Raw genomic sequence first — 56,724 nt, forward strand, 5'->3', positions numbered from 1 at the left:
TCATCAACGCCGATCTCGGTGACACCATCAAGACTCCGATGGGTGAGGCCGTAGTCGACGACAAACTGGACCGCTCGGAAGACGGTGTCCCAACTGGTTTCGAAGATGGCTGCTGTCTCCTTCCAGGACAGCCGCTTCGCCCAGCGGGCCAGGTAGACCTGATACGAAAACGTCATCCGCTCCTTGCCGAATCCCCACGGCAGAGCCTCGACCTTGACGCCGTGCTCTGGGCAATTGACCCGGCGAGGAGCGTAACGAAAGTAGGCCTTGAACGACCAGACCGGCAGGTACTCGAACAAACGCTGAGGCTGTCGATCATACGTGTTGCACTTCTTGCCGCATTCCGGGCAAATCGGCCGACTGTTGCGCCGTGGTTCGATGTCAATGACCAGGGCTTCTATGCCGTCAACGAGCCTGACGGCAACGGAGCCGTAAACGAACGACTTGAATCGTTCGACCTTGTTCAGTAGAGTCTTTATCAGCATTGCCTTTTGCGGGTTTGGGTTCGATAGTTTCGGCAAAAACCATCCTACCCGCCCGGAAAGGGCAATGCTCTAATTTTTATATCGGCCTACCCACAGATTCTGCGGACGAGGCTTATTGTATTGGTGGACCACCCCCTGACGCTCAGAGCTAGATATCGGGGGCGGCTAGGGTTTACTTAAAACAATGTTATATCTGCTATATTTTTCTGTCAACTATATTTTTCTAGTTACTATATTTTTCAGAAGAAGAAACCGGCGACTCAGAAAGCTCGTGGCCAACCTGGACCAGGTCCACCGTGTCGGTGTTAATCGGCATGCAAAAATGCCCCACTTACGGGTGTAATCGATGCTTCAAAACCCCCGTCCGGAGCGGGAGGAGGAGACCATCCGCTGAAGATTGACGGCAGAGTGATGGGGCAGGCTGAAAAAAGTGGACACCAATCTGATAGCCTACAAGGCTCAAGGAGGCGTCCATTGAAGCGAATCCCGAGGCAATTTTACACACTGGAATTTAAGGAGGAAGCCGTCAGTCTGGTTGTCGATGGTGGATTAACCGTTGCCGAGGTTGGGCGGCTGAGCATCTCTCATCAGACGTTGCGCAACTGGATCAAAAAGCACCGCAGCACCGAACTGGCGAAGGAAATTCTAAAAAATGTTAGTAGCAAAGTAAAATTGACCCACCCTGGCAACTGAAAATTGACCCACCTTTCCGTTAACCTGCCGACCGAGGAGGTCGGCAATGATTCTTCAGGAGAGGTGGATGGAAATCAAAATTCTCGCCCGGCAGGGCAAAAGCATCCGGGAGATTGCCCGCATCACCGGACACTCCCGAAACACGGTCAGGCGCTATCTGCGCAACAGCTTCTACTATCCGCTGCAGTCACGATTGAAGCAGGCGGGCCTTGCCCTTGATGCCGAGACAGCCAATGCCGAGGTCCGACACTGGCTTGACGAGGTGGCCAACTGCCGAACCCACGGGGGGGGAACTTGGCGAGCGCCCCATTGACCACCTGGCAAAGGAACAAGAAGCCTTGCAACCGCTGCCACAGCGGGTGACGGTCGAGCCACAAACGGATACGACGCCGGTCGCGCTGAACTGGCCTGTCATTCCACTGCAACGCTCCCCCCTGATCTACGAGCAACTTCTGCAGGAGGGAGGCTTATGAGCAGCTTGCAGCATGAACGGATCCGAAGCTTGTGTGAGCAGCTGAAATTTCACGCGATTGCCGAGGTCTATGCCGACCTGGCGGACACGGCTGTCAGGGAGGAGAGCAGCTACATCGACTATCTGGAACAAGTGCTCAAAGCCGAAGACGATGTACGTCAAGCACGTTCCCGACAGACCCTGACTAAACTCGCCGGATTTCCAGCGATCAAGACGATGGACGACTACGACTTCAGCTTTGCCACCGGCGCTCCGGAACAGCGCTTGCGCGAGCTGGCCAGCATGGCCTTTCTGCAGCGTAAGGAGAACGTGATCCTGCTCGGACCCAGCGGAACCGGCAAAACCCATCTGGCCATTGCCCTGGGGTATCTGGCCACCCAGTGTGGCGTCAAGGTTCGGTTTATCACCGCTGCCGACCTGATGCTGCAACTGGAAAGCGCCCAGCGCCAGGGGCGCTACAAGGACGTTATGAAACGCAGCGTCCTGGGCCCCAGACTGCTGATCATTGACGAGATCGGCTATTTGCCCTTCTCGGACACGCAGGCCAACCTGTTTTTTCAGGTCATCGCCAAACGCTATGAAACGGGCTCGGTGATTCTGACCTCGAACCTGAGTTTTGGCGAATGGGACAAGGCCTTTGGCGGCAACACGGCATTGACTTCCGCCATGCTTGACCGGCTGTTGCACCATGCACATGTGATCCAGATTCGAGGCGACAGTTACCGTCTCAAGGACAAACGGCGAGCCGGAATTATTGGCCAACAACTCGCAGCGGTTCCGGTGAACGACTGAGCCGCGGGTGGGTCAATTTTCAATTTCCAAAGAGCCAAAAAGTGGGTCAGTTTTCAGTTGCCATTGACAAAAAGGCTATGGCATACCTTGCAAGGGAGCCGCGGGGAGGTATACGATGATTGAAGAGCTACGGCAGGAACAAGGGTTTCGGGGAATGCCCGGGGGACAGGCTGGACCTCCCCCGACTGAACAGCTTTCAACTCGGCTGGCGACAAGCGATGACAAGCATAACGGATTCAGGTATACCCTGCTATCTCTCCATCGGCAGGCCACCCAGCGTCAGGGAGATGGTTGCCCAGATCCGTCTGCTGCTGCAGGACACCCCAGCCACCAGGCATTAAAAAAGGCCCGCGGTCATTAAGATCGCGGGCCTTTCAACAATCACATCCAAGGGTCAGGCACCCTTTTTCAATTCCAGCAGAATCTGCTTGGCGACCGCCTTGACGGTTTCAAAAACCCCCTCACCGGTGGTCGCGCAGGCCTCGAAATCGGGGACAGCGTCCGGATTAAGCAACTCACGCAACTCCTCCACCGACGTCAGGTTCGGCAGGTCGCGCTTGTTGTACTGGACAACGAAGGGCAGTTTTTCCAACTGGTAGCCCTGTTCTTCGAGATTGTCCTTGAGATTCTCCAAACTCTCGATATTGGCATCGAGACGCTCTTCCTGAGAATCAGCGACAAAAACCACCCCGTCAACACCCTTGAGAATAAGCTTGCGCGAGGCATCGTAGAAAACCTGACCGGGCACGGTATAGAGGTGGAAGCGGGTTTTGAAACCACGGATCTCACCGAGAGCCAGGGGGAGAAAATCAAAAAAAAGGGTTCTTTCGGTCTCGGTCGCCAGGGAAATCATCTTCCCCTTGGCGGACGGATCGGTTTTTTGGTAGATGTACTGCAGGTTGGTCGTCTTGCCACACAGGCCGGGACCGTAGTAGACGATCTTGCAGTTGATTTCCCGTGAAGCGTAGTTGATGAAGGACATGCCTGGCTACCCCGTCACTTGAAGAGGTTGTCGATGTCGTCGTCGGTGATCTCGGCGAAGGGGCTCTGCGACTGCCCGGCCTTCTCCAACCGCTCAGCTTTCTCTCCAAGGGCCTGGAAAATTCGCGCCAGTTCGTCGCTGGCCTTCTTCACCCTCAGCCGGACCAGCCCCAGAGAGGAGCGCTGATCAAATATCACCACCAGGATGACCCGCTGGGCAACGATCGAGATGTGGATATTATCCTTTTCCCCCTCATGAAAGAGGATGGAGAACTCCTTCTCGCCGATCAGTTTAGCCAGACCGCCGGTGGCGGCGATATTACCGGCCGTCAGCGAAGCGAGGCTGGTGGTATCGAGATGTTCGGTTTCGCCCGTCGACGCGATCAGCTGCCCGTTCTTGTCAACCAGGAAAATAACTTTCGAATTGGACTCCCGCAGCAGCTTGTCGAGCACGCTGGTAATCTGCTGAAGTTCCTCCTCGTACATAACAAAGGGAGAAGAATGGGACCCGAACATTGCTTACGCTCCTTGGTCAGGTGTGCATATCCGCTGTTTTATAGCATCTAACACCAGTCCGGGCAAGGCTTTTACCGGCAGAACAAGCCGCAGAAAATAAAACATCCCGACAGGTTGCCCTGCCGGGATGTTTTGCTGCTGCATGAATCGGCGATGCTTATTCGCCCTGGCCGCAGTCGGCCTGCAGGGCCGCCAGCTTCTTGTAGAGGTCGTAGCGGGTAACGGTCTCCTGCGCACTGCGCTCAAGAAGCGCTTCGGCAGCCTCAGGGTTGGCTTTTGTCAAAACCCGGAAACGGTTCTGGTTATTGGCGAATTCCTGGAAGCTGATCGAGGGATCTTTGCTGTCGAGCTGGAGGGGATTTTTCCCCTTCTCGACGAGGCGAGGATCGAAGCGGAACAATGGCCAGTGGCCGGAGTTAACCGCCTCTTTGCAGTTGTCAACCGCCTTGGTCATGTTGATGCCGTGAGCAATACAGTGGCTGTAGGCGATGATCAGCGACGGGCCATCGTAGGCCTCGGCCTCAATAAGCGCCTTGACCGCCTGGGCCGGATTGGCCAGCGAGATGCGGGCAACGAAAATGTTGCCATAGCTCATGGCGATCATCGACAGATCCTTCTTCGGCATCTGCTTGCCGCCGGCGGCAAACAGGGCCACGGCACCGGTCGGAGTCGACTTGGAGGCCTGACCGCCGGTATTGGAGTAGACCTCGGTATCGAGTACCAGCACGTTGACGTTTTCGCCCGAGGCGAGTACATGGTCGAGACCACCATAGCCGATGTCGTAGGCCCAGCCGTCACCGCCGACAATCCAGACCGATTTCTCGACCAGGTAATCGATGTTGACCAGCAGCGGCTTGGCGGTCTCGTGGGTACAGGTGCCAAGGACCTTCTTCAGCTTGGCGACGCGGCCGCGCTGAGCCTCGATCTCCTCCTGGCTGTCCTGCGCCGAGGCAAGAATCTCGCGCTTCAGGTCGGCGGTCCCTTCGCAGGCCTTGCAACCGCAGCCGATGTTTTCTTCAAGCAGTTCGCGGGCAAACTGCTTGGTCTTGTCCGTAGCGAGGCGCATACCGAGACCGAACTCGGCGTTGTCCTCGAACAGCGAGTTGCTCCAGGCCGGACCGAGGCCGTCCTTACGCTTGGCCCACGGAGTGGTCGGCAGGTTACCGCCGTAAATCGACGAGCAACCGGTGGCATTGGCGACAATCATTCGGTCGCCGAACAGCTGCGAAACCAGCTTGAGGTGTGGAGTCTCTCCGCATCCGGCACAGGCGCCGGAGAACTCGAACATCGGCGGCAGCAGCTGGCTGCCCTTGAGGGTGGCACGATTGACCAGCGCCGGGTCGGTGTCGGGCAGATTGAGGAAGAACTCCCAGTTTTTCGCCTCGGCATCGCGCAACGGCGCCTGGAAGGTCATGTTGATTGCCTTGCGGCCTTCGTCGGTCTTGCTCTTGGCCGGACAATTGTGCACGCAGGCTCCGCAGCCGGTGCAGTCCTCGGGAGCGACCTGCAGGGTGAAAAGTTTGCCGTCCATATCCTTGCCCCGGGCGGCGCAGGATTGGAAGGTCTCGGGAGCCCCCTTGAGGTCGGACTCGTCGTAGATCTTCATGCGGATGGTGGCGTGCGGGCAGACGAAGGAACAGATGCCGCACTGGATGCAGACCTCCTTGTCCCAGACCGGGATATTGACCGCGATGTTGCGCTTCTCGAACGCCGCGGTGCCGGTCGGGAAGGTGCCGTCGGCGGGCATCGCCGAGAGGGGCAGTTCGTGACCGAGACCATCAATAATTTTCCCGAGGGTTTTCTGCACCATCTCCGGGGTGCCGTCCCATTTGCCGATCTGCATCTCGATGGTGCTGTCGGCCACGGTCGGAACCGTCACTTCCTGGATACTTTCCAGGGCGACATCGACCGCCTGCTTGTTCATGTTGACGACCTTCTCGCCGGCTTTGCTGTACGACTTGACGATGGCGTCCTTGATCTGCTGAATCGCCTGGGCCTCGGGGATGATGCCCGAGATCTTGAAGAAGGCGGTCTGCATGATGACGTTGATGCGCGGCCCGAGACCGATCTTTTCGCCAAGATGAACACCGTCTATGACGTAGAACTTGAGGCCCTTGTCGATGATCTGCTGCTGCACGTACTTCGGCAGGTGGGCCCAGATCTCGTCCTTGCCGTAGGGCGCATTGAGTAGGAAGGTCGCGCCATCCTTGGCGTTCTTCAGCATGTCGTACTTCTCAAGGAAGGAGAAGTTGTGACAGGCGACGAAGTCGGCCTGCTGGATCAGGTAGGTACTCCTGATCTCCTGGTTGCCGAAACGCAGGTGGCTGGTGGTCATCGAACCGGCCTTCTTCGAATCATAGACGAAGTAGGCCTGAACCTTGTGGTCGGTGCAGTCGCCGATGATCTTGATCGAGTTCTTGTTGGCGCCGACGGTACCATCGGAACCGAGGCCATAGAACATCGCCGCATAGCCGTCGAAGGCAACCAGGTAGTTCGGATCGAACTCAAGGCTGTTGTTGCAGAGATCATCCTTGAACCCGACGATGAAATGGTTTTTCGGCTTGTCAGCCAGCATATTGTCGAGGACCGCCTTGCACATCCCGGCGTTGAACTCGAAGGAACCGAGGCCGTAACGGCCGCCGACGATGGCGGGGTAACCTTCAAAACGGGTGAACCCTTCGACCATCCCCTCGCCGATGGCGGTACGCACCGCCTGGTAGAGCGGCTCGCCGATGGAGCCGGGCTCCTTGGTCCGGTCGAGGACGGTGATCTTCTTCACCGAAGCTGGCAGAGCCTGGCAGAACTGCTCAACCGGGAAGGGCAGGAACAGGCGAACCTTGATCAGGCCGACCTTCTCCCCCTGGGCATTGAGATGCAGCACCAGCTCTTCCATGGCGTCACAACCGGAGCCCATCATCACCACTACGCGCTCGGCATTCGGATCGCCGACATAATCGACCAGGTTGTACTGACGGCCGACTCGCTTGGCGAACTTGTCCATTTGCGCCTGGAGGATGCCGGGAACTTTCTCGTAATAGGGATTGACCGTTTCACGGCCATGGAAATAGACGTCCGGATTCTGAGCGGTGCCGCGCAGTTCCGGATGATCGGGAGACAAACCGCGTTGGCGATGGGCAATCATCAGCTCATCATCGATCATGTGGCGCATGTCATCCTGCGACAGCTGCTCAACCTTCTGCACCTCGTGGGAGGTACGGAAGCCATCGAAGAAATGCAGCACCGGCACCCGCGATTCGAGAGTGGTCGCCTGCGCGATCAGGGCGAAGTCCATGACCTCCTGCGGATTGTTGGAGCAGAACATGGTCCAGCCGGTCTGGCGGCAGGCCATGACGTCGGAATGGTCACCGAAGATCGACAGCGCCTGGGCGGCAATGGCACGGGCCGAAACATGAAAGACGGTCGAGGTCAGCTCGCCGGCAATCTTGTACATGTTCGGGATCATCAGCAACAGACCCTGGGAGGCGGTGAAGGTGGTGGTCATGGCACCGGCCTGCAGGGCCCCGTGAACGGCTCCGGCAGCGCCCCCCTCGGACTGCATTTCGACCACCTTGGGAACCGTGCCCCAGATATTCTTCTCTCCGGCCGCGCTCTTGGCGTCGGAGATCTCACCCATCACCGATGACGGGGTGATCGGGTAGATGGCAATCACCTCGTTGACAGCATGGGCAACATGCGCCGCGGCGGTATTACCGTCGATACAAACCATCTTACGCGACATGAAATCCTCCTTTTGAGTTGGTTTTCCGGGAATCGATAGTGACGGGTTCATCTCCTCCGCAACACGACAAGCGGCCGCCGGAAGAGAACTGAAAGCCTGTATGCAGTATACGATTTAAGAGAAAAAAAACAATGCCGGGTCAAAGGTCCCTGCGACCCTCGACAGCCCGGTTGACTGTTGCGTCGTCGACAAATTCAAGGTCGCTGCCGGTGGGGATACCATGAGCCAGCCGCGTCACCCTGATCCCCAGGGGTCGAACTTGCCCGGCCAGGTAAAGGGCCGTGGCATCCCCCTCAACGGTGAAATTGGTCGCCACCAGCAGTTCCCGAACCGCGCCCCCTTTCAGACGCTGCAGCAGTTCGGAAAAACGCAGTTGGTCGGGACCGATTCCATCCAGCGGAGAAAGAGCTCCCTGCAACACGTGGTAGCGACCGCGAAAAGAGCGGCTGCGCTCGATGGCGATCAGATCCTGCGGCTGCTCAACAACACAAAGCAGACCCTCATCACGGCCTGGGTCGGTACAAATCGGACAGGGATCGGACTCGGTGATATGGAAGCAACGGGAGCAGAACCCTATTTTTTCCTTCAGTTCCAGGATGGCTCCTGCCAGGGCTTCCGCCTCCGCCCGCGGCTGCCGCAACAGGAAGAAAGCTAACCGGGTTGCGGTCTTCTTTCCAATACCCGGAAACTTGGCCAATTCGGCGACCAGACGGGCAAATGACGGGATGGAGTCTAGCATGAGATTTTCCAAAAATCCAACTCTTTGGAACGCTGTTTTATTTTTTAAGGCCGGTCAAAATTTCTTTACAATGTCTTTAAAATTTCCCGGTCAAATGGTCAGGCCACAAGCGTTGTAATACCACGGCTTTGTCCAAAAAATCAAGACTTTAGCTCTTTTTTGCTGTGCCCGAAACGGGATTCACGGCGATCAAACCCGCCGTTCAGAACAGTCCCGGGATATTCATGCCACCGGTAATCTTGCCCATTTCCTGTTGCATCATCTCCTGGCTTTTCTTGATGGCCTCATTGACCGCGGCGACCACCAGGTCCTGAAGCATTTCCACATCGTCGCTGTCAACCACCCCCGGATCAATACTGATCGACAGCAGTTGCTGTTTGCCGTTGACCACCGCCGACACCATTCCGCCACCGGCGGAGGCCTCGACTTCACGTCCGGCCAACTCTTCCTGAAGGCGCGCCATTTTCTGCTGCATCAACTGCGCCTGCTTCATGATATTACCCAATCCTTTTGCCATGTCCTTCCTCCGTTGTCACCGCCGCCGGCGGTCTTTCTGTTTTGGTTGGGGAAACGATACAGGGTTCCGACCCTTCATACGTGATCGAAAATCGGCTGCTCGCCGGATCAGACAAACCCTTTGTCAATAGGCCGCACATCCTTGACACTGGCGCCGAAAATATCCTGCGCCGACTTGATCAGGGGATGATCCAGGGCATCTGCCCGCAAACGCCGCTGGCGGTCGCTTTCCTGCTGACGACGCGCCTGCTCCAGGGATGGCCGGACATTGGCGACGTCGACCGCAAGCGGCGTGACACGCAACTTGACAGCGGCCCCGAAATAGTCTCCGGCAAGTGCCGTCAGTGCCTCGACAAGCTCCGGATCATCCAGTTGCCCCAGGGCGAAGGAGCCCCGCGGCAAACCAATTTCAAGAATCGGGGGAGCGAGCTGCAGGGGGCTGGCCTGCTCGAGAATGGAAGCAATCAGCGGCCGACGGCGGGCCTTGACAAATTCGACCAGCCCCGGCCAGTCCCCCTTTCCGGAGTTCGGGGCAGCCGGGGCCTCAACCTTTTTTGGCGTCGGCTCCGGCGGCGGGGACGATTCTGCGGCAGCGGTCGAAGACGGAGCGGAACGCGGTACTGGCGCGGACGACACGCCCCCCCCCCGGGAAAGGCGTTTTTCAAGTTCAGCCAGGCGCTTAAGTAATTGCCCGACATCTTCCGTAGGCGGCAACTGCGCCAGGCGCAGCAGAACCATTTCCAGGGTCAGGTGCGGCATCGGCGACACCGCCAGTTCAGATTCCAGCTTGAGCAGCACTCCCTGAATGCGCTGCAGATCCTCCAGGCCGGCCTGCGCCGCCAGCGCCTGCAATTCAGCCAGTTCATCGGCGGTGACATCGAGCAACTCCTGCGGCTCATCCAGAACCCGGCAAAGAACCAGTGAGCGAAACGTCTCGACGAGATCCCGACCATACTGTCGATAGGAATAGCCGAGATGATCGACCCGCCTGACCATCTCCAGCAGCCGACGGCTGTCGCGCTGCAGCAGGGCCTCGACAGTATCGAGCAGCAATCGCCGGTCGACCAACCCCAGCAGGCCCTGAACATCCTCATCCGCGGCCCTGTCGCCGCAAAAGGCGATGACCTGATCAAGGGTGGAGAGCGCGTCGCGCATGCTCCCCTCGCCGCGTCTCGCGACCATGGTCAATGCGCGTTCGCTGATCTCCACTTTCTCGACCTCGACGATTTCTTTCAACCGCGAGACGACACTCGGCAGAGGAATCTTGCGAAAATCGAAGCGCTGGCAACGCGACAGGATGGTGATGGGAATCTTGTGCGGCTCGGTGGTCGCAAAAATAAACTTGGCATGATCCGGCGGCTCTTCCAACGTTTTCAACAGGGCGTTGAAGGCATTGATGGAGAGCATGTGGACTTCGTCGATGATAAAGATTTTGAATCGTGAACGTGAAGGCAGGTAGCGGATATTTTCACGCAGCTCCCGTACATCGTCGACGCCGGTGTTCGAGGCACCGTCAATCTCGAGGACATCGGTGCCGTTCCCTTCACTGATTTCCAGACAGGACGGGCATTGATTGCAGGGTTCCGCCGTTATCCCCTGCTCACAGTTGAGGGCCTTGGCGAAGATCCGGGCTGCGGACGTCTTGCCGACCCCGCGGGCACCGGTGAAAAGAAAGGCGTGATGGACACGACCGGTACGAATGGCGTTGCCGAGAGTCTGGCTGACATGTTCCTGCCCGATCAGATCGGCGAAGGTCTGAGGGCGCCACTTACGCGCCAGTACCAGGTAGGACATCGCGTCATCAGGCTCCAAGGAATAGACAATGAGAAGAGATTGCCGCCACAAGTGACAGCCAGGCACCCCCGCGGCACACGGGAGAGGTTGTTACCGCTGCTCCCTTCCGGGCCTGACGGAGTTGGCAACCGCCCGTTGCGCGGGACCCGGCTGTCACTTCTGGCGGCAATCAGCCGCGGAAAAAAACAGAAAAGAATGCCGGCAGAGAAAATGTTCGCGGGCCGGCTCCTCGTCCCCTGGACGCACTCACTGCGCTGCGCATCCCTCCAGAAAACGCCGTTGCTTTTTTGAAACTGGCGGAGAGGGAGGGATTCGCCCACTACGTCAGCGCCTTCACGGCGCTTCCTGCGTCGGCTCCCCTGCGCTCGCTGCCGCGGGCATCCTGCCCGCTCTTCGTCCACTGGACGCGCTCGCTCCGCTTCGAATCCCTCCGGGAACTGTCCGCGAGCTTGAAACTGGCGGAGAGGGAGGGATTCGAACCCTCGGTAGCTTTCACTACACACGATTTCCAATCGTGCACCTTCGGCCGCTCGGTCACCTCTCCGCAGGGTGCGTAGAATACACGAAGGGGAATGGGCTGTAAAGGTTTTTTGGCGCAGTGAAAAGGGAGGGAGAAAACGGTCGTGAAGCCCCTAGTGAAGGGCTCCGGAGAGATGGTCGAAGTCACCGAGCAGGGCGGTATAATCACGATCGTCCCCCCGTCGGGGCAGGCGCAGACGATCACGATTTTCGGCCAGGTAACGGGAAACTTCATCCACCGGCATCGGCCGAGCGAAAAAATACCCCTGCATCTCCTGGCAGCCGCGGGATTGCAGAAATTTCAATTGCTCGGCGGTCTCCACACCCTCGGCAATGACATCGAGCTCGAGACTCTGCGCCATACCGATAATCGCTTCGACAATAGCGGCATCATCCCGGCTTCCGGTCACGTCGCGAATGAAAGACTGATCGATCTTGATACGGTCGATGGGAAAGTTTTTGAGATAATTGAGAGAAGAATAACCGGTGCCGAAATCATCAATCGCCAGATCGATACCACGCACCTTGAGAAAGGCCAGAATCCGATTGGTCGCCTCGGCATCTTCCATCAGGTAGCTCTCGGTCAATTCCAGTTCAAGAAATTCTGCCGGCAGCCCCGTTTCGGCAAGGATCCGGTCAATCATCGCCACCAGGTCGGGCTGGCGGAACTGCCGACCGGAGATATTGACCCCGACCCGAACCTGGGGATAACCCTCCTCATGCCAGGCCTGAACCCGGGCGCAGGCGCTGCGCAACACCCATTCGCCAAGCGGCCGGATCAGACCGGTCTCTTCGGCGACCGGGATGAAACGTGCCGGAGAAATCATCCCCTCCTCCGGATCGATCCAGCGCACCAGGGCCTCCAGGCCGATCAGAGAACGGGTCTGCATATCCCATTGCGGCTGGTAATAGACCTGGAAATGTTCCTGTTCGATGGCTTCGCGCAGCCTGTGCTCCAGCATGTGGCGGTCATAGGCATTGCGATTCATCTCCTCCGAGAAAAACTGGAAGTTGTTGCGTCCCTTTTCCTTGGCGGCATACATCGCCATGTCGGCATGCTTAAGCAACGTCTCGGCATTGCGACCATCATGCGGATACATCACCACGCCGATGCTGGTCGACGTAAAAACCGTCTTGCCGTCAAGGCTCACCGGCTCGGCCAGCAGTTCGAGAATCTTTTCGGCGACAATAACCCCGTCCCGTTCAGTTTTCACCGAGGTCAACAACACGACAAACTCGTCCCCGCCGAGCCTGGCGACCGTATCGCTCTGCCGCACGCAGGCCCGTAACCGCTCGGCGACCGCCTGCAGCAGACGATCACCGGCATCATGACCGAGAGTGTCGTTCACATCCTTGAAACGATCAAGATCAAGAAACAGCAGCGAAAGGGGATGGTCATGCCGACTGGCCTGCGCCAGAGCCTGGTCAAGGCGGTCATAAAACAGGCTGCGATTCGGAAGTCCGGTAAGAATATCATGATAGGCCAGCTTGCGTATTTCCTCTTCGGCCCGTTTGCGTTCGGTAATATCGCGGATCGAACCGACCAGCTTGAGGGGTTTTCCTCCCGCGTCGCAGATCAGGCTGATATTGATCGAGCAGGCAATGGTTTCTCCGCTGCAGCGACGCAGCTGCAGTTCGAAATCCTTCAACTGCGGCGACTCAAGCAGCTTCTCGCGAATTTCAGCCATCCTCCCCCGTTCCGCCGAAATGGTGGAAAAAAGCCTTCCGACCAATTGGTCTCTACGGTAACCGAGCAGATGCTCAACCGAGGGACTGATTTCGATCAGGATGCCTCCCATGCTGGCCTCGAAATAGACATCCTGGATATTCAGAAAGATCCTCCGGTAGCGCTCTTCATTTTCCCGCAGGGCTTCTTCGGCCAGCCGCTTGGCGGTAATGTTGCGGATCGTCCCTGTCAACCCGGAAATCCCCTGGTCGACACGCCCGAAGGGCCGGACCACCAGTTCTACCCAGCGGTAGCTCTCAGCCAACGTCTTCAGCCGCAGCTCACATTGGGCAAAGGGCTCTTCCCCCGCCAGCAAGGGGGCGATCAATGCCCGAGCCCTGTCCCGGTCACCAGCGTAAACCGAATCAAGCAACTCCTCACCGAGCGTCTCATCCCGTCGACGGCCGGTCACGTGTTCCCAGGCCGGATTCAGGTAGGTCCAGCGCGCCTTTTCATCGGTCTGAAAAAAAACATCGATCGCCGATTCGACCACCAGCCGGTAACGCTGCAGATCATCGGCGGCATCATGCGTTTCGCTGTCTTTTTCCCCGACGCGAGAAGAGGATGTCACCGCCGAAAAAAGAAGCAACCCACCTGCCACCAGGGCAAGCAGCCACACCTGTTCATCCCAGACCAGCAGGACGCCCACCGACGCCAGCAGCATCAGCGGCCACAGCACCCGCTGGACGAAACGGTCTGCGCATCTCCAACCGTTGCCACCGGATGTCGCATTGATGATGAAACTGCGCTCTCCCACAACAGCTACCTTCGCCAGACTTGTGCCAGCAGCAGCGAACCGACCAATCCGATTCCGTCCTGTTGCGGCTTTTCTTCATATCGGCGATGCAGGAGCCTGTCTTTACCCTGAAAATTTGGGGAACTAGCGAAAAAAAGAGAGGAAATCGGAGAACACCCGCTCCGTTTCGAATCCCCCACAAACAATATCTTTCCACTAATCTTTCCACCAATCCTTCATTCGAGCCAGGAAGAAAAAAACAAGGGCCTAGCCGAAAACGGCTAAGCCCTTGTTTTTATTTGGCGGAGGGGGGGGGATTCGAACCCCCGGTGGCTTGCGCCACAACAGATTTCGAGTCTGTCACCTTCGGCCGCTCGGACACCCCTCCAGATTCTGGATTATGATGATCTTGAAACTTTTTTCCGTTCACGCAACTGCCGGAAAAACTCTCTCAGCACGTCGCTGCATTCCTCTCTCAGCACCCCTTCGACCACCTCAACCCGGTGATTGAAACGTTCGTCCCGGTGCAGTTCGTAAATCGACCCGACCGCACCGGCCCGCGGATCGCGACAGGCGTAGATCAGCCGTGGTATCCGGCTGAGAATAATTGCTCCCATGCACATCACACAGGGTTCGAGAGTGACGTAAAGGCTGCAGTCAAGCAACCGCCAGGAGCCGAGCACCTTGGCAGCCCGCCGGATCGCCAGCAACTCGGCATGGGCCGTCGGATCCTGGTCGACTTCCCGCCGGTTATGGGCCCGGGCGATGATCTCGCCTTGGTGGACGATCACCGCGCCGATCGGGACTTCAGCAAGAGACTCTGCCCGCCGGGCCTCGGCAAGAGCCTCCAGCATGTAGCCATGGTCCTCGCCCTGTTGTGTCTCCTGCATGGTCAACCACCTGGCCCCACCGAACGGTGGATACTTGTATCACGAACTTGAAACGCTGACAAGGCCACAGAAAAAACTAAGGGATCCCGCCGGACCGCCGATAAAAAAGGACAACCTCAAACCACGGGCTTAAACCATGCAAAAATCGAACAGCGCACAACTGACCCTGCGGAAACGCCATCCGGGGACAACTTTTCTGGGAATTTTCACCCTGTTGGCCCTGGGACTTTACCTGGCCGCCTTGGCCACCTTGACGGCCGATGACCTGCAACGGGAAGCCCGGATCCGGATCACACTCGATCCGCCCATGTTAATCGATGCGGAATCCGCGCCGCAGACCGCCGCTCTTGATCGTCCCGGGCGCTTCTGACGCTGCTCAAGCTGATCACACGACCGGACCGCAATCGGTTCAACATCCCCCAATCAGGCCAATTCCACACCACAGCTTCAAGACGCCGGATTTTTTATCAAATCAAGGCGCAACCCAATGAGCGCGGAGGCGTAGCAGCAGCTACGTCGCACAAGCGAAGCGGGCCTGCAACGCGGAGTTGATGAAAAATCCGGCGGCCTCAAAACAACAAGGCCCCGGCACCGAAAAAGTGCTGGGGCCTTGTCTTAACTGGCGCGCCGCGGAAGATTCGAACTCCCGACCTTCTGATCCGTAGTCAGTATCACCACCAATTTTATCCCACCCCATAACCATTCAGAAAAACTGAATTTTAATTGTTATAACAGTATGTTATAATCAAAATCAAAAGTCAATGCCGTTCATCATTTTTCATGTCTAACCGGAAAAGTTATTAGCAAATCTATTAGCAGAATGATTCTGCTAATAGATCGACACACCCATGGCCCAACGAAAAGTCACAGATGCCACCCTGAAGGGCAAAAGGTTCGCTCCGCAGGAGCAGACCTACCTGAAACAGTTCGAACCCGGACTCTACCTGCGAGTTTCCCCCTCCGGGGGCAAGTCCTTCGTCACCCTGTACACCTTCGACGGCAGGCAGCGCTGGCACACCATCGGTCGATTCCCGGCCATGTCCCTGGCCACCGCCCGTAGAAAACTGGAGGAGATCCAGCGGCAGGTAGCCGACGGCAAAGACCCGCAACAGGTCAAACTGGAAGAAAAGGCCCAACGCATCAAGGCCCCAACCGTTCAGGAGTTCGCCGAAGTCTATCTGAAAAAGTGGGCCGAACCGAAAAAGAAGAGTGCCAGGGAAGACCGACGCATTCTCGAGAAGGATGTCATGCCCAAATGGGGCAAGCGCAAGCTGGCTGCCATCACCCGTCCTGAGATCATCACCCTGCTAGATGAAGTTGCCACGCGCGGACCCATCATCGCCAACCGCACCCTGGCCGTGGTTCGCAAAATGTTCAACTTTGCCGTCAAGCGGGGCGTGCTTGAGCTGTCACCCTGTCAGAATATCGAAGCGCCCGGGAAGGAGGTCCGCAAGGACCGAGTCCTGAGCGTTGAAGAAATCAAGGCCCTGTGGGCAACCGATTTTACCGACATCACCCGCCGCGCCCTGCTGATGATCCTGGCAACAGCTCAGCGCCCGGGCGAGGTGACCGCCATGCGCTGGGAGGAAATCAGCGGCGACTGGTGGACTATTCCGGCCGAGAAGGCCAAGAACGGGAACATGCACCGAGTCTTTCTGAACGACACTGCAAAATCCCTGCTGGGTCCCGTCCGGAAACGTGGCTTCGTCTTCCCCTCTCGCGTAGAGGGGCAAGCCATCAACCCGAACGCGCTTGCCAGAGCTCTCCGCCAGAAAAAAGAGCGCATCCGAAACAACCCCGAACTGAAGTCGGGCCTGAACTTCGACTTCACACCCCACGACCTGCGCCGCACCACCGCCACCCACATGGCCAGCCTCGGCACCTCGCGCCGGACAATCGTCAAACTCCTCAATCACGCCGAGCACGACGTAACGTCCATCTATGACCGTTATGCCTGCGACCGGGAAAAGCAGATCGCCCTTGAAGGCTGGGGGCGGAAGCTGAACCAGATCATTCATCCGCAACAAACGGACAACATCCTGCCGATCAACATGCAGCGCCTCTGAAACAGGCTTAACCCAGCCGAACCGGGGCTGCGCCACCTTGGGCATCTCCCAAATAGAGCGTTGGCTTTTGACAACTGCAACCAATTGTGACTAGTATATAAGTCACTAATCCAGATAACGATTATCATAATGGTCAAAGGGGCGACAATGTCAAAAGCCAGAGCCTTTTCCAGGCATACCAGAGAGGCGATCGACTACCTGGCGGTGCAGATCAAATCGTTTCGCAAGCAACGAGGCTGGTCCGAGCGAGAGCTCGCGGAACGGGCCGGCATTTCCCGAGCGACCCTGCAGAAGATCGAGGCGGGTGATCCCGGCTGCTCCGTAGGACTGGTCTTCGAGGTCGCTGTACTGGTAGGAATCTCCCTGTTCGAAGCCGACACGGAAAGCCTTGCCGCCCGGACAAGCCAGACCAGGCAAACCCTGTCTCTGCTGCCCAAACGGATCCGCAGCAAACCCCGGGAGGTCTCCGATGACTTCTAAGGCACCCAAAGAGGCCTTTGTCTGGGTCTGGCTGCCGGGAAAAACGGAACCGGTGGTCGCCGGCAGACTGGAAGAAAGTCACGGCTCGCTGCTGTTCAATTACGGGCGCAGCTTCCTGGAACGGGCCGAGGCCATCTCCCTTTTTCCACCGGAACTGCCCCTGCGGGCGGGACACTTGCCCCTCCTCGACGGACTGTCCATTCCCGGCTGCATCAGAGATGCAGCTCCCGATGCCTGGGGCCGCAGGGTCATTCTCAACAGGATCTATGGCAAAGATGCCGTGAAGATCGATACCGGGGAGACCAGTGAGCTGACCTTCCTGCTCATGTCGGGGTCAGACCGGATCGGAGCCCTCGACTTTCAACAGTCACCGATAGAATACACCCCTCGGCTGGCCCGAAACGCTTCGATGGCCGAGCTGCTGGAAGCGGCGGAGCGGGTGGAAAAGGGAATTCCCCTGACACCGGGGCTGGACAGCGCGCTGCTCCATGGCAGTTCCATCGGTGGGGCCAGACCCAAGGCGTTGATCGAAGACGGTAAGCGGAAATACATCGCCAAGTTCTCATCGACCACAGACACCCGCAATGTCGTCAAGGCTGAGTTTGTCGCCATGCGCCTCGCTCAGCTGGCCGGGATGAATGTCGCCCCGGTCAAACTCGTCAAGGCCGCCCACCGGGATGTGCTGCTGATCGAACGCTTCGATCGCAGCAAAACAGCAACGGGATGGACCCGGAAGCTGATGATCTCGGCGCTGACTTTGTTCGGGCTCGACGAGATGATGGCCCGCTATGCCAGCTATGAGACCTTCGCCGAACTGATCCGCCGCGACTTCGACCAGCCCCGCGAAACGCTCAGAGAGCTTTTCTCCCGGCTGGTCTTCAACATCCTGTGCGGCAATACCGATGACCACGCGCGCAACCATGCGGCCTTCTGGGACGGCAAGACCCTGTTCCTGACCCCGGCCTACGACATCTGCCCCCAGGACCGGGGCGGCAATGAGGCGTCACAGGCCATGCTGATTGACGGCAACGATCGCTCAAGCAGGCTGACCACCTGCCTGAAAGCGGCCCCCAACCTCCTGCTAAAAAAGGAGGAAGCTCAGAAAATTATCGAAGGGCAAATCGAGACGATCAAACAGAAATGGGAGGAGGTCTGCGACGAGGCCGAACTGAGCCCGGTGGATCGCAACCTGCTGCGGAGCAGGCAGTTTCTGAATCCCTATGTTTTCGAAGACTATTTGGCGGGGCGTTGACAACTACAAAATGGCGGGGAGAAAAAACACTCTGGCGAAACGGCCCTACCAACAACCCCAGATACAGAAAAAGGCACTGTGGCAGGGCCTCCCAATCCGCTCGCGCGGCAACCCCGCATAGCCCTCCCCGTTGGGAACGGGTGGTACGGCCGGGAGAATATCACCGTGTCACACAGTGCCCACAGGAATTATAGCAGACCGGAATGAAAACAGGCGGAGTGGGTGGCCGGCTACTCCCCACCATATCGTCCCAAGGCATCCCTTGGTGACGCCGCAGATATCGCCCCGAAAATTTCCTGCTGTCACCCCGCCTGACAAAAGGGCACTGATTGGGCCAGCCCGCAACCAAAAAAAGACAAACATCTCTACGAAATATCCTCCTTGGCCTTATGACCGTTTCGCCCGATTCAAATCCAATTATGTTCCCCTGACCGGACACTGCGCAATTCCAGCAAAACTATGCCATGCCAATCGAGTTCACCATTATTGACAAAATCAAGGATGTCGATTGAGATACTCCATACACAAACTCTCAACTGTTTATGATTGGGCGACCGGACAAGCTGAAAACGCTGTAGCGGATCCGGTCCCCTGGACACAAGTTTGGCTTATGCAGCCTGACGATTTTCTTGCCAATCCTGGCGGATTTCCGAGGGCGCTTTGAAGGCGTTTTTCTCAACGCGCCACTCGCTGTTGTAAAGTTCCACGAAGTTCTTTATGGCTTCGCGGACATCCTCTACGGTACGGAAAACCCGACCGTAGATGGCTTGCTCTTTCAAAGTTCGATTGAACCGCTCGGCGACTCCGTTGGTTTGGGGCTCCGCCACGAAGGCGAAGCTGGGAGTGATCCCCCAGAACTTCAGCTGGTTCAGAAAGTGATCGGACAGGTACTGGGTGCCATGATCCATGCGCAGGGCCAGTCCTCGAGCCACATCGGCCTGGACGCCCCCGTAGAGATCATTCAGCGCCATGGACAGCGGCTGCAGGGCAGCATAACGGTCGCCTTTCTTGCAGACATGCCAGCCGACGCATTCGGCGTTCCAGTGCTCCACGGCGGTGAAGATCCAGACCCAGCCATCGTCCACGGTGAAGACTCGGGTTCCATCGGTGCCCCACATCAGATTCGGCGCCAGGGTGATAATCTTGCCGTCATGCACCTTGGGGGCTTTGGGGCGACCGCGATGGGGCGAGAGCAGGTGGTTTTCGCGCATTAAGCGCAGCACGCGTTTGCGTGAAACCCGCACGCCATCACGAATCCGGAGCCGTGCCCAAACCTTGCGATGCCCCTCACCGGTAAAGGGCGAGGATGCCAGATCCTGACGAATCAGTTCCAGCAGGTCTGCGTCACTGATCGACGGGTGCGGGCCACGACGCTTCGGCGGCACATCGGAAACCTGCCGGGTGGCACTGTAAAACGTGGAGCGAGCCTGCTCCCAGATGCGGCAGACCCGCTGGATGCCATAGGGCTTGTCAGTGCCCGGGGAAACCGTTTGGCTCATTTCGACGATCTCCGTTTGGCTAAAGGGCCGGGTTTCCTCACCCGCTTCCAGAGCAGCTCGTTTTCCATGGTCAGTTCGCCGATTCGGCGCATGGCCTGGTCGAGTTCGGCCTGTACCGGATCATTCTGTCGCTTTTTCAGTGACTCATCGATTCCGGTCAAGGCTTTCTCCCGCCACTGCTCCAGGCGGTAGATTTCGACGTTCAGTTCGCGGGACAGAGCATCAACGGGTTCGCCTCGCAACATGCGCAGGACAACTTCGCGTTTGCGGGCAGCGCTCCAACGCTGACCCTCAGCCAACGGCCCGGTGAGGGTTTTGCTCTTGTTCTTTGCAGTCATTTTCAATCTCCTTGGACAACGGGGACATTACCCCAAATCAGTGTCCAAGAAAACCGGCGCCGCCTCACAAGCTGAAAACGCCAAACGATTTTTAATCTCAGTTGAGATTTGTTGTGCTGCTATTCTGGTTTCATTCCGACGTCCCTGAGGTCTTCCGACCAGGAACAGTTTGCACAACCCCGGTCAAAAGTTATTCTATTAGAACCACCTGAATTCCCTTAAAAGCAATAAAAGGACCACTCCTCCATGCGCCTTGTATTCTTCCTATGGCTCTGCTTTATAATGCCCCTCGCTGGCTGTTTTCCTGCACCAACGACTCCGATCCCGACTCTTGAGTACCGAAACCCTGCCGCCCGGAACAATCCTAAACTTTTAATATTACTTCGTGGCATCTGGGGAGGTAACGATATTTTCGAACGGGAGGGGATGATCCAAGAGGTGCTCGACCGCAAACTGCCCTTTGACATGGTCGCCCCCGATTCCCATTTCGGCTACTTTCGCTCCGAAACCCTGCCCATCAGACTGCACGAGGATATCATTCTCCCCGCCAGAGCCAAGGGATATAGGGAGATTTGGATCGCAGGAGTTTCCATGGGAGGACTCGGCTCCTGGTTCTTTCTGATGGAATACCCCGAAGACATTGATGGCATCATCATGTTCAGCCCATTTCTGGGCTGGGGAGGGATCGTCGAGGAGATACAAGAGGAAGGAGACATTCATGCCTGGCAACCTGGAGAACATACTGTCAAGGACTGGGAGCGCTACCTTTGGGCCTTTATCAAAAAATACCTCGAAAACCAAAAAGACTATCCACCAATTTATCTGGGTTATGGAGACAGTGATTTTTTCAGGGAGGAACAAGCAGAGTTGGCCAAATACCTTCCCCCCAGCCAGGTCATGGTCATCAATGGGAGTCATAACAACGGCACCATGAAACAACTGTGGAAAGCCTACTTGGACCGGCTCAATCCCCTACTACGCAGATAATCCTACCTGCAAGTTCAGGCTCCGCTGTAAGGACCGGAATTGCCCTCAACTGTGTGCAGTTGGAGAGGACAACAGCAACTGCCCCTCGGCGTCAAGCGTTCCACACCGGGACGCCGTCGTAATCTACCCACCCTAGGAAGGTGCCATCGCAGAATCTACACAGAATCTTGGCAATGCTGTTCCACGAACTCGCAGTCTGCCCCGTCCGACACCAAGACAATGCTCTCCCCCTGGCCCTGCCCCCCACACTGAGCAAAAAACTCCTCAGCAGGACAAAAATCTCTCCCCAGCCGAAGCGATCTATTTTATAATTTAAAATTATTGCTTTTCAGAGTCAGCCATTCATCATGCGCATTCTCTTTGTCAATCCGCCCAATTGTGGTCGTAGCATTCCCGAGGAACGCTACGGCATAGATTCAATCAAGCAGATTTTTCGAGGCGAGCCCCTGGCGCTCGAGACCCTGGCAGGCAACCTGGCAGATCACCAAATCGACCTGGTTGACCTGAAAGTCGAGCCCTCAGCCCTCTCTAAACGACTGCAGAGCTTCGCCCCCGATATCGTGGCCTTTACCGCCATGACCTGTGAAGCGCAAACCGTGCTGAAACTGGCTCGGCAGGTCCGTCGATGGAAGACAGTACAAATCGTTGTCGGCGGCATCCACGCCTCCAATGATCCTGAATTTTTCAATCGTGAGGAGATCGACTGGGTCGTCATCGGCCTCGGCAAGCAGAGCCTTCGAGAACTTGTTGACAACCTTGAAAAGGGGCTACAGAAGGACATCCCCGGCATTGCCCCGACATCCCCCGGCCATCCCTTGCGATGGCAACCACGGACCTATGACATCCGCGATCTTGCCCAGCAGGTCTCACCCCGCTACGACCTGGTAGCCCCCTATCGCAAAGAATACCGACTCGAAAGCCTCGAGATCCAGCTTGGCATGGTGGCAACTGCCGCTGGCTGTCCCTATGATTGTCACTTCTGCTGCATATCTCCGGTCACAGGCGGCAGGTACCTAGGCGCAGACACCCAGACGGTGATTCGCGACCTGAATTGCCTCGACCAGGCCCCGGTGGTGCGCCTGGTCGATGCGAACAGCTTCGGCAATCCAGCCCAGGCTCTATCCCTGGCCGAGGCGATAGCCACTGCAGGGATATACAAACAATACCTCGCCGACGTGCGCGCCGACACTGTTGTCAGGCACCCTGAGCTTCTCAAGCGCTGGAAGGAGGTCGGCCTGCGTGCAGTGGTCATCGGCTTCGAAGAAATCACCGACAAGGCCCTGTCGAAGATGAACAAGGAAAACTCAGCAGCCACCAATCGCGAAGCCATCACCATCCTGCATCAACTGGGGCTGGCCATCGTTGGAGACTTCATCATCTCCCCCGACTATGACGAAAGCCAGTTCGAACAGCTCAGTTCCTTTGTCAAGAAACAAGGGATAGAACTGCCCATGTACACAGTCTTGACCCCCTTGCCAGGAACCCGTCTGCACTGCGAGATGGCAGACCGGATCACTCTCACCGACCTCGATTATTACACGCTGACCAATGCGGTCCTGCCGACCCGGCTCCCGGAGGAGCTCTTTTATCAACGATACGCAACCCTTCTGCAGGAGGGGCACCATAATGCAAGGATCTAAAGTTGAACCACACCGTCTATATTAACGCCTTGGCAAGTTTTCTCCCCAACCAGCCGGTCAACAACGACGAAATGGAACGCCTGCTGGGCATGGTTCAGAAGCTTCCTTCACGTACCCGGCGCATCATTTTACGCAACAACAGGATTCGGCAGCGCTATTACGCTATCGATCGACAAACCGGGGAAACCACCCACAGCAATGCCCAGATGACGGCGGAAGCCATCCGCCAGCTAGCTCCGGAGATAGAACTGACTCCCGACCAAATCGAATGCCTCTGCTGCGGCACCTCGACTCCCGACCAGCTGATGCCTGGCCATGCCTCAATGGTCCACGGAGAGCTGGGCGGAGCACCATGCGAAATCCTCAGTGCCTCGGGGATTTGCGGCGCTGGCATGGGCGCCATGAAATATGCCTGGCTGAGCGTAGCCAACGGACAGACCCGAAATGCCGTGGCAACCGGCTCCGAACTGGCCTCTTCCTATATGCGCGCCAGGCTTTGCGGCGGCATCGACCCGAGCAAAACCGAACAGCTACACCAGCACCCCGCCCTCTCTTTCGAGGCAGATTTTCTTCGCTGGATGCTCTCCGACGGCGCTGGTGCTGCCCTACTCAGCTCCCAACCCAACCCCAGCCGCCCTTCACTGCGCATCGAATGGATAGACCAGCTCTCTTATGCCCACGAGTTTGAACCCTGCATGTATGCCGGGGCTGACAAACTGGAGGATGGCAGCTTGCGCGGTTGGCGTGAACATCCGAACCTTGCCAAACTAGGGACTTCCGACACTCTGCTGGTAAAACAAGATGTCAAGCTTCTCAATGCGCAGATTATCACCGTCGCTGTCGAAAAGGCCCTGCTGCAACTTGCTGCCAAACACCGGCTCCGGGCCACGGATGTCGATTGGTTCTTACCTCATTATTCGTCAGAATTTTTTCGCCCCCATCTCAAGGAACGGATGGACAAGGTTGGTTTTTCCATCGACGAGGAGCGCTGGTTCACCAATCTCCATCAGAAGGGGAATACCGGTGCTGCCTCAATCTACATAATTTTGGATGAAATATTTCATTCAGGACGGATAAAAAAAGGGGAAAAACTACTCTGTTTCATCCCCGAAAGCGGCCGTTTTTCCATGTGTTACATGCTGCTCACCTTTTGCTAAAGGAGGTTTTCAATGACCCCGAGAATGTTTCTTGTTTTCTTTTTCATCTTGTTTGCACTAAGCATTGCGAGCCCAAGCTTGGCCCTTTCTGCACGGGATAAGCTAGAGGCAAAAATAACTGGAGTAATAAAAACCGAAAGAAAACCACTATACACAGCTTACAATCTGTTTACAGATGGTCACAAAGTGAGGGCAATCAATTTCCGTGTTGGAACTATTATTCCCGTAGGAACACCCGTCGAGGTTGAAATTTATGAAGAAGAAAGTGACTTCGGTGGTTCGGGATATGACGATGATCGTGTTGAGGGCATCCGGTTCAAGACACTAACCGACAATCATCTTTATAATATAGAGTTCACATCACGTTACCATCCAGGAACCAATGTATACGCATATGCCGACAAGATGTTTACAGACAAAAATTTTGATCAGTTGACGACTGGGAAGTCACCCGAGATCATTGATGCGATTCGACGTTCGGCAGTTATTCCTGGGATGAGCAAAGAGGATGTGATTCTCTCGTATGGATACCCTGCAGAGCATCGCACACCAAGTTTGCAGGGGAATATTTGGACATACTGGAAGAATCGTCATAGAAGCAAGAAAATATGCTTTGACATAGAGGAAAAAGCTATTTCGTGTGCTCAACAGAAAAGTAATGATTTATAATAAAAAAAGGCCGGGAATATCTCCCGGCCTTTTTTTTGGATTTTCAATAGAGGGAAGAAACATATTTATTCAATGGATCGGGAAGAAGGTCTTGAGGATGATCACCTCCAAATGTTGCCCACTTGCTTTTTCCTTTAATCGTTGTTGCGGCAAGCACTGCATCAGTTATTGAGTCGTAAATTGTCAATTTGACCTCGATGCGGTCTGGTTTTCCCGACCACTCAGTTGCTCTCTCCTCCCAGTGAAGTATTTCAGGGATGACTAAATAATCAAATTTATCTCCGGATGTCTTCTTGAGGCAACTTAGTTCGCTACAGCGAGAATCAACTCTTACGTTTGGTGAAAATTTGGAAAAAGCTGCGTTTATTGCTATAGCTGTCATTTGACCAGAAAAATTATATTCCGTAGAACCATAAAATCCATTTTTTGGTGTTGCAATCAGTACCGATTTACTTTTTTCGAGTCTTTGTTGGGGAATGGCTAGGTCCAGTTGTTGATAACTTGCGGTACATCCCACCAGAAGAAAAATTGAAACAAAAATCGAAAATTTCCTCATTTAACATCCCTCCTCTTCTGATCACCAGCTTTAAATATGTCGCAACAAAACCTCTTCAGCGGCGCGCGAATAGGCATCGATCCACTGGTCGATGGTATCCTCGTTGATCCGGACACCGGCAAAGGCGCCACCGATGATCTTGTCACCGCGCAGATCCTTGCGGTCATAGAAAAACTTATGGCCATCTTTGCCATACATGGCAAAACAGTTCTTGGTCAGAGCCTTGATGGTCGGAATAAACTTGCCCGAGTCAATCATCCATTCGGAATAGACCAGGACCACCGCATCGACGCCGAGCGTCTCACAGAGAGCCTTGGCCGTCTCCGGCTTGAGGATCCCCTTGACGACCTCCCTGCGAACGTCGCTGAAACTCGGCAAATCTGCTCCGTCGATGACCGGAGCATAGAGCCCCTGCTTCACCTTCCCAATCGACAGGGCACGGAACCCCTCATCCTTCACAAAACTCGCCGCTGGCTTGACCGTCAATTTTCTCGCCAGGACCGCTTCGGTGTTGCTGAGCAATTTTCCGGTGGCCGAATTGATTAACACCGGGTCAATAACACCCCTGGTTCCGAAGGAACCGTAATTGTTGATCCCCAAGGATACAATCGCCACGGAAGAAACAGACGCCTTATTGATTTTCTGCGGGGTCGAAGCGCAGCTCGAAAACAGGGCCACCATCGCCAAAACAAACACCAGACACAAACCTTTTTTCATTGTCACTTCCTCCTCTCAAATGTAAGAAATGGCCCTCCCACAGGGCCAAAACAAACTCATTGTTCGATTACCTCTTGTTCTGTTCCCGCAAAATGAATTCAGCCAGGGTCCGCAGCGACTGCAAAACCTCACGGGCCCCTTCCTCCCCCCCGATGCGCACTCCGAAAGCCTTCTGCACCGCGACAACCACTTCAACCGCATCAAGAGAGTCGAGGTCCAAGGGTGAATCGGGACCGATGAGCGGGGCGTCCTCGGGGACATCCTCCGGGGCATCGGGAATATTGCAGGTTTCGACAATCAGCTGCTTGAGGCGCTTTGTAAACTCGCTCGTTTCCGACATCTGTTGCTCCTTGCGCTATCTTTCAGCCGCCCTTTTTGTGCCGGCCGTTGAATATCAGCAGGGACAACGCCAGCGTGACCGAAAAGAAGGCCAGCATGGCCGCGACCTGCGGCCAGACACTGGCCAGGTCTCCACCCCGCACGAAGAGTTTCAGAAATCCCTCCAGCCCCCAGCCCAAAGGCGACAACTGGCTGAGACGCTGCATGCCCGACGGCATCACATAGACCGGCACCATCACGCCACCGATGGCCGCGGCAATCACGACCGATATCGCGCCCAGCATCGAGGCCTGCTCATAGCTGCGCGCCAGGACACCCACCAGAAGACCGTAGCCGGTCGCGGCCAGGGCCGAGACAAAACTCAACAACAGCACGACACCGGGGTGCGCGCCAATCTGCAGCACCGGAGTCCCCAGCAGAGGTAGGAAAAAGCGACCGACCAGCAACATCAGTCCAAACTGAACCAGGCAGATACTGGCATAGGCCAACAGCTTTCCAGAGAGCAGGGGCCAGCCGGAGACCGGCAGGCACAGCAGACGCTGCAGCGTCCCCTGTTGCCGTTCCCGCAACAAGGCTCCGCCCAGCGGGACGACAATGAAGAACATGCCGAACAGCGACCAGGCGGGAACATTCTGCTGAACGGCATTGGGGTGCAGCAGCGCCTGCCCCGCCGGTGATTCGGCGACTTGCAGCAGCGGGCTCCCGGCAAAGGGATTGACAGCCCGGCCGGACTGGCCGGCCATGGCCGTGGCCAGCTCCCGACCCCGTCTCTGCGTCTCGATACCGAGCAGGGCATGTCGCAACGACGCGAGTACCGCGGTCCGAAAAACCCCCTGCACCGTCGGATCGAAACAGACCTCCACTTTGGCCGGCGCCTCAGGCGCGGCTTCAGCGCCGGCAAGAATCTGCTGCCCGATCTTTTCGACTGCCTGCTGCAGATCACTCTCCAGGCCGCCGGGCAACAGGATGGCAAACTGGAAAACTCCGGCGGCAACCAACTCCCGGGCTTCGGGTGCCGTCAGGGGCCGTCCACCCAGGGAGGAGACCAGCACCATGCCACCATTCTGCTCCAAACGCCGGCGCAACTGGCGGCCGGCTTCCCCCCGGTCCTGATCCACAAAGAGAACCTTGAAGGCCTTTTGCCCGGTCGATTCAAGCACATTGTTCTGGACCAGGGAGACGACCAGCACCAGGGCCATCGGCATGACAAACAGCAGGGCCAGGCCGGCCCGGTCCCGCCACAGCAGCAACAGGTCTTTGCAGAAACTTGCCCAGAGCGCCCGCATGTCAATCCCTCAACTGTCGTCCGGTGAGCTGCAAGAAAAGCTCTTCCAGGGTTCCGCAATCCGCGTGCTGCTCCAACAGGCCGGTGGGTGCGCCCTCGACCACCACCCTGCCCCGGTCCATGATCGCGACCCGGTTGCAGAGCAGCTGCGCCTCCTCCATGTAATGGGTGGTGTAAAGCATGGTCATCCCCTCCCGGTTGAGCTGCAGCAGGTTTTCCAGAATCATCCGCCGGGACTGGGCATCGATACCGACCGTCGGTTCATCGAGAAACAGCAGCTGCGGCTCATGGACAATCCCGGCCGCCAGATTGGCCCGCCGCGCCATGCCACCCGAATAGTCGGCGACCCGGCGGTCGGCAGCCTCCAGCAGCCCGACCAGCGCCAGGCAACTCTCAGCCCGCTGGAGCAATCTGCGCCCATGCAGGCCATGGAGACGACCGAAATAAAGCAGATTTTCCCGGGCGCTCAATTGCGGATAGAGGGCAATCTCCTGGGGCACCAGGCCTATCAGGCGCCTGACCTGTGTCGCCTGGCGGAGCGGGTCCAGGCCCCCGATCCGCACCGTACCGGCAGTGGCCTGCAGCAGGGTACAGAGGATCGAAATCGTGGTGCTCTTTCCGGCCCCGTTGGGTCCCAGCAGGCCGTAGATTTCTCCCGGGGCGATGCCGAAGGAAAGACCGTCGACGGCCGGCCCGGACATGCCCGGGTAGCGATGCAGCAGGCTCTCGACCCTGAGAAACGGTTCCATCAGACAACCTTCAGAAGCGCGCGGAAGATCTGCTCCTCGCGGCGGGCGCAATCTCGCAACTGTTCGGCCAGAGCCGAAAAGGTCGAATTTGCCCCTTCGCGCCCCTTGCAGTTGCGGGCCGCAAGCAGAGCAAACTGGCGCCAGAGGTCGCCGGTTTCAGTCAGTTCTTCGGCCAGCCCGGAGAGGTCCGGGTTGCCGAGGATAGCGGCCGCCTCCTGCAGAAAGGCGGCATAGATAAAGCGAAAACCGCCACCTCCGGTGCCGATCTCCTCCTGCATGCGAATCAGGTGGCCGAGGTGTAGCACGGCCTGCTCACGCCCCAGCCGTTCCGGCCAACGTTCCAGCCGTGAAGCGAGCAGCCGCACGCCGCGCACGCCGATCAAGGGAATGGGTGCCCGCACCATCCGGTTGCAAACTTCACGAATCCCCTGGCGAACCGCCTTGGCCAGGTCGCCATCAGGGGCAAAGCTTTCGATGGCATACATCCGCCCCTTGGGGGCCAGTGCCCCCTTGGCAAAACGGGCCCGTTCCAGATCGCCCCTCGGACAGCGCACCGGTTCTTCGAAGACCGGATCGCTGAGCAGGTAATCCTCCCCGTCGCGCCCGTAGGCGACCAGGTTGTGGGCATTGAAATGAAACCGCAATGCCGGGGGGAAATAGGGGAGCCAGTAAACCCCGGTCTGCAGCCCCTGAGGGATCCCTGCGGCCAGAGCCCTGTCGAGGGCCGCTGAAGCCTCTCGCGGCGAGGCAAAGGTCTGTGACCGGACCCGTGCACCAAGCCGGCGGACGCACTTTTTAAAGATGGCCCCGGGGGCGCTGCGGAAGGTGATCAGCGGCAACCGGTTGATCCGCACAAAGGGGAAATAGCCGAAAAAGAGCCCACCACCGATACCGAAGGCGAGAGCTTCCGAGATCCGCTGGCCATGATAGCTAAGCAGGTTTGCGGTCACGCCACTCTCGCAGTGCGCCGACTGGCGATGGGGAAAATCGATACTCATGTTCTGCCTTCCTCATCCGCCAGCGCGACCGGCAACAGAATTTCCTTCGGTAGGTCGTCAAGAGCCTCCGGTGCCAGCCCGAACAGTTGAGCGTAGCGCCCGCGCAACGCTTCCGGGAGTCTTTTCCAGGGACCGGGACGCAGATGGCGCCGCACCTGCCAGCGATAAAGCCCTACGTAACTCGCCAACAGTGCCACGTCCATCTGGTGGTGCTGCATGTGAAACAGCAGCGGACTCGCCTGGCCGGACTGCACCTGCTTCAACGCCTCCCGCATCTGCGCGGCAATCAACTGCCAGGCTTGCAGGTTGGCCAGGTTAGCAGGATCCCAGCCGGCGCTCGGCGCCAGCACATACCGTCCCTGTTCATCGACGGCGTAGGTCACTTCCCGATGTTGGTCGAGAAGGGCCGCGTCCTGAGGTACTTCTTTAATCTTCATGCTTCAGAAATATCTCCCGGTCACCAGTGCCCAGGAATTGATCCCCCGGTTGTCATGATAAAGGTGGCCATTGGATATATGATGCAGCCGCAGGCCGGCAAACCAGCCACCGTCGGCCCCCAGCCGATCGATCCCGCAACCGAACTGAGGATTGAAGTTGATGCGCAACCCCTGGCCATCGACCTGGAAGTCAGTGAAGATCAGTCCGATCCCCCCTTCGACATAGGGCCGATAGCCGGCGGCACTGCGATTACCCAAGTAGGCCTGAGCGAAGATATTCCCGGAAACCATTGCCCGCAACTGCGGCCAGTCGACCAGCCCGAGATTGGCTTCCACCTTGAAGCGCAGGTATTCCGGGGCCTGGTGCGGAAAGACCGGGTCATCGTCGAACAACGCAGCCAGGTTGAGCTGGGCGAACTGGATCTTGCGGTGAGGATCATAGCTGCTCCCCGCCAGCACCCCAGCCGCATAGCGGGGTGTCGCCGGGGGTTCCTCCCCGGCCTGAACCACAGAGGCCCAGAGCAGACCAACCATCAGCGCCAGGAGCAATGACCACAGGATACGCATCAGACCGACTCCAGTCCGACCAGCCCCCAGCCGGTAGCAGCCAGTTTGAGGCAGTTTACCCGGGTACTCCCCAGGTGGCCCGCCGGCTGCCAGGCAAGCCCCTCGGGCAGAGGGTCGCAGGGGTAGAGGGCGCCCCCTTCCAGGCCGAGGGCGGCAATGGTGACATCGAACGCCTGCCCGACCGGCAAGGCCCCGTAGAGCCCGGCATAGGCGGCAACCTGGCTGCCGGCCGGCAGTAGCGCTGCATAGCGCGGACCGATCCCTGCATGGCCGTCACAGCCAAGCACCCAGGGAGCATCCTCGGACCCGGTGCTCTTTGGCCCGGGCGAAATGCCACAGACCTCGGCCCTGTCCAGCCGAGCATAACTGCGGCCAGCAGAAGGATCCACCTGCAGCACCATGAAACAGCCGCCTTCACCGGGTACGGCGGTCTGCCGCTGCAGAACCCAGGGTTCGAGCCGCTCTCCGGCAGGGCCGAAATATCGCCGGTAACAATAGTCGACCACCGGGCAACTCTCGTCGATGGCACCAAACAGAACAGCATCGACCCGCCGTTCGGCCAGCCAGCACCGCGCCAGTTGCAGTCCTGATGCCACCGACAGTTCAAACTGGCTGAGACTCATACACGGCGCGGTCAATCCGAGTTGAATCCCGATGTGGGCCGCGGCGGCATTGTGCACCGAGTTGGAAAAATGGGTTGGCGAGGCGAGGCAGTCGCCATCGTCCAACACGCTGTCGAGAAAGCTGAACGTGGTCCGCAGGGGACCGTAACCACTGCTCAAGATCAGCCCGACCCGTGACAGATCGCCCCCGGACAGACCGGCATCTTCGAGGGCAAGACAGGCGCCGAGCAGCCCGATCTGCGAAAAACGGTCGATCCGTCGGGTGGCCCGCCGGTTCAGGTAGCGCTCCAGGGGCGTCAGGTCGACCCGATAGGCCTCGGGGCGGCTCTCCCCTGCCAGGGCGTTGCGCAGAGCGCCAACCCCGGCGCCAAATCCGCCCACCGGGCCTAAGCCGGTTATCAGCGGCGCGATCATGAGGCACCTCCCCCTTCCAAGATTACCAGGCTGTTGTTACCCCCGAAGGCCAGGGACTCCGAAATCGCCAGTCCCCCGGTCACCGGAAAAGTCCGCCGTTCCGGCAGGGCCGGCAACTCGGCATCGGGCGGTTCGCAACCGATCGAGGCGGGCACCTCGCCGGCGTTAAGGCTGGCCAGAGTTATCACCGCCTCGATTCCCCCAGCCGCGCCGAGGGTGTGCCCCGTGTAACCCTTGCTGGAGACGAAGGGAATCCCAGCAAACAGCTCGGCGAGTACCCGGGATTCGACCCTGTCGTTATCGGGCGTGCCAGTGCCATGAGCATTAATAAAGGCGATGTCCTCAGGCCTGCAGGCAGCCTGTTCGAGCGCCTCGGCGATGGCGCGACGCAAACCTGCCCCCTCGGGATGGGGTGCAGTCAGGTGGTAGGCATCGGTAGCCGAACCGTATCCACGCAACCAACCCTGCACGCGTTCGCCTTCCCTGACGATATCCGGGTGCCCCAGCAGCAGCATCCCGGCCCCTTCACCGAGGTTGAGCCCCTTGCGTTCGGCGGCAAATGGACGCACCGGTTCTGCCGCGGCGATCTGCAGGGAAGCGAAACCGTTAAAGGTCGTCCGGCAGAGTTCGTCAGCACCACCGGCCAGGGCCAGGTCGCAGAGTCCGGCACGCAACCAGGAGGCAGCCAGACCGATGGCGTCGGTCCCGGAACTGCAGGCATTGACCAAGGTCGCCACCGGACCCTTGAGTTGGAAATGGGCTGCCACCGTGGCAGCCGGGTTGCTCCGCAAGTAGCGGTTGATCGGGCCCATCTCCGGCTCCTCCCCCTGCCGGAACTGCCGATAGAATTCTTCGTTGTTCATGGCGCTGCCGACCGTCGTGCCGATGCAGACACCGACCCGCAGGGTCTGAAGTTCGACCATAGTCCGTCCGCAACCACGAAGCGCCTCGGCAGCGGCTACCATCGCTAACTGGCTGGTGCGCAGACAGTCCGCTTCCGGAGGCAGATCATCGGTGAGGTAGTTCTGCGGGACTTCGAAGACCGGTAGCTGCGGCCGATGGTCCGTGGCAAACCGAAGCGCCGGGGCCGGGTGGCGTTCCCCGCGCAGCATGCTGGTCAGACTGCTCTGGACGTCAGGACCGGCGGCACAGATACAGCCAAGGCCTGTTATCGGCAGGTGTTGAATCATTGACTGTGTTTCGCCTCGATGAAGGCAGCCAGGGAGTTGATCGACTGCAGGGCCGGGCGTCCCTCTTCCATGTCCTTAATTTCGACGCCGAAGTGTTTCTGGATCAGCACAACCAACTCCACGGCGTCGAGGGAGTCGAGTCCCAGACCGTCGCCAAACAGGGGCGCATCATCGGCAATCTCTTCGGGGGTGATATCCTCCAGGTTCAGTTCAGCGATGAGAACCTGTTTCAGTTTTTGTTTCAATTCTGCACTCATGCTCAAAGGTCCTTTCATCCCTCTTTATTCCAGAGGTCAAAAAAATTGAAAAATTGATAGGGGTGGGCTTGCACATACTCTTCCAGCGCCCGGACGAACTCTGCGACATAGGGGCGGAATTCCTCCCCCTGCCGCCCCTTTTCGCGCGGTACGCGGATTACCCGAACCAACTCGATCCGGTAGCTGTCGGGGCCGGTCTTGTGATTGAACAGGACCGCAATCGGAGCTCCACTGGCCGAAGCCAGCTTGTAGGCACTGTAGGGGAAATGGACCTCTCCGCCGAGAAACTCCACGGCGATACTGTTGCGGTCTGCTCCCAGCATCCGGTCTCCCATAACTGAGACGATATCGCCCTGCTTGAGAGCGGTGAGCATCTCCACCGCCCCACCGAGAAACCCCGTCGGGTCGATCATCCGAAAGGGACTCTCCTCCCCCTGGTGCTCATAATAGTGGCGGTCGATATCACCGGCCTCCCGGTGCATCAGCATGTAAACCGGACGCCGGAGAAAATCGACCCGCGCCAAGGCCGCCTGCCAACTGCCCAGGTGGGCAGTCATCAGCACCAGGCCGCGCCCCTCGGCGACCAGCCCGAGCAGCTCTTCGCGCTGGTCGACATCAATCCGCAGTCGCTCGGGTCCGAGAATCCCGACCAGGGCACGGTCGAGGAGCGCCCGACCGAGGCCTAGGGACATGCAATAGCTGTGGATAAAGCGCATCCACGCCCCGGCAGCAGGGAAGCGATGGCGAACGTAGGGTGCGCACTTGGCACGCTGGTCGGGACGCAGAACCATATAATAGCCAACCACCAGGTATAGAAACAGGTAGGCGGCGCGACGTCCGCCGAGGCGCAGCAGCAGATAAAAGAACTGGTGCTGCCAAGCGGCGCCGATACTGCGGCTGCTCCAGTTGCGCGGTTGACTCACCTGCTCAGCCAAGGCTCTCCTCCGCGGTACGGCGCAGGGCGCCGGCGAGAAGGAAGACCAGCCCGCCGACGACCAGGGCCAGCAACGGCGCCAGCAGTAGCGAACCGAGCAGATACTCCCAAAGGCGCTCCAGAAACTGGTAGCCGAGGGTGCGCAGGGAGATCTCGGTGAGGAACTCGCCGTGGCGCAGGAAATAGCCGACCTCGATGCAGAGCGCCGGAACGATGGGCGGCATGCAGAGCTGGCTCGCCGCCACCGCCGCCACCCTGTTGAGGCGCAGAAAGCTGCAGGCCGCGAGGATGGCGATGGTATGACAGGCGATCAACGGAAGAGCACCGAGTAGCACCCCGAGCGCGGCGGCCAGAGCCAACTGCAGCGGCGTGCTGTGCTCGGCCAGCAGCAGGCGCAAAGAGCGCAAGGGGCGCAGAATGCTGACTCCGGGTTGCTCCGCTTCCGCCTTAAACAACGGTCGGTGCGGCCAGGGAAGAAGCGAGCGCAGGGTCAGGTGGCTGTTGAGAAGGGTCAGGCGCAGGTTGTCGCGCCAGAGATCGAAGTGCGAGATCCGTTCATCACCGGGGGGATAGTAGACCGAGATTGGCGCATCGCGCAGCGCCACCCCGCCCCAGGCGGCCTTGACCAGCACCTCGACCTCGAAGGCGTAGCGGCTCTGGCGCAGCTTGAGCCGCTCGAGCACCGCCACCGGGTAGCAGCGAAAACCACTCTGCACATCGCCGAGGCGGATGCCGGTCTGCAGCTGCAGCCAGAAGTTGGAAAACTGGCGCCCGAAACGGCTACCACCGGGAACAGCGGCGGCAGTGAAATCGCGCTTGCCAACGACAATGGAGCCCGGATCCTGCACCTGTACCGCCAGCAACGCCTCGATATCGGCCGGGTCGTGCTGACCGTCGGCGTCGATGGTCAGCAGATGGCTCATCCCCTGCGCTGCGGCATGGGCAAGTCCGGTAAGAATCGCCGCCCCCTTGCCGCGGTTCTCCTTGTGGCGCAGCAGGGTCAGGTCGAGGCCGGTGAGGGCATCGGCACCGCCGTCGCTGCTGCCGTCGTCAACCACCACCAGCGGCAGTCCCAGCGCCAGCACCCCTTGGGCGACCCTCCGCACCGTGGCGCCGTGGTTGTAGAGGGGGATCAGCACCAGCACCCCATCGCGGCTGAAGAGCAGCGTCTCAGACATCGGCGCCCCCTTCGATGCCGCGCCGACCGCCGGAGCGGGCGAAACGCAGAAAACTGCCGAGATTGGCGACAAAACGGCGCCAGGAGTCGGGCGACCGCCACAGCATCGTCAGGTAGCCGAACCAGACTTTGGGGCGCTGAAAGTGGCTCTTGTAGAAGAGTGTAAAGAGCTCCTCGAGACGCACACGGGTGAACCCCTTGGGGACGAACTGAAAGTGCATGCAGTCCATCTTCTCCCAGTCCTCGTCGAACTCCCCATGCTCGCCAACCTGCTCGTAAAGCGGCGTGCCGGGGAAGGGGGTAAATTTGGCGAGGTTGAAATCGTCGATGGGGAGCGAGAAGACATACTCCATACTGCGGCGGATACTCGTCTCGCTCTCGCCGGGGAGCCCCATCATCAGCAGCCCTTTGGTGCGGATTCCGGCTGCCTTGATCTGGTGCAGCTTGCTCGCCATCATGTCGAGGTCGGGATTCTGGCGGTGCTGCGCCAGCAGCTCGGGGTCGCCGGTCTCGATGCCGAGAGAGGTCATCCAGCAGCCGGCCGCCTTCATCAGCCGCAGTAGCTCGGGGTCGATATGCTCGGCGCGCACCGCACAGTTGAAGGTCATCCCCAACGGCTTGTCGAGGAGCTTTTGGCACAAGTCGACCACCCGCTGGCGCTGGAAGGTGAACTGGTCGTCATAGAAGTTGACGTGGCGCAGGCCGAAACGCTCGCGCAGGTAGGCGAGGTGCTGGTAGAGATACTCGGCCGAGTTGAATCGGAAGCTGCGCCCGAAAACCGAGCGGTCGCAGTAGCTGCAGGCGTAGGGGCAGCCGCGACTGGAGATACAACTGCTGTTCGGGGTGGTCGGATAGTTGAAAATCGGCAGCTGATAGCGCTGTGGATAGCCCGCCAGCCGCTCATAAGCCGGAAACGGCAGGTCATCGAGTTCCAGCAGGCTGCGACTGGCGGTGCGGAAGATCTCTTTCCCACGCCGGCCAATCAGACCGGGAACCTGTTCGGCCTGGTCCGCCCCGACCTCGAGCAGTTCCAGCAAGGTCGCCTCCCCCTCCCCGACCACGACGAAATCAACCTCGGGGTAGTCGCGCAGCACCTGCTCCTGCAACGCCGAGACATGGGCCCCACCAAAGACCGTACGTACCGCGGGCAGCTCCCGCCGGGCCAGGCGTGCCAGCCGGACACCGTCAAGAAAACTGGCGGTGGTACAGCTGAAGCCAAGCCAGGCGGGCCGTTCGCTCCGCAGCAACTCCAGCAGGCGCCTTTCACCGGCGGGATCGGCATTGATGTCGATGATCCGGCAGTCAAACCCGGCGCGCAGCAGATAGGCCGCCAGGGCCGCCAGCCCCAGGGGCGGCATGACATTCGCTTTCCGGGCGATATCGGCATCGGCCCGGGCAGCATGGTAGCCGAGCGGATGGACCAGCAGAATCAGCCTGTCATTGCGCATCGCCATCTCCTACCCGCGTTGCTGCTGCCGATCGACTGCCAGCAGGTGATCCCAGAGCAGGCCCTTGAAGCCAAAATTCCGCATCACCGCCAGGCGGGCCTGGCCCTCCGAAGGGGGGAAGATACGGGTCCGGCTGCCAGCAAAACTGGCGGTGATGGCGGCATTCATGCTCGCGGCGTCAATCAGCGGCGACTGGTAATAGCGCGGTCGTAGCAGGGGCGCGCCGGCTTCGAGCAGCCCTTCGGCAAGGGCCCGTCGCTCAATGCCGGTCCCGGGAAGGATCCGAATGCCGGAGAAGGCAAAGACCACACAGCTTTCCAGCTTATCGAGATTGGTCAGACCCTCAGCGAGACTCGCCCGGGACTCCCCGGGGCCGCCGAAAATAACGAAATGCGCCGCCGGAATCCCCTCAGCGACACAGGCCTGATTCGCATCGAGAACGTCGGCAAATTGGAACCCTTTTTCCAGTTCGGCTAAAGTGACATCCGTTGTGGCATCGGTACCGAACTCCACGGCCATCAGGCCAGAACGTTTCAACAGCGCCACCTTTGCCCGATCGAGTCCTTGGGGCCGGAAATAACCGCTCCAGCGAACCTTCAGATCCCGGCGCAATAGTTCCTCGGCAATCTGCAGATAACGATCCTCAGGATCGTTGAAAATGGAATCGGTAAAGAAAAATGCATGAGTTCCATATTCGGCCTGCGCCCGGGTCATCTCCTCGACTACGGCAGCAACCGGCCGGAAGCGAAACTGCGATCCCTCCAGCCCCGGATAGGTGCAGTAACTGCACCGAAACGGACAGCCCCGCTTACTCTGCAGGTTGATGGTGTCACTCTCCCCGACATAGAAGCGGACCCAGTCAGAGCGTCGCAGCGGCTCCTGCAGGGACTCGCCGGCCAGGGGCGTTTCGGCGGCGTAGTTGAGAGCCGGGACCTTTTCTCCGGCCACCAGGCGTGCCACCAGTTCCGGGACCAGCCGTTCCCCCTCGCCGATCACCGCATGATCCGCGCCGACATAGGCGAAGATCTCCTCGGGCATGATGGTCAGGGCCGGGCCACCGATGACTACCGGCGCGACACTGTAACGCCGCGCAAAAGCAATCGCTTCACGCGCCTGGTCGAGATACCAACCCTGCTCACCAGCCAGGGAATCGACGTTGTCAATATTGCGCAGCGAATAGCAAATCACTTCAGGAACGAACTCCTCCAACAAACTCTGCAGTAGCGACCAGTCCTCCCCCGAGGCCAGCAGATCAAACTGTTCAACCTGGTGCCCGGCCCGCTGCAGGGCCCCGGCGACCATGGCCATGCCCAGTGGATAGACCGGATAGGGTTCGCAGGTTCTGTTGGTCGAATAGAGCAGCACCTTGGCCACGGTCAAGTCCCCCGGCGTTTGAAGGATCGCGGCTGGCGGGGATCGTAGCGACGGTAGGTGCCATCGGCCATCTCCTTCTGGATAACCTGCTTGAACAGTTCTCCCATCTTCAACTGGTGACCACTGCCGGCATAGAAAGTCTCCCAGGCATAGCTATAGAGCTCCTGTAACCGTCCGGGGCTCATCTGTTTCGGCTGAAAAACCACCTGGTCGGCGGTATAACGCAACCAGTCGTTGCTCAGAATCCGGCCTTCACGTTCCAACTGAGCCCGAATCGGCGACTGCATAAAGGGAGTCAATATGGTGAATTCAGCAACGTCGAGTCCAACCTCCATGAGAAAATCGACCAGCCGTTTGATGTCATCCTCACCCTGATCGTCGGTACCGAGAATGATGGTTCCCTCAACACCGATGCCCCGTTCCCGCAAACGAGCGATACGCCGACGAATGACCTCCGAAGTGTCGAAAACCGCCTGATAGACATACCAGCAGCCCGCCTCGGCGGCGAGATCAAGAATCTCATCATCGTCGAGGATCGGATGGGAAACCCACTTACGTTTCAAGGGGATCATGGCGGTAAACAGCTCCTTGAGCCATTCGCGATCCTGGGCCAGGGAATTATCGACAATGAACAGGCGATTGTTGGGAATTGTTTCCAGTTCCTCGATGAACTTCTCCACCGGCCGAGGCCGAAACTGCTTGCCGCCGAGAAAACCTGTACAACACGGAAAGCAGTCGAACTTGCAACCCCGCGAGGCATGAACCAGGTCAAGCATCTGCACACCACGGTAATTGTAGAGTTCTCGATTGAGAATTTCGCGCCGAGCCGGACCGACGCTCTCGATGGCCGGCGGCTGGCCCATGAGGTTGTAGACCGATTTGAGCTTGCCGGCCTCAAAATCGTCCAGCAGCTGTCCCATGCGCCCCTCGGTCTCGCCGAGGAAGACGGCATCGGCATGCTGGCGCACCTCTTCAGAATGGAGCATGGTGGCGATGCCGCCGAACAGCACCGGGATGCCACGCTCACGGTATTCGCGGGCGATCTCGAAGGCGCGCGGCAACTGGCAGGTGAGCATGGTCGACAAGGCGACCAGGTCGGGGCTATCGTCAGTGCGCAGCGGCTCGACGTTCTCATCGACGAAGCTCAGTTGGACCTCCTCCGGCAGTGTGGCAGCGAAGACCATCGGCCCGTGGGGGGGCAGATGGAATTCGGTCTGGTACTGCAATTTGGGCCAGCGCGGATAAATCAGTTTCAGCTTCATTGCTTAAGAGTCCTTTAGCTGCGGCAACAGCTCAAGCAGAGCCAGCCAGCTGGTCAGTCTCCGGCCAGCAAGGGCCGGACCATCGTCGTGCATTTCAAGAAGCGGCCCGTCACCGCTGGGCGCGAGGAGCAGAAACAGACTGAAACCTTGCTGCGGCTCTTCGGGGGGCAGATCACAGTAGCCGGCCAGAGCCATGGGACAGCTACCGCTCGCCAGGTCGGCCAGGGCCCAGCGCAACGCCGCCAACGACCGGCTTCCCGCTTCATTAAGGACCTGGGCAGGCCCGCTGAGGCCAAAGCGAATCGCCGCTTCGCCGAGAAAGCAGTTGGCCAGGGTATAGGCAAACAGATTGGGGCTCGCCAGGGAGCCACCGTCATCGAGCAGGGTCTGGAAGTAGGCGCGGTCGGTAACTGAACAGCCATAACGGCTGGCAGCGTAGAGACCGACGGGGCGTTTCTGATCGAACTCTGCCACTCCGGCATCCTGCAGTGCCAGAGCGATGGTCGACAGCCCGAGCTTGGAGAAATCATCGAGACGACCGTAACGCAGGTAGGGTTTGGAGAAGGCGACCCGCCGCCCCGGCGGCAGCAACGCCGTCCCCTCCGGCAGACTCAGCTGACCGTCCCTGCCACGCCCGGCACCAGTGGCCGAGACCCAACCGAATCCCCTGACCCGAGCACTCATTGCTCACCTCCCTGTAAGAGCAGGGCGGCATTGATGCCGCCAAAGCCGGAATTGGTTGACAACAGCAACCCGGGGCCAAACTCCTGAGCTGCAGTCGAGAGCTGCAGCGCCGTCTCCTCGGGCTGCTCACACCCCCAGGTCGGTGACAAACAGCCGTGCTGTAGAGCCGCAACGCCAAGCACCGCCTCTATGGCGCCAGCCGCGCCAAGGCTGTGGCCCAGTGCCCCCTTGAGGGAATTGAGCGGCAGGGAGCGGTCACCGAACAGGCGGCCGAATGCGGTCAGTTCCATAGCGTCATTGTAGAGGGTGCCCGTGCCGTGGGCGTTGATGGCACAGATCTCCTCAGACTGCGCCCCGGCCAGCCGCAGAGCCTGCTCCATAGCAGCGAGCAGACCGGCGCCGTCGCGCGCCGGAGCGGTAATATGATGGGCGTCACCGGCACTCCCCCAACCGACCAGTTCGGCCAGAACCGGCAAACCGGCGGCTGCGGCTCGTTGTGGGGTCATCAGCAACAGCGCGGCAGCTCCCTCGCCGAGGAGCAGTCCGTCACGGCGCTGGTCAAACGGGCGACAAGCACGGGTCGATAACCCCTTGAGGGCGGAGAAACCAGAGAAAACCAACTCACTGACCAGATCGGCGGCCAGTACCAGCACCGCGGCACTCTGACCACTGCGGATGCGTGCTCCCGCCTGACCAATGGCGATGGTCGAGGAGGCACAGGCAGCGTGAACATTCTCCCCCTGCGCCAGCTGCAATCGGTCCCTAAGATCCTCGAGCAGGGACTGGGGTTCCAGGCGCTGCATGGCCGTGGAATCCCCGGCCATGCCGGGCCGGATCAGGTCTATGCGCCCCTTGATCGAGGCGAGGAGCAACTCCGTGCCGAACGGCAGGCTCGGCAACCCGTCGAGAAGCAGTTGCAACAAACTGTCAAGGCGTGAACCGCTCGCAGCCGGATCCAGACCGGCAATGGTCGCCGCCCTTCTGGTCGGGTAGGGTTCGACCGAAAAGCGGGAAACCTCTGCCATGGCGGTTTCGCCGTTGCAGAGGCGTCGCCAGGTCTGTTCGCGGTCACCGAAGGGGCTCCTGAGTTCGGCATGGACGATGGCAACCCGGTTCATGACAACTCCCCCGCCTGCCAGTGGCGCAGCAGGTCCTGGTAGAAGGGGGGCGGATTGAGCAGCACCTCGAAGTCGCGATCGAGCATCATCTGTACGCTGCAGCCGCTGGTGACCAGTTCCCCTTTCTGGTTGCGGATGCGGTAGTCAAGGTTAATGCGGGCCGCCTCGCACCAGTGCAGACGCGCCTCGATGGTGAAACGCTCCTCGAAACGTAAGGGGCCGAGGTAGTCGATCTGCAATTGGCGGATCGGTGTCGGCACCTCGGCACGGTAGAAATCCTGATAGCCGAAACCATAGCGGTTGCCGAGGGCCAGGCGAGCATCCTCAAAGTAGCTCGGGTAGCGCCCGTGCCAGACGATCTGCAGCGGATCGACCTCCTCGAAACGCACCTGGCGTTCGACGATAATGGAGAGGGGAGCGGGTGCCCCGGGGTCGGTTTTGAAGTAGCTTTTTCGCATCCGTCTCTTCATGCTCTCAGATTGAGGTTGAAACTTGAGGCCCTAGTCCCAGCGACACGCAGCTCGACCATGTAGGCCTCCCCCTGCGGCTGCGGATGACAGAGGATTTCGATCTCCTCCAATGGTTTCAGGGGGCGTTTGAACTTGGCCGCCGACACCCCGCCAATGGAGAGATTGCCGGCACCCCTGTGAATAACCTCCCGGGCAAGGAGCAGCTGCACCAGCGCCGGCAAAATCGGCGCGCCGGGGAAGTGCCCCGCAAAGCCACAAAATTCAGATGGAAAACAGCACTGCGCGACCAGGGTGCCATCCCCCTGCACTTCGACCCCGTTCAGGGCCAGGCCAATCTGGCGGATCATTTCAGCGCTCATCAGCAGTAAACTCCTCGTTACGCAGCAGCAAGCGATAGCCGCGTTTCCGGTCGTTCAGCACCATCCCCTCGGGCCAGATCTGCCCCCGGTGACGGCGCAGCTGGTAGCAGTCGACCTGCCAACCCTCCCCCCCCCAAGAGGTCAGAAGCGGCTGCGGGCCGCTGAAACGGAACCAGGCGGTTACCGCACCTTCGGGAGCACGCAGCAGCCAGGCATCCTCCCCCAGCTCCATTCTGGTGTTCGCCGCGATCGTCCCGCCCGGGTAAAGGCGTCGCAGGGCGCTGACCAGCAGATCCTCGAAACCGGCGAATCCCTGCAGCGCTGGCTGGTAGACTTGCAGCTCCTCCCCTGCGGGTCCGAGCTGCAGCAGAAAGAGTTTCGTCCCCAGATCGTCGAGGGCGAGAAGCTTCAAGCTCTGGCGGCGCTGATCGAGCTGAAGCAGGCCGACCATGGGGAGCTTGCGCCCGTGCCACTCGAACAGGGCGCTCTGGCGCCAACGCCCGGCCGGCAGTGCCTGACGCCAGTCGCCGACCAGCAGCCGCTCGCGCCTCATGCCCCGCTCCACCGCCACCTTCGGGTTGGGAGCGAAAGGGATGGGCGCCATGCCGCAGCCGCCGAGGACCAGAAGCATCGCCAACAGTCCGAAAACCCGTCTCATTTCTCCTCCCGTAACACCCGTTCCGGTACCAGTGCGGGCACCAGCCAGAGCGCCGTCGGCACTGCGGCGCCGATACCGATCAGCACGCTGATCCCGATGGCGAACAGGGCCGGATGACTGGCGAGGGCCAGGGAGCCGAAGCCTGCCAGGGTGGTCAGCCCCGAGACCAGGACTGCACGATCGGTAACCCGATCACCGCCGTGCTGCCGGCGCCAGACCATGAAGATGCCGTAGTCGATGGTCAAGCCGATGACCAGCACCGTGGCGACGGCGTTAAAGAGGTTGAAGGCGATCCCCGCCCAGCCCATGATCCCGAACATCGCCACCACCCCGGAGATCACCGGGGCCAGGGCCGCAATAACCAGTCGGGCCCGGCGCAGCAGCAGGGCGGTCAGGAGCAGCACCATCACCCCGGCGCAGGGTGCCAGGCGAAAGAAATCGTCCTTAACCGCCCCGCTCAGCTCGGCGCGAAACAGGCGCGGAGACAGGAGGGTCATGTCCAACTGCCCATCCTGAAGCAGGGTGGCCAATTCAGGCCGGTCAGCGGCTAAGGTCAGGATCTGCAACTTCTCTCCGTTTCGCTGTTCCAGGTTGCCGAGCAGCGGTTCGAAGCAGGCAGGCAGGGGCCGTTCAACTGGCGCTTGCGCCTCGAAACTGGCAAAAAAAGGGGCAAAGGCCGTCGGAGCGAAACCGTGTTCCCCCGCCTGCCGTCGCAGCTCGTCGGCGATCCGCCCCCCTGCGGCACCGTGCCAGAAGCTGCTCCAGGCCGCGCGGTTGGCGGTGCGGGTCGCCCGGCTTGGCAACAGCGGTGCCAGGCTGACCAGATCTCCCGGCGACAGCTTGTCGCGCAAGCGGGAGAAAAGCACCTCGTTCTGCTGTCGCACCTCTTCTTCCTCGCCCTCAAGGAGCAGCATCGCCCGCCCGCGTAGGTCGCCCCACCCCTGACGCAGCCGCTGTTCTGTGGCCGCCAGTTGCGGCGGCACCAGGCTGATCTGGCGCAGGTCGCCGTTAATCCTGACCCTGATTGCCCCGGCTAGAGCGACAAGCAGCAGCAGGCCCCATCCGGCCAGCAATAGATTGCGGCGTCCTGGTCCCTTGGTGGGGAAGTCAGGATGCTCCAGCGGTTGTGGTGGGGCCACCAGCAGCAACGGCAGCACCAACAGTGCCAGCAATAGGGCGAGGAGCAAACCGAGGGCGGCGAACCAGCCGAGCTGGCGCTGCACCGGCAGGGCCGAGCTGAGAAGCACGACGAAGGCACCGATGCTGGTCAGGGCACCGCAGAGCAGCGGCCGGCTCAGTTCCGCCAGCACCTGTTCTGGCTCACGCTGCCGGTGACGCAGGGCGAAGAAGACATGCAGGCCGTAGTCCAGGGCCACACCGAGGACCACGGCACCGAAGCCGAGAGTAATCCCCGACAGCTCGACCCCACTAAGGAGTACCAAACCCAAAGCGAGGACAACCCCGGCCAACGGCAGAAGCAGCACCGGCAGGGCACGCCAGTCGCGCAGGAAAAGGCCGAACACCAGCAGCAACCCAGCACTGACCAGCAGGCCGATACGGCGCAAGTCGTGTTTGATTGCCATGGCGTTGGCTAAGGTGTAACGCTGGCCACAGAGAAGGTCAGCCTTAATTCCCGGTGGCAACTCCGCTGCGGCCGCACGGGCCGCCTGTTCGAGAGCGGCGGCACCCCGGACATCGGTCAGTTGAATATCGGTCTTGCCAACCAGCAGCAGCCCTTTGCCATCTTCACTCCATAGGTATCCACCCCTGAACTGGCCACGGCCGAGCAGATTGGTGTAAGCTAGCCCGTCAAACAGTCGCTGACGCAGCCTCAGAGGATCGGTCCGAATCAATACCTTGCTCCCCAATCCGACCGGGGAGAGGAGCTCGTCCCGTGCTTCTTGCAGCCGGAGACCTATCTCCTCTTCGCTCAGTTCATCAGCCAGCTGTGGCAGTTTCGCCGCCGGAAAACGCTGCGGCATCTCAACAACCAGTTGCTGCAACAACCCCGGCAGATCGATCTGTAACCGGGTCTGTAACCTACCGACTCCAGCACGGTTGAAACGGGTAGCGAAAACAGCGGCAGCCTCCGTCAATCGTGCTCTATCCCGACTCTCTTCCGCCTCAATCACCACCAGCAACTTATGGGTCATCGGCGATTGCTGCAACAACTGAAACTGGCGTAGTAGCTGTGGGTCGCGATCCGGAATCAAGGCCTCGGCATTCTCACTCAACTGCAGGTGCAGCAGGCTGAAGCCTCCAGCGACAATCAGGACCAACACCAGTAGCAGCACCGGTCTCCTATGAACACTAGACCAGCCGTAACTGGTGGTTATCCAGTTCTCCAGCGACATCAACGGAACTGGGCCGAATCGAGCGTCGGATTAATTCGAGTATGTTCGAATACCAGTCGGGTACTATCGCCATCCGGCTCGGTCAACTCGACTCGGGTGATGCTGCGATCGTCAGCCGCAAAGGTGATCTCGATCTGCTGCAGCGGCCCCTTGTCGCCCAGCGGATGCAGCACCAATCGCACTGGATCGGTATCGAGCAACTCAATACGAAACTGTTGCTGCAACCAGGTAAAATCTGCCCGAAACCAGGCAAGGAGCTGACCAGAGATCGCTGCCATCAGCGGATCGTCGTTAATGTCGAAGCGCTCATCCTTGCCCTGCAGGTTGTGCCAACGCCGGCCGTGCTCACCATCGAGAACAAAACCGCTGGCGGAGGGTTCCAGCAACTCCCAGCGCAACCGACGCTCACGCATAAACGCGAGATGGCCGCGGGAACGGATGGTAGTGGCGAACATTGCCAGATCCTTTTCCTGTATAAAGTCACTTTCGAGACTCTGAACCCCGGTTGCCGCCTGACGGATACGCGCCAGTACCGCCGGCAGGTCTTCGATCGCAACTGCTGGCAACGTGAAGCCGCACAACATCAGCAGGAGAATCAACGCCCTAACCATTTTCCCCCTCTCCAGAGTCAATCCAGAGTTTCAGTTCTCCCCGGGCCAAAAGCCGACTGCCGACACGGATCTCCCCTTCGACCAGGGCAAAGTCTCCCAATTCAACTTTGGTCACGACCCGAATCCGCAATCGCTCACCTAGCCGTGCCTGGTCGAACTCCTCGAAGTTTCTGATACCGACAAGGTAGCCCATCCTGACCGACTTGCCAGCCTGTCGATCACGATAGCCCTGGGCCACGGCCTGAGCCTGAGCCAACATCTCCACTGCGGTCAGCGATTCTAGCCTACCGTCAACGCCGAGAAGCAGATGCCCGGTCTCGACGCATGCCTCAACCTCAGCCTGTTCAGCACCGCAGCTGAGCAGGCTCTCAACTAAGCGCATCGGTGGGCGATGGGGGATGAAAGGCTCGGCGACCAAAGGGAAACAGGACGGCATCATGAACTCTCTCCAACCATGCTATTCAGCCTCTCCCCAATGACTCGCCGATAGCCCGCCGAGACTGTTGGCGCAGATAGCGCGACTGCTCCTCCACCGGTACTTCCTGGGCAATAATCGGCTCCAACACCCTTAGTTTCACCGTGCAAGGCCTCAGCAGTCGGCGGCCCGGCGACAACAATAAGTCGGTTCCGGTTAGGCAAAGAGGGACAACCGGAACCCCTGCAATTGCAGCAATCTGAAAAGCCCCAGCATAGAACCTCTGGAGTTTGCCATCTTTACTCCGATGTCCTTCCGGAAAGAACAACAGCGTTCCCCCTTTGGCCAATTCCTGCCGTCCCTTCTTCAGAAGAATCTCCCAGTCTCCAGCCTCAACATTAAGATAGCGCGCCAGCAGCATGAAGCGTCTATACCACCACATCCGGAAAGGCCAGGAACGTACCGCAAAGACGATGTTGGAAATCGGTAACAGAGCCATGCAGTAGGTATCAAAAAAGGAAAGGTGGTTAACCACCAGAACCGCTGGGCCAAGGGCACACAACTGCTCCGCACCCTCAATGCTGAAACGAACAAAAGGCCTGTTAATCAACAGCCAACCACGCCCATACAGCCAGATAAAATGTCGGATAACAACAGCGGGAGGCCATGGAGTCAAACATCTCCAAAGGACATACAACAGGGGCGACAGCAGAATGCCGATAAGAGTCCAGACCAACAACAGGGGATAGACCCATAGATTCATCAAGACGATCGTCCACCAATAACCCTTGCCTCTGGTTTCAGTTTGTTGCGATACCTGCTCCATGAGAGTTCAAGAGGCCAGCGCATGGTATTTTTCCAGCACATAGGCATGAATCTCACCCAAGGTACGGATCTGCCGCATCCGCTCCTCTTCCCGGATCCTGATCTGGAATGCCTGCTCTAGAGCAACAACCATGTCCACTGCATCGAGGCTGTCGAGTTCCAACTCATCGTAGAGGGTCACTCCCGGGTGCATCGTCTCGGGGTCGAGTTCGAACTCCTCACACAGGGTCCGATTGATCAGGGCAATGACTTCTTGATCGGTCATACTTGATAACTCCTTACAACAAGTGATGAATCAATGCCCCCTAGGGCAAAACTGTTCTTCAGGGCGACCCGTGCCGCTGTCCTGGTCGGCTCCGTCAGCAAACTGATTCCACCACAGAGCGGGTCAGGCCGCTCCAGATTTCGGGTTGGAATCAGCATTCCGGACTGCAACATCTGCAGCGTTGCGATCAACTCAAGCGCCCCACTGGCGGCCATGGTGTGACCAAGATGGCCTTTGAGACTACTAACCGGAACCTGCGTACCGACCAGTCGGGCTATTGCGGTCGCCTCGGCCACATCCCCCTGCGGGGTAGCGGTCGCATGAGCATTGATGTAATCAAGCTCCTCGACCCCCAGACCGGCATCCTCAATAGCCTGGCGCATGCAACGTTCCATGGCGTTCGAGTCGGGATTGGCAATATTGCCCGAGTCGGCCAGCGAGGCAAAACCCACCACCTCACCAAGAATGGTCGCCTTACGCCGTAGGGCACTTGGCAAGCTTTCGAGCAACAGAAAGCCTGCCCCTTCACCACAGACCAAACCCTGGCGTTTTTCATCGAACGGACATGAAGCAGCTTGTGGATCCTCAGCCCCTGACGCCGCAGCGTTCATAATGTCGAAGGTTGCCACGGTTAAGGGATGAAATTCATCCGCACCCCCACAAAGCATCTGTGTCTGGCGTCCTGCAGCAATCAACTCGTAGGCCAGACCGACGGCCTGACAGCCGGTGGCGCAGGCGGCGCCTGGAGCCAGAACCCGACCGCCCAGCCCAAGAACCTGAACCAAGTTGGCTGCCACACTGTGGTTCATGATCTGGAAGAAGACCGTTGAGCGCATTCTCTCCAGACTCTCATCACGCAAAAAGTCGCGGAAGAATTTTTCCGTGGTCAGCGTGCTACCGATGGTAGAACCGGCAACCAACCCCACCTCCGCTAAGTCGCTGCCGTCCAGACCACCCATCGATAGCGCTTCTTTGGCCGCCAGAGTTGCGTAGATAGACATTGCCGACATCGAACGCCGGAATTTACGCGGGATGCTCTTCTCGTTCACCTCCGGGACGATAGCCGCCAAGTCGGTCCTGATTCCGGCAACCCGCTTGGTCTCACAAACATGCCTAACAGCACTCTGCATCTGCCACAGATTGTCGAAAAGGCATTCCCCCCCCACCCCAAAAGGCGAAATTGCGCCATAGCCGGTAACGACAACCCGATTCATTGACATGTCATCAGTCCTTCTCTGAGACGCTGGTCTCCACACATCTCCTGGCAGGCCCAAAAGGCCGACAATGCAGTGCCGAGCAGACCGGGCGCGACCACAGCCTGCCCCGCAAGAAACAATCCCTCAACTCTTGTGCGCGGTTGTGGGTTGACCTGATCAAGACAGTGCGCCGCTCCGTAAAGCCCTGCAACCGGCGCATTGGCATATCTCTGGAAAGTTTTAGGTGTGCCACCATCAACCCAGCAGATATCTCTGGCCAGATTGGGCGAATGGCACTCGATTGCCTGTTGAATCTCAACCAGGCGTTGGCGTTTTCGCTCCCGGTAGTCAGGTATGTTCCAATCCGTCTCTACCTCAGGACAGATGGCAATCACCCCCGAATGAGCCTCCCCACTACCGCGCGTCAGGTAGATCGGGGCCTGACCATTGGCAGAGTCAAACTCGAGGTAGAGATTCCTTCCTTCCAGCTGTGGGATCGCCCGCTTCGGATAACCGAACAGGCAGCAGGCAGAACCACTAGACTGAAGACTCCTGAGCCGCCGGATATAGATCGGACGCAGGGCCTTGTCGGGCAACAGGCCTGGCAGGGCATGGGGATGCAGGGTTGCAATACAGTGCCTACCCACAAATTCCCGTCCGTCCTGCAGACACACGCCGTCTATACTTCGATCCGCCCGGAGCTTTATGGCCGTAACCTGCGCATTACAGTGGACATTCACCCCAAGAGACAGCAGGGTCGCTCTAAGTACCTCGACTAAACGCTCGCCGCCACCACGCAGGGTATGTGCTCCCCGGTAGTAAAGACCAGCCACCCCGGCATGCACGGCGAAAGGGACATGCTCAGGGGCCACCCCATGGAGCAAACAATGCAGCGAGAGGAGTCGGCCGAGCCGCGGATCCCGGATATGCTTGTTAATGACCGTCTGCAGGCTGCACCGCCACGCGTTCTCGACCTCTGCATCCGGCACGCTGCGAGGCTTGAGCTTCAACATCGGTAGCCCGTTGCAGACCCGGTCAATCTGATTGAAAAAAGCACCAATCCCCTCGGCGTCAGCAGGAAACCGCTCCGCCAACCCCCGCCTCAATTCCGACACCTCGGCAGGAAAGAGAAACTCCTCTCCGTCCTTGAAGCGCACCCCATCAAATCCTTGGGGATTGAGGCGTACCACCTGCAAGGCATCGGCGATCCCCAGAAAACGAAAGACTCGCGCGAGGATTCCACCCTCACCCAAACCACTAGTGTAGTGAAACCCAGTGTCAAAATACCACCCGTCACGCCAAAATCCACGCACGACCGGGGCCAGTCGCGGAGCTGCCTCGAACAGTTCGACGCGGTAACCCAAAAGAGCAAGAAAGCCCGCACAGAACAGGCCAGAAAGCCCCCCTCCTATCACCAAACCGGTCTGTTTCATACCCTGAACCGAACCACCAGGGCCGCGTTGGTGCCACCAAACCCGGCGGAGTTGCAAAGAACAGTTCGAGGTCCCCGATCAATGGCTGTTCGGGCAATACGCAACGGCGGCATTTCGGGATCAGGTTCGGCATAATTGCGGTTCGGAGCGATAAACCCGCTACGTGCCATCAGACTGGCATAGACAATCTGGGCCGCCCCAGCCATCCATAACTCGTGCCCCACCATCCCCTTCAGAGAGGAAACCCAAGGGCCATCATCGCTGAAGACCCGGTGGAGATTGACTGCCTCAGCGAAATCACCTGCCGGAGTCGAGGTCGCATGCGCACAGACATAGTCGACCTGCGGCGCGCTAATGCCAGCCTGCGCCAAGGCCATCTGCATGGCCCGACTCAGGCCAGTTCTGCTCGGGACAGAGAGAGCTTCCCCGTCGGAGGAGAATCCATACCCGAGCACTTCTCCCAAGATAGGGGCACCGCGCCGCCGCGCCCGGTCAAAGTTCTCCAGCACTATCCCGGCCGCCCCTCCGCTTGGAACCAAGCCATCGCGGCCCCGGTCGAATGGGCGGCAGGCGGCCTCAGGATCCGTAATCCGGGCCGAGAAGGCTCCCAAGGCATCAAAACTGCACATCGACTCCGGGTTGATCTCCTGTGCCCCACCGCAAATGACCACATCCTGCCGACCACCGGCAATCAGCTCGGCAGCCTGTCCCACAGCATGCCCACCACTAGAACAGGCAGAGGAGAGACTCCAGCAGGCCCCTTGAGTCTGCAACAGCGTATTGAGATTCATCGTTATGGTCGAGGTCATGGAACGGAAGATGAGACCACTACCGATGCCGTGGGTTTCTTCGGCCCGACGCAGTTGGTCCACCTGCTCAACCGCCGCCAGACAACTCGAATCACAACCAAAAATCAGCCCACAACGGGGGTTCCGGATCTCTTCAGCTGACAGGCCTGCCATCTTCAGGGCATCAGTTGCCGCGACATAGGCCCATTGAGCAAAATCCGGCATACTCTTACGCTGCTTACGTGACAGGAGGGATAAGTCGCAATCGGAAATCGTTCCGGTCAGCGGGCTCCGGAAACCGAGCTCAATCCGCCGCGGGTCCACAACAATGCCAGAACGTCCTTCCTGAAGGGCCTTTTCAACCGTGCTCAAATCGCTCCCCAGACAGGAGACAATTCCAATACCGGTTATGGCAACGCGCTGCATCTCCCTCTCCCTTGTCTCAGGTATGCACGCCACCATTGACGGCAAACACCTGTCCAGTGATGTAACTGGCACGGTCTGAAGCAAGAAAGGCAACGACGCCGGCAACCTCTTCGGGAGTGCCCATGCGCCCCAAGGGGACCTGGGCCCGAATCTGCTCCAACGGGAGGTCTGCCGTCATCTCAGTAGCGATAAATCCGGGCGAAACCGCATTGACAAGAATATTACGCTTGGCAACTTCGGCAGCCAGAGAACGGGTCGCACCAATCAAGCCGGACTTGGCTGCGGAATAATTCGTCTGTCCAGCAACCCCGGTTTCACCGGACGTAGAGACAATATTGATGATACGCCCCTGGCGGCGTCTCAACATACGGGCCACTACGAGACGAGTGACATTGAAAAATCCGCCGAGATGCACATCCACAACCGACTGCCAGTCCTGGGCGCTCATCATGGCCATAATGCCATCGCGTGCAAACCCAGCATTATTGACCAGAACATCCGGAACCTGCAACTGCAGACGTTCCTCAAGTGCTTTTCCCGTGGCCTGGGCATCAGCAACGTCAAACGAAATGAGCTCACAGCGCCTTCCGAGAACCACAAGGTCATCGGCGACCCGAGCAGCGGCCTCATGGTCGCTGCAGTAGTTCAGCCAGATGTCAAAACCATCGACAGCCAGTTCCCGGACAATAGCTGCACCAATACCTTTGCTCCCGCCAGTAACGAGAGCGAGTTTCCCTACTTCGCTCAAAGAATTTACCTTTCTGGGAAGAAACCGCTATCTCAGTCGCGAACGGCTGCTACCTTTCCATCCGAATCGAAATCGACCAATGGTACCGAAGCGGTTGGTCCAGTAAATCCAGGTAGCCGCCTCCAAAGATGGGGTTCGGTGGGTGGCGGGATAACCGAGTGCAGTCATAACCCCCTCACGGGTCATCCCAGGCAAGACCTTGCCCTTGGCAATGCCCTCCTTGTCAAGTGTAGAAAAATGGTCCCAAAAAACGGGAGTCGATGAGGTAATCTTTTCCAGATACTCATCAACGCTCATCTGCATACGCGGGGCATGATAATCAAAAAGTATAGTCTTGGTGTCACCAGCGTAGCCGAAAACTATTTTTTTTCTGGACTTATCCTTGACAACTACCTTGGTCCCCGCAGGGATGATAATATGTCCGTGGCTGGGGTTGGTATAATTCGCATAACTCGCCTTGGCTACAGTCTCGGATTTTACTTGAGCATGTATATTGAACCTCGTGTAACGCAACTCTTCTGCCCGGCCGACAGTCGCCAGCATCAGCATGGCAGCAAAAAAAATAATGGAGAGTCTCCCGCAACGAACCGGATAAGACAACATATATCAACCCCTCCCCAAACAGATATCTCAAAAAATTGAATACATTTTATAACAAAACTGCCAACAACGGACAAGTCCTGATGACGGCCCACAATAGTTTTATGCTCAAGCCAAAACGAGACAATGCCCCACCCTGACTAGACAAGTCGAGAAGTAAAAGAGTGAAAAGCCCCTGTGCGCAAGGTCCCCAACATCGAGATACAAGATATTTTCTACCGCAACCACACGTATACAAGGTGGCAGCTTGATTTGATACAAACTCCCTATCCCGCACACTGGATCAATCCTGTTCCTCGGGGGAACCGGGCCGGTCGCGGACGGCCAAGCCGCCCACAACCTGATCACTCGCGCATGAGCGCCCCCCCTCCCAGCGCCACGCACCGGCGGCAGGCCAGATTGCCAAGCAATCTCTATGAAAGCTTAAACCTGAATCAGTGAGTTCCTGTTGGATGCAGAGTGCAAGTGCTTGGCCTGAATGAGATTTCCAAAAATCTGAAGCGCCCCCATAGGTTCGCTGGTGATTTTGGGGAAGTTCAGGCAGGTCAAGCACTTGTGCTATCCGCCGACAAGGGGCTCACCGATTCAGGTTAATCCCCAAAGTCCAGGCTCGACTGGCAGCACGAAAAAATCAGCCTCGATGTACAACCTGGACTTTTTGCAGTTATTGCAGCTTCTCTGAAAGCTCAGGAACAAGGTCCATCTTCGACAATGGATGGATGGGGATGGTAGATGACCGCCGGCCGGCCTCCAGTCGCCTTGCTGGTGCGGTGTTCCCTCTGCAGCCAGCCGTAATCACAGAGCAGCTCAAGGGCCTCTTGCACCAGGGAACGATCCTTGAGGCCGGCCCACCCTTTGCGCCAGATCTGCCACCCTCGAAAAGCCGGTTGCAGATCCCCAGCGCGGATACGTCTCAGGATCGCCCTTGCGGCCGCCACTTCAGGCAGGGTCACCGCCGCATAGGTTCGCTGGACATGACTTTCCAGGTAATCCGCCCAGGCCAGGGCACGCCTGACGGACCTGGCACCGACCGGGCCCTGTCCAACATCAACCAGGTGGCACAACAGTGCCAGGGTGGGAACCAGCTTGCGGTACTTTGCCAGGTGACTTTCAATGGTGGGGTGCATTTCGTCCGAACGCAGCCGCTCCTCCAGAACCGCGCGCCAGGAACGAAACAGCTCAAGCGCTTCCGGATCGAACCGCAATACCGGCGGTCCATCGCCACGCTGTTCGGCGCCAATGTCCGCTGTGGACACCCGGGACAGCCTGCGAAAAACATTCAGCACCCGCCGCCTGGCATCTTCGTCCGGCCGACGATCGACGTCCTGCCACCGATCCGGAAGATCCGGCCATACCAGCAATCCAAAGCGCTGCAGCAGGCCGTCATCCCCCGAGCCGCCATCGAGAACCGACCGGACATAGCCCGTATATGGTCTCCCCCCCTTTTTGCAAGGGCTTTGTATGGGCATGACAGGGACAGGATTGCTGCCGTATATCCGGCCTCTTTTTGAGGAAATTTATATCCTCGGGCCTCAATGATTTTCGCGCGTATCGTCCTTATCGACAGGACGGTTTCTGCTAACCGTCGGACTATTCAGGTTTTCGATACGCTGGTCTGACCTGTTTCGTCATTGCTCGTCACAGAGCCTTCGCAATCTCTGGTGGGAGAGTTCCCTTCCTATTCCCAGCGAATCGGGTTAATGCCTCGATGCCGCTGAAACGGGCTGATAAATGGTGTTGTATCTCAAAATGGCCCAACCGATGCGTGCCAACTTATTCGCCATCGCCACAACGGCTTTGTTCCAACCGCGTTCTTTGCGGATTCGATTGATCCAGCGACTCAGTGGGTCATCTTTTCTGGCGGCCTGGACGACGACAGCTCGGGCTCCATGGACGAGCAGACTACGCAGATAGCGATCCCCCCGTTTGCTGATGCCGAGCAGGTTGTCTTTCCCACCACTGCTGTGCTGACGAGGAACTAGGCCCAGTGACGCTGAGGCAGCCCGACCGTGGCCATAGGCACGACCATCACCGATAGCACTACGAAAAGCACTCGATACGATAGGACCAAAACCTGGAACTGTCTGCAGGCGCTGGCAGGCATCATCCTGCTGACTCAAAACCACCAGTTCATTCGTGTAGAAAGCGATATGTTCGTCAAGTTCTACCAGCTGCTCGTAACGTCGTACCAACAGGTTTCGGAATCGATCGCTCAAGCCATTTTCCGCATCCTCCAGCAACCCAGGGATGCTTTTGCGTAAGGTTGTCAGCCCTTTGGGTAGAACAATGCCGAATTCGCCCAGCAAGCCTCGTGTTGAGTTGCTTAGAGCCGTCCGATCTCTAATACACTGGGCGCGCATTCGGTGAATAGCTTGCATATCCTGCTCGGCTACCGTCTTGATTGCGACAAATGGCATGGATGGGCGGGTCGCAGCTTCGGCAATGGCACGCGCATCATTGTAGTCATTCTTGTTGCCGCGCAGATAGGGTTTCACGTACTGAGGCGGAACCAGTTTCACTTCATGACCCAGGGCGCGCAATTCACGCCCCCAGTAATGGGAGCTTGCGCAAGCCTCCATACCGACCCGGGAGGGCGGTAACTGAGCGAAAAACTGAAGAACCTGATTGCGTCGAAGCATCCGTTTTTTGACCTCTTTGAAGTGATCGTTGAAACAGACAACATGAAAGACACTTTTAGCCAAATCCAAGCCGACAGTGATAATATTCATATTGGTCTCCTCTCGCTCCTCGTTGATGGAAAGTTACTATTCTCCATCATGGCGCATAGACGCCGATTTAGGTAGCGGGGGGAGACCATCTCATCACCAGGCGCCCCGGCTGTGTGGACCCCAGCAGCGACAGACACAGGGCCGGGATATGCAGATTCAAACCGCGACCGATCCGGTCAAAGGTGTAACCGCTGTCACCGTTCCAGGCCGTCAGATAGAAGCCCCGTGCCGCGACATTATCTTCCCGGTCCAACTGTTTCAGCAACGACATCATCTCATCCCGATGCACGAGAATTCCGTCCGGGCTTTGCCGCAGCAGTTCGCCGAGCGCCTCCACGCTGCTGTCATTGCTCAGGTAGCGCCTGAGCACGGGAGGCTCCGGCGGAGAACCGAGGAGGTCCCCGGCAATGTCGGCTGTCGGATCATGGGCCAACCTTTTTCTGGCAATCTTTTCTGCCGCCTCACGCCGCAGGCGAAAGGCGAGTTCCTCCAGTTCATGGTCAGCCATGGCCTGCTGGTAAGCTTCCAGCTCTTCACTCGCCAATGTCTTGAGGGGAGCGAGCATCGCCTCCATGGCCGGAGACTTCAACAGACCCGGCCGGCCGACCAGAAGGCCCCACAGGTTGGGCACCACCATCCAGTCGGTTTCGGCCTGTGGACCGACAGCCACCCTGCGCCCCACCACTCCGGAAAGGGTGACCATGGCCGATACCGCCGGGTAATCGGGAGGACATTGCATCCGCTCCCAGACATCCATGACCCAGGGAGCCAGGGCATCAGGCAGCATGGCAAACTCTAATCTCTTCACCGGCGGGAGTTCTTCGGGAAGAGGACGCGGAACCCATCCTCCTGGTTCCAACCGGTCAAACCCTGCAGCCAGGTCTGTTTTCATGGTGACGTTTTCCTCCAGCACGGATCCAGGAAGGGCCGGCAAGGATCAAGAGACCTTTTCACTGCCCCGCAGGAATTCGAGAACCTCTTCATACAACCAGCCGGTGCAACCCGGTCCGATTTTCCGGCGTTTGGGAAACCGGCCCTGCTGCTCCAGGCGCCAGACCGTCGAGGGGGAGAGACCGGTCAGTTCCTTGATCCGGTTGCGGCGCACAAAGATGGGTTTGATTTCTGACTCTTTCATCGTTGTATTCTCCTTTCTTCTTCTATCCAGACGAGCAGCCATCATGACTGTCTGTTGCATGTCGGACTGAGGACACGCATGAGCTTTCACTGCTATTAAAGAAATGAGTACAGGGGGAACCTGAATGAGGAAATTTCTGGCAGATCGCTGAAGGATAACTTCGGATGCTGGTGGCGATTCAGACAGAAACACCTTCGATGACGGGACCATAAAGTACAGATTTTCATCCCCGCATGGAGTGGCAATCCCATCCTGCAGAAAAGCACTTCAGTTTCTGGAATCGCTGTTTTTTTGAATCTGGAATCGCTGGACTTAATAAAAGCAGTTCTGGTGTCTGGAGAAAATGGCGTTTTTAGTATCTGGGATTTTGGGTTTTTGATTTCTGGAATCGCTGACAAATCCCAGACAAATCACTGATAAATTTTGCTGGAAAAACTGTACTTGGAATTTTGAATAGAAGCCACCCCAGCCAGATGAACGCGAAGCGACCTGGTAAAACTTTTTGCAGTTATTGCAGTCGTAGCGGGAGGGGTTTCTGGAGTGAAAATGAGGGCTCAACAGCCCACTGCAAAAACTGCAATAAGGTAATGCGGCTTCAGCAGAGACGGGGGGGATGCAACAAGAAGGGACGATGGCCGGGACGGCTCACACCCCGGCCCGGATGCAGCCTCGTGACAGGGTGCCCCCCTAGCCACATACGAACCCTTCTCAGCAAGAGTAGCACTGCCAGGTATTGAAATCAAAGGGGGCGGGAAACCGGTTTCATTATTAGCAAAATTATTAGCAAAACCCGAAAAAACGAAAGGGCTACAGGAACGAAATCCTGTAACCCTTTGTTATTATTGGCGCGCCGCGGAAGATTCGAACTCCCGACCTTCTGATCCGTAGTCAGACGCT

General features: G+C 58.4%; 55 protein-coding genes, 3 tRNA genes, 1 other RNA gene and 3 pseudogenes (1 of these 62 only partly in view). 12 read left to right on the top strand and 50 right to left on the bottom strand.

The genetic code is table 11. From position 1 onward, the window contains the following. Positions 1-485 (bottom strand): transposase family protein (locus C2E25_RS06010; RefSeq protein ID WP_146032911.1); only part of this gene is annotated, 485 nt, incomplete at its 3' end. A gap of 474 nt (positions 486-959) precedes the next feature. Here C2E25_RS06010 and C2E25_RS06015 point away from each other — a divergent pair. From C2E25_RS06015 to istB, 4 genes and pseudogenes are all read left to right on the top strand, one after another. Next, positions 960-1,178 carry a transposase gene (locus tag C2E25_RS06015; protein WP_158247155.1) on the top strand — a complete coding sequence of 73 codons (219 nt, stop codon included), beginning with the start codon at positions 960-962 and terminating at the stop codon, positions 1,176-1,178. 46 nt (positions 1,179-1,224) lie between these two features. Further along, a pseudogene (locus tag C2E25_RS17800) lies at positions 1,225-1,344 on the top strand (helix-turn-helix domain-containing protein); the annotation flags it as partial. Next, positions 1,330-1,651: pseudogene (locus C2E25_RS17805) on the top strand (IS21 family transposase); the annotation flags it as partial. The pseudogenes C2E25_RS17800 and C2E25_RS17805, both read left to right, overlap by 15 nt. After that, positions 1,648-2,442 (top strand): IS21-like element helper ATPase IstB, encoded by a 795-nt coding sequence (gene istB, locus C2E25_RS06025; RefSeq protein ID WP_103114873.1) that lies wholly within the window; start codon positions 1,648-1,650, stop codon positions 2,440-2,442. The pseudogene C2E25_RS17805 and the gene istB, both read left to right, overlap by 4 nt. 394 nt (positions 2,443-2,836) lie before the next feature. Here the strand turns inward: istB and C2E25_RS06030 are convergent, their stop codons facing one another. The 11 genes from C2E25_RS06030 to tadA form a co-directional block, all read right to left on the bottom strand. Beyond that, on the bottom strand, positions 2,837-3,424 hold the full coding sequence (locus tag C2E25_RS06030) for a GTP-binding protein (RefSeq protein ID WP_085009971.1): 588 nt from the start codon (positions 3,422-3,424) through the stop codon (positions 2,837-2,839). Between the two features lie 14 nt (positions 3,425-3,438). Beyond that, the gene (locus C2E25_RS06035) at positions 3,439-3,939 is read right to left on the bottom strand and encodes a roadblock/LC7 domain-containing protein (RefSeq protein WP_103114874.1); all 501 of its coding nucleotides are present in this window, start codon (positions 3,937-3,939) and stop codon (positions 3,439-3,441) included. A gap of 157 nt (positions 3,940-4,096) precedes the next feature. Then, entirely contained in the window at positions 4,097-7,678 is a 3,582-nt protein-coding gene (gene nifJ, locus C2E25_RS06040) for a pyruvate:ferredoxin (flavodoxin) oxidoreductase (protein ID WP_103114875.1), read from the bottom strand. A 139-nt stretch (positions 7,679-7,817) separates the two neighbouring features. Continuing rightward, entirely contained in the window at positions 7,818-8,417 is a 600-nt protein-coding gene (gene recR / locus C2E25_RS06045; protein WP_103114953.1) for a recombination mediator RecR, read from the bottom strand. Positions 8,418-8,619: 202 nt separating this feature from the next. After that, on the bottom strand, positions 8,620-8,934 hold the full coding sequence (locus C2E25_RS06050; protein WP_085009974.1) for a YbaB/EbfC family nucleoid-associated protein: 315 nt from the start codon (positions 8,932-8,934) through the stop codon (positions 8,620-8,622). 107 nt (positions 8,935-9,041) lie between these two features. Continuing rightward, positions 9,042-10,727, bottom strand: coding sequence for a DNA polymerase III subunit gamma/tau (gene dnaX, locus C2E25_RS06055; protein WP_103114876.1), 1,686 nt, complete (start codon positions 10,725-10,727; stop codon positions 9,042-9,044). Between the two features lie 53 nt (positions 10,728-10,780). After that, positions 10,781-10,879, bottom strand: an RNA gene (gene ffs / locus C2E25_RS06060) — signal recognition particle sRNA small type. A 304-nt stretch (positions 10,880-11,183) separates the two neighbouring features. Next, positions 11,184-11,271, bottom strand: a tRNA-Ser gene (locus C2E25_RS06065). Positions 11,272-11,359: 88 nt separating this feature from the next. Next, positions 11,360-13,729, bottom strand: a complete 2,370-nt coding sequence (locus C2E25_RS06070) for a putative bifunctional diguanylate cyclase/phosphodiesterase (RefSeq protein WP_103114877.1) — start codon at positions 13,727-13,729, stop codon at positions 11,360-11,362. A 279-nt stretch (positions 13,730-14,008) separates the two neighbouring features. Further along, positions 14,009-14,096: transfer RNA gene (locus C2E25_RS06075), tRNA-Ser, on the bottom strand. Positions 14,097-14,106: 10 nt separating this feature from the next. Beyond that, on the bottom strand, positions 14,107-14,598 hold the full coding sequence (gene tadA / locus C2E25_RS06080; RefSeq protein ID WP_103114878.1) for a tRNA adenosine(34) deaminase TadA: 492 nt from the start codon (positions 14,596-14,598) through the stop codon (positions 14,107-14,109). Between the two features lie 136 nt (positions 14,599-14,734). Between tadA and C2E25_RS06085 the strand changes: the two genes are divergently transcribed. The 4 genes from C2E25_RS06085 to C2E25_RS06100 all read left to right on the top strand — a co-directional run bounded on the left by C2E25_RS06085 (position 14,735) and on the right by C2E25_RS06100 (position 18,396). Further along, complete coding sequence (locus C2E25_RS06085) at positions 14,735-14,968, top strand: hypothetical protein (RefSeq protein WP_103114879.1); 234 nt, start codon at positions 14,735-14,737, stop codon at positions 14,966-14,968. A gap of 478 nt (positions 14,969-15,446) precedes the next feature. After that, the gene (locus C2E25_RS06090) at positions 15,447-16,664 is read left to right on the top strand and encodes a tyrosine-type recombinase/integrase (RefSeq protein WP_103114880.1); all 1,218 of its coding nucleotides are present in this window, start codon (positions 15,447-15,449) and stop codon (positions 16,662-16,664) included. A gap of 147 nt (positions 16,665-16,811) precedes the next feature. Beyond that, the gene (locus C2E25_RS06095; RefSeq protein WP_103114881.1) at positions 16,812-17,144 is read left to right on the top strand and encodes a helix-turn-helix transcriptional regulator; all 333 of its coding nucleotides are present in this window, start codon (positions 16,812-16,814) and stop codon (positions 17,142-17,144) included. Then, on the top strand, positions 17,134-18,396 hold the full coding sequence (locus C2E25_RS06100) for a type II toxin-antitoxin system HipA family toxin (protein ID WP_103114882.1): 1,263 nt from the start codon (positions 17,134-17,136) through the stop codon (positions 18,394-18,396). The genes C2E25_RS06095 and C2E25_RS06100 overlap by 11 nt, the downstream gene beginning before the upstream one ends. A gap of 608 nt (positions 18,397-19,004) precedes the next feature. On the opposite strand, the gene C2E25_RS06105 is transcribed toward C2E25_RS06100, so the two are convergent. Next, positions 19,005-19,895 carry an IS3 family transposase gene (locus tag C2E25_RS06105; protein WP_103114883.1) on the bottom strand — a complete coding sequence of 297 codons (891 nt, stop codon included), beginning with the start codon at positions 19,893-19,895 and terminating at the stop codon, positions 19,005-19,007. Beyond that, a pseudogene (locus C2E25_RS06110) lies at positions 19,892-20,188 on the bottom strand (IS3 family transposase); the annotation flags it as partial. The gene C2E25_RS06105 and the pseudogene C2E25_RS06110, both read right to left, overlap by 4 nt. 291 nt (positions 20,189-20,479) lie before the next feature. On the opposite strand from C2E25_RS06110, the gene C2E25_RS06115 reads away from it, so the two are divergent. The 4 genes from C2E25_RS06115 to C2E25_RS06130 all read left to right on the top strand — a co-directional run bounded on the left by C2E25_RS06115 (position 20,480) and on the right by C2E25_RS06130 (position 24,686). Beyond that, complete coding sequence (locus tag C2E25_RS06115) at positions 20,480-21,220, top strand: alpha/beta fold hydrolase (protein ID WP_103114885.1); 741 nt, start codon at positions 20,480-20,482, stop codon at positions 21,218-21,220. Positions 21,221-21,567: 347 nt separating this feature from the next. Continuing rightward, positions 21,568-22,860: a B12-binding domain-containing radical SAM protein gene (locus C2E25_RS06120; protein ID WP_103114886.1), complete on the top strand. Its 1,293-nt coding sequence runs from the start codon at positions 21,568-21,570 to the stop codon at positions 22,858-22,860. A 2-nt stretch (positions 22,861-22,862) separates the two neighbouring features. After that, the gene (locus tag C2E25_RS06125) at positions 22,863-24,017 is read left to right on the top strand and encodes a beta-ketoacyl-ACP synthase III (RefSeq protein ID WP_103114887.1); all 1,155 of its coding nucleotides are present in this window, start codon (positions 22,863-22,865) and stop codon (positions 24,015-24,017) included. Positions 24,018-24,029: 12 nt separating this feature from the next. After that, positions 24,030-24,686 carry a hypothetical protein gene (locus tag C2E25_RS06130; protein ID WP_103114888.1) on the top strand — a complete coding sequence of 219 codons (657 nt, stop codon included), beginning with the start codon at positions 24,030-24,032 and terminating at the stop codon, positions 24,684-24,686. Positions 24,687-24,729: 43 nt separating this feature from the next. Here the strand turns inward: C2E25_RS06130 and C2E25_RS06135 are convergent, their stop codons facing one another. The 36 genes from C2E25_RS06135 to C2E25_RS06310 all read right to left on the bottom strand — a co-directional run. Continuing rightward, the gene (locus C2E25_RS06135) at positions 24,730-25,242 is read right to left on the bottom strand and encodes a DUF4823 domain-containing protein (protein ID WP_103114889.1); all 513 of its coding nucleotides are present in this window, start codon (positions 25,240-25,242) and stop codon (positions 24,730-24,732) included. 30 nt (positions 25,243-25,272) lie between these two features. After that, entirely contained in the window at positions 25,273-25,959 is a 687-nt protein-coding gene (locus tag C2E25_RS06140) for a hypothetical protein (RefSeq protein WP_103114890.1), read from the bottom strand. Positions 25,960-26,026: 67 nt separating this feature from the next. Further along, complete coding sequence (locus C2E25_RS06145; protein WP_103114891.1) at positions 26,027-26,299, bottom strand: phosphopantetheine-binding protein; 273 nt, start codon at positions 26,297-26,299, stop codon at positions 26,027-26,029. A gap of 22 nt (positions 26,300-26,321) precedes the next feature. Next, a complete protein-coding gene (locus C2E25_RS06150) occupies positions 26,322-27,584 on the bottom strand; it encodes an ABC transporter permease (RefSeq protein ID WP_103114892.1) in 1,263 nt (420 codons plus the stop codon). Between the two features lies 1 nt (position 27,585). Then, entirely contained in the window at positions 27,586-28,332 is a 747-nt protein-coding gene (locus C2E25_RS06155; protein ID WP_103114893.1) for an ABC transporter ATP-binding protein, read from the bottom strand. After that, the gene (locus C2E25_RS06160; RefSeq protein WP_103114894.1) at positions 28,332-29,330 is read right to left on the bottom strand and encodes a BtrH N-terminal domain-containing protein; all 999 of its coding nucleotides are present in this window, start codon (positions 29,328-29,330) and stop codon (positions 28,332-28,334) included. The genes C2E25_RS06155 and C2E25_RS06160 overlap by 1 nt, the downstream gene beginning before the upstream one ends. Continuing rightward, a complete protein-coding gene (locus C2E25_RS06165; RefSeq protein ID WP_103114895.1) occupies positions 29,327-29,767 on the bottom strand; it encodes a hypothetical protein in 441 nt (146 codons plus the stop codon). The genes C2E25_RS06160 and C2E25_RS06165 overlap by 4 nt, the downstream gene beginning before the upstream one ends. A gap of 3 nt (positions 29,768-29,770) precedes the next feature. Further along, the gene (locus C2E25_RS06170; RefSeq protein WP_103114896.1) at positions 29,771-30,334 is read right to left on the bottom strand and encodes an acyloxyacyl hydrolase; all 564 of its coding nucleotides are present in this window, start codon (positions 30,332-30,334) and stop codon (positions 29,771-29,773) included. After that, positions 30,334-31,371 carry a beta-ketoacyl synthase chain length factor gene (locus C2E25_RS06175; RefSeq protein WP_103114897.1) on the bottom strand — a complete coding sequence of 346 codons (1,038 nt, stop codon included), beginning with the start codon at positions 31,369-31,371 and terminating at the stop codon, positions 30,334-30,336. Before C2E25_RS06175 ends, C2E25_RS06170 begins: the two co-directional genes overlap by 1 nt. Next, on the bottom strand, positions 31,368-32,561 hold the full coding sequence (locus C2E25_RS06180) for a beta-ketoacyl-[acyl-carrier-protein] synthase family protein (RefSeq protein ID WP_103114898.1): 1,194 nt from the start codon (positions 32,559-32,561) through the stop codon (positions 31,368-31,370). Before C2E25_RS06180 ends, C2E25_RS06175 begins: the two co-directional genes overlap by 4 nt. Further along, positions 32,558-32,818: a phosphopantetheine-binding protein gene (locus C2E25_RS06185; RefSeq protein WP_103114899.1), complete on the bottom strand. Its 261-nt coding sequence runs from the start codon at positions 32,816-32,818 to the stop codon at positions 32,558-32,560. The genes C2E25_RS06180 and C2E25_RS06185 overlap by 4 nt, the downstream gene beginning before the upstream one ends. 14 nt (positions 32,819-32,832) lie before the next feature. Beyond that, positions 32,833-33,753: a lysophospholipid acyltransferase family protein gene (locus C2E25_RS06190; RefSeq protein ID WP_103114900.1), complete on the bottom strand. Its 921-nt coding sequence runs from the start codon at positions 33,751-33,753 to the stop codon at positions 32,833-32,835. Continuing rightward, positions 33,746-34,930 carry a glycosyltransferase family 2 protein gene (locus C2E25_RS06195; protein WP_103114901.1) on the bottom strand — a complete coding sequence of 395 codons (1,185 nt, stop codon included), beginning with the start codon at positions 34,928-34,930 and terminating at the stop codon, positions 33,746-33,748. The genes C2E25_RS06190 and C2E25_RS06195 overlap by 8 nt, the downstream gene beginning before the upstream one ends. After that, a complete protein-coding gene (locus C2E25_RS06200; RefSeq protein ID WP_103114902.1) occupies positions 34,923-36,377 on the bottom strand; it encodes a B12-binding domain-containing radical SAM protein in 1,455 nt (484 codons plus the stop codon). The genes C2E25_RS06195 and C2E25_RS06200 overlap by 8 nt, the downstream gene beginning before the upstream one ends. A 9-nt stretch (positions 36,378-36,386) precedes the next feature. Beyond that, positions 36,387-37,751, bottom strand: coding sequence for a lipid biosynthesis B12-binding/radical SAM protein (locus C2E25_RS06205; RefSeq protein WP_103114903.1), 1,365 nt, complete (start codon positions 37,749-37,751; stop codon positions 36,387-36,389). A 2-nt stretch (positions 37,752-37,753) separates the two neighbouring features. Continuing rightward, on the bottom strand, positions 37,754-39,013 hold the full coding sequence (locus C2E25_RS06210) for a B12-binding domain-containing radical SAM protein (protein ID WP_103114904.1): 1,260 nt from the start codon (positions 39,011-39,013) through the stop codon (positions 37,754-37,756). A 3-nt stretch (positions 39,014-39,016) separates the two neighbouring features. Beyond that, a complete protein-coding gene (locus C2E25_RS06215) occupies positions 39,017-39,697 on the bottom strand; it encodes a beta-ketoacyl synthase N-terminal-like domain-containing protein (protein ID WP_103114905.1) in 681 nt (226 codons plus the stop codon). Next, on the bottom strand, positions 39,694-40,815 hold the full coding sequence (locus C2E25_RS06220; protein ID WP_103114906.1) for a beta-ketoacyl synthase N-terminal-like domain-containing protein: 1,122 nt from the start codon (positions 40,813-40,815) through the stop codon (positions 39,694-39,696). The genes C2E25_RS06215 and C2E25_RS06220 overlap by 4 nt, the downstream gene beginning before the upstream one ends. Further along, positions 40,812-41,273: an acyl-CoA thioesterase gene (locus tag C2E25_RS06225; RefSeq protein WP_103114907.1), complete on the bottom strand. Its 462-nt coding sequence runs from the start codon at positions 41,271-41,273 to the stop codon at positions 40,812-40,814. The genes C2E25_RS06220 and C2E25_RS06225 overlap by 4 nt, the downstream gene beginning before the upstream one ends. An 8-nt stretch (positions 41,274-41,281) precedes the next feature. Next, a complete protein-coding gene (locus C2E25_RS06230) occupies positions 41,282-41,644 on the bottom strand; it encodes a hypothetical protein (RefSeq protein ID WP_103114908.1) in 363 nt (120 codons plus the stop codon). Beyond that, positions 41,634-42,302 carry a DUF3261 domain-containing protein gene (locus tag C2E25_RS06235; RefSeq protein ID WP_103114909.1) on the bottom strand — a complete coding sequence of 223 codons (669 nt, stop codon included), beginning with the start codon at positions 42,300-42,302 and terminating at the stop codon, positions 41,634-41,636. Before C2E25_RS06235 ends, C2E25_RS06230 begins: the two co-directional genes overlap by 11 nt. Beyond that, positions 42,299-44,596 (bottom strand): MMPL family transporter, encoded by a 2,298-nt coding sequence (locus C2E25_RS06240; protein ID WP_158247157.1) that lies wholly within the window; start codon positions 44,594-44,596, stop codon positions 42,299-42,301. The genes C2E25_RS06235 and C2E25_RS06240 overlap by 4 nt, the downstream gene beginning before the upstream one ends. Positions 44,597-44,655: 59 nt before the next feature. Continuing rightward, the gene (locus C2E25_RS06245) at positions 44,656-45,255 is read right to left on the bottom strand and encodes a LolA family protein (protein ID WP_158247158.1); all 600 of its coding nucleotides are present in this window, start codon (positions 45,253-45,255) and stop codon (positions 44,656-44,658) included. 4 nt (positions 45,256-45,259) lie between these two features. Then, positions 45,260-45,706: a hypothetical protein gene (locus C2E25_RS06250; protein ID WP_103114912.1), complete on the bottom strand. Its 447-nt coding sequence runs from the start codon at positions 45,704-45,706 to the stop codon at positions 45,260-45,262. Positions 45,707-45,728: 22 nt separating this feature from the next. Then, positions 45,729-46,508, bottom strand: coding sequence for a lysophospholipid acyltransferase family protein (locus C2E25_RS06255; protein WP_103114913.1), 780 nt, complete (start codon positions 46,506-46,508; stop codon positions 45,729-45,731). 6 nt (positions 46,509-46,514) lie between these two features. Next, positions 46,515-46,772: a phosphopantetheine-binding protein gene (locus C2E25_RS06260; RefSeq protein WP_103114914.1), complete on the bottom strand. Its 258-nt coding sequence runs from the start codon at positions 46,770-46,772 to the stop codon at positions 46,515-46,517. Beyond that, entirely contained in the window at positions 46,769-47,986 is a 1,218-nt protein-coding gene (locus C2E25_RS06265) for a beta-ketoacyl-[acyl-carrier-protein] synthase family protein (RefSeq protein ID WP_233189357.1), read from the bottom strand. Before C2E25_RS06265 ends, C2E25_RS06260 begins: the two co-directional genes overlap by 4 nt. Then, positions 47,983-49,401 carry a phytoene desaturase family protein gene (locus C2E25_RS06270; protein WP_103114916.1) on the bottom strand — a complete coding sequence of 473 codons (1,419 nt, stop codon included), beginning with the start codon at positions 49,399-49,401 and terminating at the stop codon, positions 47,983-47,985. Before C2E25_RS06270 ends, C2E25_RS06265 begins: the two co-directional genes overlap by 4 nt. After that, a complete protein-coding gene (locus tag C2E25_RS06275) occupies positions 49,398-50,615 on the bottom strand; it encodes a beta-ketoacyl-[acyl-carrier-protein] synthase family protein (protein ID WP_103114954.1) in 1,218 nt (405 codons plus the stop codon). The genes C2E25_RS06270 and C2E25_RS06275 overlap by 4 nt, the downstream gene beginning before the upstream one ends. A 16-nt stretch (positions 50,616-50,631) precedes the next feature. Next, positions 50,632-51,363 (bottom strand): 3-oxoacyl-ACP reductase FabG, encoded by a 732-nt coding sequence (gene fabG, locus C2E25_RS06280; RefSeq protein WP_103114917.1) that lies wholly within the window; start codon positions 51,361-51,363, stop codon positions 50,632-50,634. A 27-nt stretch (positions 51,364-51,390) separates the two neighbouring features. Further along, positions 51,391-51,966: a hypothetical protein gene (locus C2E25_RS06285; RefSeq protein ID WP_103114918.1), complete on the bottom strand. Its 576-nt coding sequence runs from the start codon at positions 51,964-51,966 to the stop codon at positions 51,391-51,393. A 683-nt stretch (positions 51,967-52,649) separates the two neighbouring features. After that, positions 52,650-53,432: a DUF3987 domain-containing protein gene (locus C2E25_RS06290; RefSeq protein WP_103114919.1), complete on the bottom strand. Its 783-nt coding sequence runs from the start codon at positions 53,430-53,432 to the stop codon at positions 52,650-52,652. A 228-nt stretch (positions 53,433-53,660) separates the two neighbouring features. After that, positions 53,661-54,692 (bottom strand): IS110 family transposase, encoded by a 1,032-nt coding sequence (locus C2E25_RS06295; RefSeq protein ID WP_103114920.1) that lies wholly within the window; start codon positions 54,690-54,692, stop codon positions 53,661-53,663. 67 nt (positions 54,693-54,759) lie between these two features. Further along, positions 54,760-55,479, bottom strand: coding sequence for a DUF3987 domain-containing protein (locus tag C2E25_RS06300; protein ID WP_158247159.1), 720 nt, complete (start codon positions 55,477-55,479; stop codon positions 54,760-54,762). Between the two features lie 150 nt (positions 55,480-55,629). Beyond that, entirely contained in the window at positions 55,630-55,827 is a 198-nt protein-coding gene (locus C2E25_RS06305) for a helix-turn-helix transcriptional regulator (RefSeq protein WP_199177371.1), read from the bottom strand. Between the two features lie 843 nt (positions 55,828-56,670). After that, a tRNA-Arg gene (locus C2E25_RS06310) sits at positions 56,671-56,724 on the bottom strand (it continues 23 nt past the right edge of the window).

Origin of the sequence: Geothermobacter hydrogeniphilus (assembly GCF_002898515.1) — a bacterium.
Classification (GTDB): Bacteria; Desulfobacterota; Desulfuromonadia; order Desulfuromonadales; family Geothermobacteraceae; genus Geothermobacter_A.

Excerpts from the sequence above, each read along its gene's own strand:
- C2E25_RS06200 (WP_103114902.1), bottom strand. The coding sequence starts at position 36,377 with ATGCGCAATGACAGGCTGATTCTGCTGGTCCATCCGCTCGGCTACCAT.
- C2E25_RS06095 (WP_103114881.1), top strand. The coding sequence starts at position 16,812 with ATGTCAAAAGCCAGAGCCTTTTCCAGGCATACCAGAGAGGCGATCGAC.
- C2E25_RS06180 (WP_103114898.1), bottom strand. The coding sequence starts at position 32,561 with ATGATTCAACACCTGCCGATAACAGGCCTTGGCTGTATCTGTGCCGCC.
- C2E25_RS06135 (WP_103114889.1), bottom strand. The coding sequence starts at position 25,242 with ATGAGGAAATTTTCGATTTTTGTTTCAATTTTTCTTCTGGTGGGATGT.
- C2E25_RS06215 (WP_103114905.1), bottom strand. The coding sequence starts at position 39,697 with ATGAGTGCTCGGGTCAGGGGATTCGGTTGGGTCTCGGCCACTGGTGCC.
- C2E25_RS06030 (WP_085009971.1), bottom strand. The coding sequence starts at position 3,424 with ATGTCCTTCATCAACTACGCTTCACGGGAAATCAACTGCAAGATCGTC.
- C2E25_RS06230 (WP_103114908.1), bottom strand. The coding sequence starts at position 41,644 with ATGAGCGCTGAAATGATCCGCCAGATTGGCCTGGCCCTGAACGGGGTC.
- C2E25_RS06035 (WP_103114874.1), bottom strand. The coding sequence starts at position 3,939 with ATGTTCGGGTCCCATTCTTCTCCCTTTGTTATGTACGAGGAGGAACTT.
- C2E25_RS06265 (WP_233189357.1), bottom strand. The coding sequence starts at position 47,986 with ATGAATCGGGTTGTCGTTACCGGCTATGGCGCAATTTCGCCTTTTGGG.
- C2E25_RS06225 (WP_103114907.1), bottom strand. The coding sequence starts at position 41,273 with ATGCGAAAAAGCTACTTCAAAACCGACCCCGGGGCACCCGCTCCCCTC.
- C2E25_RS06155 (WP_103114893.1), bottom strand. The coding sequence starts at position 28,332 with ATGGAACCGTTTCTCAGGGTCGAGAGCCTGCTGCATCGCTACCCGGGC.
- C2E25_RS06270 (WP_103114916.1), bottom strand. The coding sequence starts at position 49,401 with ATGAAACAGACCGGTTTGGTGATAGGAGGGGGGCTTTCTGGCCTGTTC.
- C2E25_RS06185 (WP_103114899.1), bottom strand. The coding sequence starts at position 32,818 with ATGAGTGCAGAATTGAAACAAAAACTGAAACAGGTTCTCATCGCTGAA.
- C2E25_RS06300 (WP_158247159.1), bottom strand. The coding sequence starts at position 55,479 with ATGCTGCCTGATGCCCTGGCTCCCTGGGTCATGGATGTCTGGGAGCGG.
- C2E25_RS06105 (WP_103114883.1), bottom strand. The coding sequence starts at position 19,895 with ATGAGCCAAACGGTTTCCCCGGGCACTGACAAGCCCTATGGCATCCAG.
- C2E25_RS06150 (WP_103114892.1), bottom strand. The coding sequence starts at position 27,584 with ATGCGGGCGCTCTGGGCAAGTTTCTGCAAAGACCTGTTGCTGCTGTGG.
- C2E25_RS06290 (WP_103114919.1), bottom strand. The coding sequence starts at position 53,432 with ATGCCCATACAAAGCCCTTGCAAAAAGGGGGGGAGACCATATACGGGC.
- C2E25_RS06250 (WP_103114912.1), bottom strand. The coding sequence starts at position 45,706 with ATGATGCCGTCCTGTTTCCCTTTGGTCGCCGAGCCTTTCATCCCCCAT.
- C2E25_RS06120 (WP_103114886.1), top strand. The coding sequence starts at position 21,568 with ATGCGCATTCTCTTTGTCAATCCGCCCAATTGTGGTCGTAGCATTCCC.
- C2E25_RS06305 (WP_199177371.1), bottom strand. The coding sequence starts at position 55,827 with ATGAAAGAGTCAGAAATCAAACCCATCTTTGTGCGCCGCAACCGGATC.
- C2E25_RS06175 (WP_103114897.1), bottom strand. The coding sequence starts at position 31,371 with ATGATCGCGCCGCTGATAACCGGCTTAGGCCCGGTGGGCGGATTTGGC.
- C2E25_RS06165 (WP_103114895.1), bottom strand. The coding sequence starts at position 29,767 with ATGAAGATTAAAGAAGTACCTCAGGACGCGGCCCTTCTCGACCAACAT.
- C2E25_RS06170 (WP_103114896.1), bottom strand. The coding sequence starts at position 30,334 with ATGCGTATCCTGTGGTCATTGCTCCTGGCGCTGATGGTTGGTCTGCTC.
- C2E25_RS06210 (WP_103114904.1), bottom strand. The coding sequence starts at position 39,013 with ATGAAGCTGAAACTGATTTATCCGCGCTGGCCCAAATTGCAGTACCAG.
- recR (WP_103114953.1), bottom strand. The coding sequence starts at position 8,417 with ATGCTAGACTCCATCCCGTCATTTGCCCGTCTGGTCGCCGAATTGGCC.
- dnaX (WP_103114876.1), bottom strand. The coding sequence starts at position 10,727 with ATGTCCTACCTGGTACTGGCGCGTAAGTGGCGCCCTCAGACCTTCGCC.
- C2E25_RS06260 (WP_103114914.1), bottom strand. The coding sequence starts at position 46,772 with ATGACCGATCAAGAAGTCATTGCCCTGATCAATCGGACCCTGTGTGAG.
- C2E25_RS06085 (WP_103114879.1), top strand. The coding sequence starts at position 14,735 with ATGCAAAAATCGAACAGCGCACAACTGACCCTGCGGAAACGCCATCCG.
- nifJ (WP_103114875.1), bottom strand. The coding sequence starts at position 7,678 with ATGTCGCGTAAGATGGTTTGTATCGACGGTAATACCGCCGCGGCGCAT.
- C2E25_RS06130 (WP_103114888.1), top strand. The coding sequence starts at position 24,030 with ATGACCCCGAGAATGTTTCTTGTTTTCTTTTTCATCTTGTTTGCACTA.
- tadA (WP_103114878.1), bottom strand. The coding sequence starts at position 14,598 with ATGCAGGAGACACAACAGGGCGAGGACCATGGCTACATGCTGGAGGCT.
- C2E25_RS06145 (WP_103114891.1), bottom strand. The coding sequence starts at position 26,299 with ATGTCGGAAACGAGCGAGTTTACAAAGCGCCTCAAGCAGCTGATTGTC.
- C2E25_RS06255 (WP_103114913.1), bottom strand. The coding sequence starts at position 46,508 with ATGGAGCAGGTATCGCAACAAACTGAAACCAGAGGCAAGGGTTATTGG.
- C2E25_RS06140 (WP_103114890.1), bottom strand. The coding sequence starts at position 25,959 with ATGAAAAAAGGTTTGTGTCTGGTGTTTGTTTTGGCGATGGTGGCCCTG.
- C2E25_RS06195 (WP_103114901.1), bottom strand. The coding sequence starts at position 34,930 with ATGTCTGAGACGCTGCTCTTCAGCCGCGATGGGGTGCTGGTGCTGATC.
- C2E25_RS06090 (WP_103114880.1), top strand. The coding sequence starts at position 15,447 with ATGGCCCAACGAAAAGTCACAGATGCCACCCTGAAGGGCAAAAGGTTC.
- C2E25_RS06285 (WP_103114918.1), bottom strand. The coding sequence starts at position 51,966 with ATGTTGTCTTATCCGGTTCGTTGCGGGAGACTCTCCATTATTTTTTTT.
- C2E25_RS06115 (WP_103114885.1), top strand. The coding sequence starts at position 20,480 with ATGCGCCTTGTATTCTTCCTATGGCTCTGCTTTATAATGCCCCTCGCT.
- C2E25_RS06235 (WP_103114909.1), bottom strand. The coding sequence starts at position 42,302 with ATGAGACGGGTTTTCGGACTGTTGGCGATGCTTCTGGTCCTCGGCGGC.
- C2E25_RS06220 (WP_103114906.1), bottom strand. The coding sequence starts at position 40,815 with ATGAACCGGGTTGCCATCGTCCATGCCGAACTCAGGAGCCCCTTCGGT.
- istB (WP_103114873.1), top strand. The coding sequence starts at position 1,648 with ATGAGCAGCTTGCAGCATGAACGGATCCGAAGCTTGTGTGAGCAGCTG.
- C2E25_RS06160 (WP_103114894.1), bottom strand. The coding sequence starts at position 29,330 with ATGAGTATCGATTTTCCCCATCGCCAGTCGGCGCACTGCGAGAGTGGC.
- C2E25_RS06295 (WP_103114920.1), bottom strand. The coding sequence starts at position 54,692 with ATGAATATTATCACTGTCGGCTTGGATTTGGCTAAAAGTGTCTTTCAT.
- C2E25_RS06050 (WP_085009974.1), bottom strand. The coding sequence starts at position 8,934 with ATGGCAAAAGGATTGGGTAATATCATGAAGCAGGCGCAGTTGATGCAG.
- C2E25_RS06100 (WP_103114882.1), top strand. The coding sequence starts at position 17,134 with ATGACTTCTAAGGCACCCAAAGAGGCCTTTGTCTGGGTCTGGCTGCCG.
- C2E25_RS06275 (WP_103114954.1), bottom strand. The coding sequence starts at position 50,615 with ATGCAGCGCGTTGCCATAACCGGTATTGGAATTGTCTCCTGTCTGGGG.